This window comes from Azospirillum sp. TSO22-1 (assembly GCF_003116015.1).
GTDB lineage: Bacteria > Pseudomonadota > Alphaproteobacteria > Azospirillales > Azospirillaceae > Azospirillum.
The window spans coordinates 1-55,555 of sequence record NZ_LGQZ01000058.1 but is presented as its reverse complement, the minus strand read 5'-3'; the positions used below and the strand labels follow the sequence as shown (position 1 = coordinate 55,555).

General features: G+C 70.5%; 52 protein-coding genes and 1 pseudogene. 26 read left to right on the top strand and 27 right to left on the bottom strand.

Features of this window, described 5'->3' with window-relative positions; genetic code table 11:
* Window positions 1–90 precede the first annotated feature (90 nt).
* The 4 genes from TSO221_RS15840 to TSO221_RS15825 form a co-directional block, all read right to left on the bottom strand.
* On the bottom strand, window positions 91–633 hold the full coding sequence (locus TSO221_RS15840) for a peptidoglycan-binding domain-containing protein (protein ID WP_109119478.1): 543 nt from the start codon (window positions 631–633) through the stop codon (window positions 91–93).
* A 331-nt stretch (window positions 634–964) separates the two neighbouring features.
* Window positions 965–1,576 (bottom strand): hypothetical protein, encoded by a 612-nt coding sequence (locus tag TSO221_RS15835; protein ID WP_109119477.1) that lies wholly within the window; start codon window positions 1,574–1,576, stop codon window positions 965–967.
* Window positions 1,573–2,217 (bottom strand): MotA/TolQ/ExbB proton channel family protein, encoded by a 645-nt coding sequence (locus tag TSO221_RS15830; RefSeq protein ID WP_109119476.1) that lies wholly within the window; start codon window positions 2,215–2,217, stop codon window positions 1,573–1,575. Before TSO221_RS15830 ends, TSO221_RS15835 begins: the two co-directional genes overlap by 4 nt.
* Window positions 2,218–2,494: 277 nt before the next feature.
* Window positions 2,495–3,463 carry a LysR family transcriptional regulator gene (locus TSO221_RS15825; RefSeq protein ID WP_109119475.1) on the bottom strand — a complete coding sequence of 323 codons (969 nt, stop codon included), beginning with the start codon at window positions 3,461–3,463 and terminating at the stop codon, window positions 2,495–2,497.
* Window positions 3,464–3,584: 121 nt separating this feature from the next.
* Here TSO221_RS15825 and TSO221_RS15820 point away from each other — a divergent pair, with 121 nt between their 5' ends.
* From TSO221_RS15820 to TSO221_RS15780, 9 genes are all read left to right on the top strand, one after another.
* The gene (locus TSO221_RS15820; RefSeq protein ID WP_109119474.1) at window positions 3,585–5,048 is read left to right on the top strand and encodes a form I ribulose bisphosphate carboxylase large subunit; all 1,464 of its coding nucleotides are present in this window, start codon (window positions 3,585–3,587) and stop codon (window positions 5,046–5,048) included.
* A 22-nt stretch (window positions 5,049–5,070) separates the two neighbouring features.
* Entirely contained in the window at window positions 5,071–5,490 is a 420-nt protein-coding gene (locus TSO221_RS15815; RefSeq protein WP_109119473.1) for a ribulose bisphosphate carboxylase small subunit, read from the top strand.
* Entirely contained in the window at window positions 5,480–6,217 is a 738-nt protein-coding gene (rpe, locus tag TSO221_RS15810; RefSeq protein ID WP_109119472.1) for a ribulose-phosphate 3-epimerase, read from the top strand. Before TSO221_RS15815 ends, rpe begins: the two co-directional genes overlap by 11 nt.
* Window positions 6,214–7,098, top strand: coding sequence for a CbbX protein (gene cbbX / locus TSO221_RS15805; protein WP_109119471.1), 885 nt, complete (start codon window positions 6,214–6,216; stop codon window positions 7,096–7,098). Before rpe ends, cbbX begins: the two co-directional genes overlap by 4 nt.
* Before the next feature lie 121 nt (window positions 7,099–7,219).
* Window positions 7,220–8,365 (top strand): class 1 fructose-bisphosphatase, encoded by a 1,146-nt coding sequence (locus tag TSO221_RS15800; RefSeq protein ID WP_109119470.1) that lies wholly within the window; start codon window positions 7,220–7,222, stop codon window positions 8,363–8,365.
* A gap of 13 nt (window positions 8,366–8,378) precedes the next feature.
* A complete protein-coding gene (locus TSO221_RS15795) occupies window positions 8,379–9,254 on the top strand; it encodes a phosphoribulokinase (protein ID WP_109119469.1) in 876 nt (291 codons plus the stop codon).
* Between the two features lie 144 nt (window positions 9,255–9,398).
* Window positions 9,399–11,444 carry a transketolase gene (gene tkt, locus TSO221_RS15790; protein WP_109119468.1) on the top strand — a complete coding sequence of 682 codons (2,046 nt, stop codon included), beginning with the start codon at window positions 9,399–9,401 and terminating at the stop codon, window positions 11,442–11,444.
* 30 nt (window positions 11,445–11,474) lie between these two features.
* Window positions 11,475–12,557, top strand: coding sequence for a class II fructose-bisphosphate aldolase (gene fba, locus TSO221_RS15785; protein ID WP_109119467.1), 1,083 nt, complete (start codon window positions 11,475–11,477; stop codon window positions 12,555–12,557).
* A gap of 118 nt (window positions 12,558–12,675) precedes the next feature.
* Window positions 12,676–13,149, top strand: coding sequence for a hypothetical protein (locus TSO221_RS15780; protein ID WP_109119466.1), 474 nt, complete (start codon window positions 12,676–12,678; stop codon window positions 13,147–13,149).
* Between the two features lie 3 nt (window positions 13,150–13,152).
* On the opposite strand, the gene TSO221_RS15775 is transcribed toward TSO221_RS15780, so the two are convergent.
* Window positions 13,153–14,556, bottom strand: a complete 1,404-nt coding sequence (locus tag TSO221_RS15775; RefSeq protein WP_109119465.1) for an aspartate aminotransferase family protein — start codon at window positions 14,554–14,556, stop codon at window positions 13,153–13,155.
* Window positions 14,557–14,755: 199 nt separating this feature from the next.
* Window positions 14,756–15,991, bottom strand: a complete 1,236-nt coding sequence (locus TSO221_RS15770; RefSeq protein WP_109119464.1) for a LysR family transcriptional regulator — start codon at window positions 15,989–15,991, stop codon at window positions 14,756–14,758.
* 276 nt (window positions 15,992–16,267) lie between these two features.
* Here TSO221_RS15770 and TSO221_RS15765 point away from each other — a divergent pair, with 276 nt between their 5' ends.
* From TSO221_RS15765 to TSO221_RS15755, 3 genes are read left to right on the top strand one after another with little or no spacing between them, the layout of a single operon-like run.
* The gene (locus tag TSO221_RS15765; protein ID WP_109119463.1) at window positions 16,268–17,623 is read left to right on the top strand and encodes an aromatic acid/H+ symport family MFS transporter; all 1,356 of its coding nucleotides are present in this window, start codon (window positions 16,268–16,270) and stop codon (window positions 17,621–17,623) included.
* 34 nt (window positions 17,624–17,657) lie between these two features.
* Window positions 17,658–18,953, top strand: a complete 1,296-nt coding sequence (locus TSO221_RS15760) for a gallate dioxygenase (protein WP_109119462.1) — start codon at window positions 17,658–17,660, stop codon at window positions 18,951–18,953.
* A gap of 24 nt (window positions 18,954–18,977) precedes the next feature.
* Window positions 18,978–20,006: an amidohydrolase family protein gene (locus TSO221_RS15755; protein WP_109119461.1), complete on the top strand. Its 1,029-nt coding sequence runs from the start codon at window positions 18,978–18,980 to the stop codon at window positions 20,004–20,006.
* On the opposite strand, the gene TSO221_RS15750 is transcribed toward TSO221_RS15755, so the two are convergent.
* Window positions 19,987–20,877: a LysR substrate-binding domain-containing protein gene (locus tag TSO221_RS15750; RefSeq protein WP_109119460.1), complete on the bottom strand. Its 891-nt coding sequence runs from the start codon at window positions 20,875–20,877 to the stop codon at window positions 19,987–19,989. The two genes, TSO221_RS15755 and TSO221_RS15750, sit on opposite strands and share 20 nt — an antisense overlap.
* A 200-nt stretch (window positions 20,878–21,077) precedes the next feature.
* On the opposite strand from TSO221_RS15750, the gene TSO221_RS15745 reads away from it, so the two are divergent.
* Window positions 21,078–22,469, top strand: coding sequence for a DUF6880 family protein (locus tag TSO221_RS15745; protein WP_146208822.1), 1,392 nt, complete (start codon window positions 21,078–21,080; stop codon window positions 22,467–22,469).
* Window positions 22,470–22,485: 16 nt separating this feature from the next.
* Here the strand turns inward: TSO221_RS15745 and TSO221_RS15740 are convergent, their stop codons facing one another.
* Window positions 22,486–24,171, bottom strand: coding sequence for a cache domain-containing protein (locus TSO221_RS15740; RefSeq protein WP_109119458.1), 1,686 nt, complete (start codon window positions 24,169–24,171; stop codon window positions 22,486–22,488).
* A 673-nt stretch (window positions 24,172–24,844) separates the two neighbouring features.
* On the opposite strand from TSO221_RS15740, the gene TSO221_RS15735 reads away from it, so the two are divergent.
* From TSO221_RS15735 to TSO221_RS36825, 6 genes are all read left to right on the top strand, one after another.
* Entirely contained in the window at window positions 24,845–26,320 is a 1,476-nt protein-coding gene (locus TSO221_RS15735) for an MFS transporter (RefSeq protein WP_247878074.1), read from the top strand.
* Entirely contained in the window at window positions 26,317–27,516 is a 1,200-nt protein-coding gene (locus TSO221_RS15730) for an alpha/beta hydrolase (protein ID WP_247878073.1), read from the top strand. The genes TSO221_RS15735 and TSO221_RS15730 overlap by 4 nt, the downstream gene beginning before the upstream one ends.
* 10 nt (window positions 27,517–27,526) lie before the next feature.
* Window positions 27,527–28,123 (top strand): histidine phosphatase family protein, encoded by a 597-nt coding sequence (locus TSO221_RS15725; protein WP_109119456.1) that lies wholly within the window; start codon window positions 27,527–27,529, stop codon window positions 28,121–28,123.
* A gap of 4 nt (window positions 28,124–28,127) precedes the next feature.
* Window positions 28,128–29,804: a methyl-accepting chemotaxis protein gene (locus TSO221_RS15720; RefSeq protein ID WP_109119455.1), complete on the top strand. Its 1,677-nt coding sequence runs from the start codon at window positions 28,128–28,130 to the stop codon at window positions 29,802–29,804.
* A 76-nt stretch (window positions 29,805–29,880) separates the two neighbouring features.
* The gene (locus tag TSO221_RS15715; RefSeq protein ID WP_109119454.1) at window positions 29,881–30,072 is read left to right on the top strand and encodes a DUF3008 family protein; all 192 of its coding nucleotides are present in this window, start codon (window positions 29,881–29,883) and stop codon (window positions 30,070–30,072) included.
* A 103-nt stretch (window positions 30,073–30,175) separates the two neighbouring features.
* Complete coding sequence (locus tag TSO221_RS36825; RefSeq protein ID WP_282187773.1) at window positions 30,176–30,304, top strand: hypothetical protein; 129 nt, start codon at window positions 30,176–30,178, stop codon at window positions 30,302–30,304.
* A gap of 8 nt (window positions 30,305–30,312) precedes the next feature.
* Here TSO221_RS36825 and TSO221_RS15710 read toward each other — a convergent pair whose 3' ends face one another.
* A complete protein-coding gene (locus TSO221_RS15710; RefSeq protein WP_109119453.1) occupies window positions 30,313–30,606 on the bottom strand; it encodes a putative quinol monooxygenase in 294 nt (97 codons plus the stop codon).
* A gap of 11 nt (window positions 30,607–30,617) precedes the next feature.
* On the bottom strand, window positions 30,618–31,601 hold the full coding sequence (locus TSO221_RS15705; RefSeq protein WP_109119452.1) for an aldo/keto reductase: 984 nt from the start codon (window positions 31,599–31,601) through the stop codon (window positions 30,618–30,620).
* Between the two features lie 95 nt (window positions 31,602–31,696).
* On the opposite strand from TSO221_RS15705, the gene TSO221_RS15700 reads away from it, so the two are divergent.
* Entirely contained in the window at window positions 31,697–32,353 is a 657-nt protein-coding gene (locus TSO221_RS15700) for a TetR/AcrR family transcriptional regulator (protein ID WP_109119451.1), read from the top strand.
* On the opposite strand, the gene TSO221_RS15695 is transcribed toward TSO221_RS15700, so the two are convergent.
* Window positions 32,325–33,698 carry a PLP-dependent aminotransferase family protein gene (locus TSO221_RS15695; protein WP_109119450.1) on the bottom strand — a complete coding sequence of 458 codons (1,374 nt, stop codon included), beginning with the start codon at window positions 33,696–33,698 and terminating at the stop codon, window positions 32,325–32,327. The two genes, TSO221_RS15700 and TSO221_RS15695, sit on opposite strands and share 29 nt — an antisense overlap.
* Window positions 33,699–33,841: 143 nt before the next feature.
* Here TSO221_RS15695 and TSO221_RS15690 point away from each other — a divergent pair, with 143 nt between their 5' ends.
* Window positions 33,842–35,116 carry a hydroxymethylglutaryl-CoA reductase, degradative gene (locus tag TSO221_RS15690; RefSeq protein ID WP_109119449.1) on the top strand — a complete coding sequence of 425 codons (1,275 nt, stop codon included), beginning with the start codon at window positions 33,842–33,844 and terminating at the stop codon, window positions 35,114–35,116.
* Between the two features lie 37 nt (window positions 35,117–35,153).
* Window positions 35,154–36,374 carry an ABC transporter substrate-binding protein gene (locus tag TSO221_RS15685; RefSeq protein ID WP_109119448.1) on the top strand — a complete coding sequence of 407 codons (1,221 nt, stop codon included), beginning with the start codon at window positions 35,154–35,156 and terminating at the stop codon, window positions 36,372–36,374.
* 7 nt (window positions 36,375–36,381) lie between these two features.
* On the opposite strand, the gene TSO221_RS15680 is transcribed toward TSO221_RS15685, so the two are convergent.
* Together TSO221_RS15680 and TSO221_RS15675 are read right to left on the bottom strand one after the other, a co-directional pair.
* The gene (locus TSO221_RS15680) at window positions 36,382–37,689 is read right to left on the bottom strand and encodes a multidrug effflux MFS transporter (RefSeq protein ID WP_109119447.1); all 1,308 of its coding nucleotides are present in this window, start codon (window positions 37,687–37,689) and stop codon (window positions 36,382–36,384) included.
* Window positions 37,686–38,138 (bottom strand): MarR family transcriptional regulator, encoded by a 453-nt coding sequence (locus TSO221_RS15675; RefSeq protein WP_109119446.1) that lies wholly within the window; start codon window positions 38,136–38,138, stop codon window positions 37,686–37,688. Before TSO221_RS15675 ends, TSO221_RS15680 begins: the two co-directional genes overlap by 4 nt.
* 192 nt (window positions 38,139–38,330) lie before the next feature.
* Here TSO221_RS15675 and TSO221_RS15670 point away from each other — a divergent pair, with 192 nt between their 5' ends.
* Window positions 38,331–38,645: a hypothetical protein gene (locus tag TSO221_RS15670; protein ID WP_146208821.1), complete on the top strand. Its 315-nt coding sequence runs from the start codon at window positions 38,331–38,333 to the stop codon at window positions 38,643–38,645.
* 27 nt (window positions 38,646–38,672) lie between these two features.
* On the opposite strand, the gene TSO221_RS15665 is transcribed toward TSO221_RS15670, so the two are convergent.
* From TSO221_RS15665 to TSO221_RS15640, 6 genes are all read right to left on the bottom strand, one after another.
* Window positions 38,673–39,485, bottom strand: coding sequence for an ABC transporter permease (locus TSO221_RS15665; protein ID WP_109119444.1), 813 nt, complete (start codon window positions 39,483–39,485; stop codon window positions 38,673–38,675).
* Window positions 39,482–40,378 carry an ABC transporter permease gene (locus tag TSO221_RS15660; RefSeq protein ID WP_247878072.1) on the bottom strand — a complete coding sequence of 299 codons (897 nt, stop codon included), beginning with the start codon at window positions 40,376–40,378 and terminating at the stop codon, window positions 39,482–39,484. The genes TSO221_RS15665 and TSO221_RS15660 overlap by 4 nt, the downstream gene beginning before the upstream one ends.
* The gene (locus tag TSO221_RS15655) at window positions 40,375–41,448 is read right to left on the bottom strand and encodes an ABC transporter ATP-binding protein (RefSeq protein ID WP_109119443.1); all 1,074 of its coding nucleotides are present in this window, start codon (window positions 41,446–41,448) and stop codon (window positions 40,375–40,377) included. Before TSO221_RS15655 ends, TSO221_RS15660 begins: the two co-directional genes overlap by 4 nt.
* Window positions 41,449–41,467: 19 nt before the next feature.
* Window positions 41,468–42,625 (bottom strand): extracellular solute-binding protein, encoded by a 1,158-nt coding sequence (locus TSO221_RS15650; protein ID WP_109119442.1) that lies wholly within the window; start codon window positions 42,623–42,625, stop codon window positions 41,468–41,470.
* Between the two features lie 130 nt (window positions 42,626–42,755).
* Window positions 42,756–43,193, bottom strand: a complete 438-nt coding sequence (locus TSO221_RS15645) for a response regulator (protein WP_109119441.1) — start codon at window positions 43,191–43,193, stop codon at window positions 42,756–42,758.
* The gene (locus TSO221_RS15640) at window positions 43,159–44,730 is read right to left on the bottom strand and encodes an ATP-binding protein (RefSeq protein ID WP_158284106.1); all 1,572 of its coding nucleotides are present in this window, start codon (window positions 44,728–44,730) and stop codon (window positions 43,159–43,161) included. Before TSO221_RS15640 ends, TSO221_RS15645 begins: the two co-directional genes overlap by 35 nt.
* A 181-nt stretch (window positions 44,731–44,911) precedes the next feature.
* On the opposite strand from TSO221_RS15640, the gene TSO221_RS15635 reads away from it, so the two are divergent.
* On the top strand, window positions 44,912–45,637 hold the full coding sequence (locus TSO221_RS15635) for a transporter substrate-binding domain-containing protein (protein WP_109119439.1): 726 nt from the start codon (window positions 44,912–44,914) through the stop codon (window positions 45,635–45,637).
* A 288-nt stretch (window positions 45,638–45,925) separates the two neighbouring features.
* Here the strand turns inward: TSO221_RS15635 and TSO221_RS35035 are convergent, their stop codons facing one another.
* Window positions 45,926–46,123, bottom strand: coding sequence for a hypothetical protein (locus tag TSO221_RS35035; RefSeq protein ID WP_146208820.1), 198 nt, complete (start codon window positions 46,121–46,123; stop codon window positions 45,926–45,928).
* 115 nt (window positions 46,124–46,238) lie between these two features.
* On the opposite strand from TSO221_RS35035, the gene TSO221_RS15630 reads away from it, so the two are divergent.
* The gene (locus TSO221_RS15630; RefSeq protein WP_146208819.1) at window positions 46,239–46,958 is read left to right on the top strand and encodes an AfsA-related hotdog domain-containing protein; all 720 of its coding nucleotides are present in this window, start codon (window positions 46,239–46,241) and stop codon (window positions 46,956–46,958) included.
* Window positions 46,959–46,968: 10 nt separating this feature from the next.
* Entirely contained in the window at window positions 46,969–47,631 is a 663-nt protein-coding gene (locus TSO221_RS15625; RefSeq protein ID WP_109119437.1) for an HAD family hydrolase, read from the top strand.
* A gap of 134 nt (window positions 47,632–47,765) precedes the next feature.
* Here the strand turns inward: TSO221_RS15625 and TSO221_RS36820 are convergent, their stop codons facing one another.
* The 7 genes and pseudogenes from TSO221_RS36820 to TSO221_RS35445 form a co-directional block, all read right to left on the bottom strand.
* On the bottom strand, window positions 47,766–49,856 hold the full coding sequence (locus TSO221_RS36820; protein ID WP_109119436.1) for an EAL domain-containing protein: 2,091 nt from the start codon (window positions 49,854–49,856) through the stop codon (window positions 47,766–47,768).
* Between the two features lie 65 nt (window positions 49,857–49,921).
* Entirely contained in the window at window positions 49,922–51,043 is a 1,122-nt protein-coding gene (locus TSO221_RS15615; protein WP_247878071.1) for an HD domain-containing phosphohydrolase, read from the bottom strand.
* A complete protein-coding gene (locus TSO221_RS15610) occupies window positions 51,027–52,826 on the bottom strand; it encodes a hypothetical protein (protein ID WP_109119434.1) in 1,800 nt (599 codons plus the stop codon). Before TSO221_RS15610 ends, TSO221_RS15615 begins: the two co-directional genes overlap by 17 nt.
* Window positions 52,823–53,899 (bottom strand): chemotaxis response regulator protein-glutamate methylesterase, encoded by a 1,077-nt coding sequence (locus TSO221_RS15605; RefSeq protein ID WP_109119433.1) that lies wholly within the window; start codon window positions 53,897–53,899, stop codon window positions 52,823–52,825. The genes TSO221_RS15610 and TSO221_RS15605 overlap by 4 nt, the downstream gene beginning before the upstream one ends.
* A gap of 6 nt (window positions 53,900–53,905) precedes the next feature.
* Window positions 53,906–54,742: a CheR family methyltransferase gene (locus tag TSO221_RS15600; RefSeq protein ID WP_247878070.1), complete on the bottom strand. Its 837-nt coding sequence runs from the start codon at window positions 54,740–54,742 to the stop codon at window positions 53,906–53,908.
* A gap of 20 nt (window positions 54,743–54,762) precedes the next feature.
* Window positions 54,763–55,236, bottom strand: coding sequence for a chemotaxis protein CheW (locus TSO221_RS15595; protein ID WP_109119431.1), 474 nt, complete (start codon window positions 55,234–55,236; stop codon window positions 54,763–54,765).
* 29 nt (window positions 55,237–55,265) lie between these two features.
* Window positions 55,266–55,555: pseudogene (locus TSO221_RS35445) on the bottom strand (hypothetical protein); the annotation flags it as partial.

The window sequence follows — 55,555 nt, the reverse complement described above, 5'->3', positions numbered from 1 at the left end:
CTTCCTTTGGGCATGGAAAAACCAGGCGTGCGGCCGGACGAGGATCGCCCGGCCGCACGCCCACGGTTCCATCCGTGGCCTCGGAGGCGGCTACCGGCCGCTGGACTGTCCGGCGGTCGGGTCCGTGCGGGTGCGGCCGGAGGTGCCGGCACCGGTTCGCGGCTGGTCCAGGTTGAGCGCATGCCGGGTGGCGGAGTCCAGGCGGCCGGACGGCTTCAGGTCGTGCGAGCGCTGGAAGTCCTCGAGCGCGGCCCGTGTCGCCGGGCCCCAGCGGCCGTCCACATCGAGGTGGCTGCCGTTGTCGTTCAGGGCCTGCTGGACGTTGCGCACGTTGTCGCGGCTCATGGCCGAGGTGTGCCCGGAGGCGGTTCGGCCACTGGTGTCGCGGTCGACGGACTCGGCCGCCTCGTTGGTCCAGCGGTCGGTCTTGGTGCCGAGGCTTTCGTCCATGGTGTGGCCGGCCACGGCACCGCCGGCACCGCCGACCACAGCACCGACCGGCCCGCCGACCACCGCGCCAGCCACCGCGCCGCCGGCGGCACCGGTGGTTGTGCGTTGGGTGTCGGTGCTGCCGCAGGCGGCGAGCGCGAGGAGCATGGTGGCCGAAAGAGCGGCTTCCTTCAGTCTGAGCATGTTTCCGTTCCCGTTGTGACAGTAATTGACTGAATATGCATAGAAGCCTCGATGCGAGACTGTTGTTCCACAGCGCGGGAAAATTTTACCGTCCGGACCGAAAAATTTAGGGAGCCGGGATGTTCCGACGCGATTGATTGCCGGGTGAAGGCCGCCATCGGTGTGTAAGGCCGGTCCCCGGCTTGGACCCAGCGAACCGGGTGCCGGCCAAAGTCCACAATTCCGTATCCGCGGCACTGTTGGTGGAATGGCGCCTGGAGGGGGCGGTGACGATCCGGCGGGGGAACCGTCGTTGACGCTGCATACGATCGCTGATATCCCGCGTTCGGCGTCACTTCCTCGCCGAACGGAGCGGCTTGTAGACGGCGTTCAAGCTGCCGGGCACCATTTCGCCCTTGTCGTCGAGGCTGAAGCGGAAGGCGGTGATCTCCTGCCCCTCGCGGTCGAGGCGAACCTTTGTGGATGCCAAAATGGCGGCGCCGCCTTCGGTGTCCCTTTTGATGCGCGCCACGACCCGCACCCAGATCGGATAGACGTTTTCCAGGTTGCGGAACAGGTGGATGTTGACCGTGTACTCCCCGGGAGGAACGCCGCGGCTGTAGGACGTCTCGAAATTCACCTCCGTCGGGTCGGCGTAACTGCCCAGATCGTCGCGCAGCAGGTTGAAGATCAGGCCCGACTTGTTGGAGTAGCCGACCGGCACGTCGCCGGGCGCCTGCACCCAGAGATCGACGTCGGTGCGCAGCTTGTCGTCCCAGCGGGCCTCGACGATGACGTTGCCCGGCGGTTCCGTATCGGAAATCCCCTTTCCGTCGGACTTCTTCGACTCGTTGATGAACGGAACCGCGATCACGGCGCATGCGACGAAGCCGCACAGCAGCAGCGTCAGCATGTCACGGGCCACGAGGATGCCCGTCTGGTCGTCGCCGATAAGGTCGTTCATCGGGCACCTGCGCCGCCGACGGAGGGCTGGAGCGGCAGAGGCCGGCGCTCGTCCTTCTCACGCTCGCGGGCGACGACGCGCGCCTGGTCCATGATCGCAGCGCACAGGGACGCGGTCGCGCTGCGCAGCATTTGCAGGTTGCAGGTCGTCCACAGGCACAGAATGCCGCCGAGCATCGTCGCGTAGATGGCCACGCCGATGCCGCGGGCGATCATGCTCACCAGGGCACCGGCCGCAGAGGCGTTGCCCACCTGGTCGGGTGTGATGTTGGCGGCAAACAGGCTGAACCCCCAGGCGGTACCCACCAGACCCAGCAGGCCGAGCGAGTTGGCGATATGCTGGATGTGCGACAGGCGGGTGAACAACCGGATCTCCAGCGCACGCTCGCTCTCGATGCTGGCGACACGGCCGTCGCCACGTTTGAGGCGGTCGAGTTCCTCCCCCACCTTCCAGACGCGATAGGCGGTCAGGAACAGTCCGATGGCAAAGACCCCGAACAGAATTCCGGACGCCAGCGCGATCTCCCCCTCAAGAAGGCGATCCAGCCAGCCGTTTGCGAAGATCATCGCCCCGATGGCAAAGCCGAAGAGGTTGAAGGCGACGAATTTGGTTTTGAGCAGGAGTTCTTCAGCGTTGCCCATGAAGGCCTCCGAGATCGGGCGGTGCTCCGGCCGGCAAGAGGGCGGGCCTCGGCTTCGGATGATAAATGCGCCCCCATCCGTCGCGCGGCCGGGAGATTATGGAGATGCACCGGAGCGGTGGAGGCACCCAGAATGCCGGACGCGTGGTCTCTCCACCCCTTGCTCCTTGTGAACTGGGTTACCCCGAACAGGGCGAGCGTGCCGGTATCGGATGTGAAGGCGGGGTGGCGTTCCTACCTCGCGAGCCTGTCCCGGGAGGCGTTCCGGCTGACCCGGGTCAACGCGCAGCCTCCGCCCGGGACGGCGGTTTGCCGAGCGCGCGGTAGCGGGCCTCGATGGCGTCGATGATGTCCTGGCCGCGCTCCGCCACATAGCGCCAGAGCTGGGCGTGCACCGGCAGCAGCGGCAGGCTGCGGCGGTGCGCGACGTACCAGGAGCGCATCAGCGGCAGCCCCTCCACGTCGAGTTCCTGCAGCAGGCCGAGCGCCAGCTCCAGGCCGATGGTGTGGCGCGAGATCAGCGCGACGCCGATGCCGGCCATGACCGCCTGCTTGATCGTCTCGTTGCTGCTGGAGGTCATCACCACCCGCGGCGTGAAGCCGCCCGCCTGGAAGAAGCGGTCGGTCAGCGCGCGCGTGCCCGCGCCCTCCTCGCGGGCGATGAAGCTGCACCCGGCGAGGTCGGAGAGCCGGAGGCCGCGCGAGCCCGCCAGCGGGTGCGCCGGGTTGCAGACCAGCACGCTGGGGTGCCGGGCGAACGTCTGCGCCACCACTTGCGCCTCGTCGAGGGGGTGGCCCATGATGGCGAGGTCGACCTCGCCCCGCGCCACCGCCTCGTTCACCTCGCGCCGGTTGCCGTCTTGCAGGTGGATGGCGACGCCCGGCCGCTCCGCCTGGAAGCGCGAGACGATGTGCGGGGCGATGTATTTGGCGGTACTCACAAGGCCGATGGCGATGTTCCCGCCGGTGACGTCCTTCAGCGCCTGCATCCTCCGGTCGGCGTCCTCCAGCGCCTGAAGGATGAGCGCGGCGTGCTCCATCAGGTCGTGCCCGGCCTCGGTCAGCACCACGCGGCGGCCCACCCGCTCGAACAGCGGGAAGCCGCAATGGCCCTCCACCTGCTTGATCTGAAAGGAAACCGCGCCGGGGGTCAGGCCGAACTGCTCGGCCACGCGGGCGAAGGACAGGGTGCGCGCGGCGGCGGCGAAGATCTGCAACTGGCGCAGCGTGGCGTGCTGGATGGTCATGGCGGCGGCCTTGTTGAGGAATCCCTCGTCATAATCGCCAGTGTATTTGAATATTCCTCGACCAAGCAATCCGCTACCGTCGCTTCCAGACACAAATCGACCTGCTCCGGGAGGGGACGAGATGAACCATATCGCGGGGAAGCCGACGATCGACCTGAAGGCCCGCTACGCGGCCGGCGTCCTGAAGTACCGGCAGATGGGCTACTGGGAGCCGGACTACGAGCCGAAGGACACCGACGTGCTCGCGGTGTTCCGCATCACGCCGCAGGATGGGGTCGAGCCGGAGGAGGCCGCCGCCGCGGTGGCCGGCGAAAGCTCCACCGCCACCTGGACGGTGGTGTGGACCGACCGCCTGACCAACTGCGAGAAGTACCGGGCCAAGGCCTACCGCGTCGATCCGGTGCCGGGCACGCCGGGCCAGTGGTTCGCCTACATCGCCTACGAGCTGGACCTGTTCGAGGAGGGCTCGATCGCCAACCTCACCGCCTCCATCATCGGCAACGTGTTCGGCTTCAAGCCGCTGAAGGCGCTGCGGCTGGAGGACATGCGGATCCCCGTCGCCTACCTGAAGACCTTCCAGGGCCCGGCCACCGGCATCGTGGTGGAGCGCGAGCGCCTGAACAACTTCGGCCGTCCGCTGCTCGGCGCCACCATGAAGCCGAAGCTGGGCCTGTCCGGCCGCAGCTACGGGCGCGTGGTGTACGAGGCGCTGAAGGGTGGCCTGGATTTCACCAAGGACGACGAGAACATCAACTCGCAGCCCTTCATGCACTGGCGCGACCGCTTCCTCTACTGCATGGAGGGCGTCAACCGCGCCATGGCGGAGACCGGCGAGATCAAGGGCACCTACCTGAACGTCACCGCCGCCACCATGGAGGACATGTACGAGCGCGCCGAGTTCGCCAAGGAGCTGGGCAGCGTCATCGTCATGATCGACCTGGTGATCGGCTACACCGCCATCCAGTCCATGGCGAAGTGGGCGCGGCGCAACGACATGATCCTGCACCTGCACCGCGCCGGGCATTCCACCTACACACGGCAGAAGAGCCACGGCGTGTCGTTCCGCGTGATCGCCAAGTGGATGCGCATGGCCGGCGTCGACCACATCCACGCCGGCACCGTGGTGGGGAAGCTGGAGGGCGACCCCAACGTCATCCGCGGCATCTACGACACCTGCCGCGAGACGCACGTGCCGCAGAACCTCCAGCACGGCATCTTCTTCGACCAGCCCTGGGCCGGCCTCAAGAAGGTCATGCCGGTGGCGTCCGGCGGCATCCACGCCGGGCAGATGCACCAGCTGCTGACCTACCTGGGTGAGGACGTGGTGCTGCAGTTCGGCGGCGGCACCATCGGCCACCCCGACGGCATCCAGGCCGGCGCCACCGCCAACCGCGTGGCACTTGAGGTGATGGTCAAGGCCCGCAACGAGGGGCGCGACATCTGGAACGAGGGGCCGGAGATTCTGCGCGACGCCGCGCGCTGGTGCCAGCCGCTGCGCGCCGCGCTCGACACCTGGAAGGACGTCACCTTCGACTACGCCTCCACCGACAGCGTGGACTTCGTGCCCACGCCGACCGCCGCCTGATCCTTCAGAAGGGAGCCGACCGATGCGATTGACCCAGGGCCAGTTCTCCTTCCTGCCGGACCTGACGGACGGGGAGATCACCATGCAGGTGCAGTACGCCCTCGACCAGGGCTGGGCGGTGGCCGTCGAGTTCACCCGCGACCCGCACCCGCGCAACACCTATTGGACCATGTGGGGCAACCCCATGTTCGACCTGCGCGACGCCAAGGGCGTGATGATGGAGATCGACGCCTGCCGCACGGCCAACCCCGACCAGTACGTCAAGGTGCTCGCCTTCGACAGCTCGGAGGGGTTCGAGACGGTGCGCATGTCCTACCTCGTCAACCGCCCGGCCGACGAGCCCGGCTTCGAACTGGTGCGCGCCGAGGGGCCGGGCCGGCGCGTCGACTACACGGTGCGCAGCCACGCCACCGCGCGGCCGGAGGCGCGTCATGGAGCGTGAGCGCTTCCCCGTGCCGGGGCCGCGGCACCGGCTCGCCCCCTCCATCCTCTCGGCCGACTTCGCGCGGCTGGGGGAGGAGGTGGAGCGGGTGGTCGACGCCGGCTGCGACCTCGTCCACGTCGACGTGATGGACAACCACTACGTCCCCAACCTGACCATCGGGCCGATGGTCTGCGAGGCGATCCGGCCGCGCGCCGCGGTGCCCATCGATGTGCATCTCATGGTGAAGCCGGTGGATGCGCTGGTGCCGCTGTTCGCCAAGGCCGGCGCCGACCTCATCAGCTTTCACCCCGAGGCGTCGGATCACGTCGACCGCACGCTCTCGCTGATCCGCGAGCATGGCTGCCGCGCCGGGCTGGCGCTCAACCCGGCGACGCCGCTTCACCACCTCGACCACGTCATGGACCGCCTGGACCTGATCCTGGTGATGTCGGTGAACCCCGGCTTCGGCGGGCAGTCCTTCATCCCCGCGGCGCTCGACAAGATCGCCGCGATCCGCCGCCGCATCGACCACCACGCCGAGGTGACCGGCCGGACCATCTGGCTGGAGGTGGACGGCGGCATCAAGCCCAACAACATCCGCGCGGTCGCCGACGCGGGCGCGGACACCTTCGTCGCCGGCTCCGCCATCTTCGGGGCGGCGGACACCGACGGCGGCTACCGCGGCGTGGTCAGCCGCATGCGCGCGGCGCTGGCCAATGCCGGGCTTGCGGGGAGGGCGGCATGACCGTGATGGACAAACCGGTCTCGATCGACCTCGACGCGCTGTACCGCGAGTCCGGCATCGGCGCCATGCTGGCCGAGATGGACCGCGAGCTGGTCGGCCTCACCCCGGTGAAGACCCGCATCCGCGAAGTGGCGGCGCTGCTGCTGGTGGAGAAGGCGCGCCGCTCGCTGGGCCTGAAGGCCGAACCGCCGTCGCTGCACATGTGCTTCACCGGCAACCCCGGCACCGGCAAGACCACGGTGGCGCTGCGCATGGCGGGGATCCTGCACGGCCTCGGCTACATCCGCCGCGACCACGTGGTGAGCGTGACGCGCGACGACCTCGTCGGCCAGTACATCGGTCACACCGCGCCGAAGACCAAGGAGGTGCTGAAGCGCGCCATGGGCGGCGTGCTGTTCATCGACGAGGCCTACTATCTCTACCGCCCGGAGAACGAGCGCGACTACGGCCAGGAGGCCATCGAGATCCTCTTGCAGGTGATGGAGGACAACCGCGACGACCTCGTGGTGATCCTCGCCGGCTACAAGGACCGCATGGACACCTTCTTCAAGTCGAATCCCGGCATGGCCTCGCGCATCGCCCATCACGTGGACTTCCCGGACTACGAGCCGGACGAGCTGCTGGAGATCGCGCGGCTGATGGTGGAGCGCATGCACTACCGCTTCGCGCCCGAAGCCGAGCGCGCCATGGGCGAGTACATCGGCCGGCGCATGGCGCAGCCGCGCTTCGCCAACGCGCGCTCGATCCGCAACGCGCTCGACCGTGCCCGGCTGCGGCAGGCCAACCGCCTGTTCGAGGCGCGCGAGCGCGCCGTCGATGCCGACGCGCTGCTGACCATCGCCGAGGAGGACATCCGCGCCAGCCGCGTCTTCGTCCAGTAACCCATCTCCTCATGGCCGGACCCGACGAAAGGAGGATTAAGGCTTATGAGGAAAACACCATAGAATAAAAGAAAATGTCAGCCAGAGCCCCAGGCCGCGATGACAACAACGGGGAAACGCCATGCCGTACCGCCGCACCACGTTCAGCAAGTTCATCATTGACGACCAGCGCCGCCGCGGTGGAGGCGACACCGACCTGACGGCTCTGCTCAACGACGTCCAGACCGCATGCAAGTTTATCGCCACGGCGGTCGCGCGGGGGACGCTTCACCCCATCGCGAACCCGCTGTGCGGCGAGCCGGACGCTCCCCCGTCCGGCTCGCCCACCTCCACCAACGTCCATGGAGAGGTGCAGAAGCCGCTCGACCTCATCGCCAACGAGATCATGCTGCGCACCTGCGAGTACGGCGGCCAGCTCTGCGGCATGGCGTCGGAGGAGATGGACGAGCCCTACGCCATCCCCCCCGAATACCCGCGCGGCCGCTATCTGCTGCTGTTCGACCCGCTGGACGGCTCCTCCAACCTGGACGTCAACCTGACCGTCGGCACCATCTTCTCCATTCTCCGGGCGCCGGAGGGGGTGGACGAGCCGACGGTCGCCGACTTCCTCCAGCCCGGCACCCGGCAGGTGGCCGCCGGCTTCTCGCTGTACGGGCCGGCCGACATGATCGTCGCCAGCTTCGGGGCGGGCGTGCACGGCTTCACCATGGACCGGGAGATCGGCGCCTACACGCTGACCCACCCCGACATGCGCATCCCCGAGGCGGCCTGCGAGTTCGCCATCAACGCCTCCAACGAGCGGTTCTGGGAGCCGCCGGTGCGCCGCTACGTCGAGGAGTGCACGCGGGGCCGCACCGGCCCGCGCGGGCAGGACTTCAACATGCGCTGGAACGCCTGCTTCGTGACGGAGGTCTACCGCATCCTGACGCGCGGCGGCGTCTTCCTCTACCCGCGCGACGTCCGCCCCTCGCACAAGCCGGGGCGGCTGCGCCTGCTCTACGAGGCCAACCCCATGGGCATGCTGGTCGAGCAGGCCGGCGGCGTGGCCAGCACCGGGCGCGAGCGCATCATGGAGGTGCAGCCGACCAGCCTGCACCAGAAGGTGCCGGTGATCCTCGGCTCCAAGGCGGAGGTGGAGCGCATCGTCGCCTACCACACGGCGCACGACCGCGGCGAGGACGCGGCCTTCCATGCGCCGCTGTTCGGCACGCGCTCGCTGTTCCTCGATACCGGGTTCCTCGACACCGGCACCACGCCCCACGCCTGAGGAGGACCGCGCCATGTCGGCCAAGCATCCGATCATCGTGATCACCGGCTCCTCGGGCGCCGGGACGACCACCGTCACCCGTACCTTCCAGACGATCTTCCGGCGCGAGAACATCACCGCCGCCATCGTCGAGGGCGACAGCTTCCACCGCTACGACCGCGTGGAGATGCGCGCCAAGGTCCGCGAGGCCAGCGAGACCCCGAACAGCACCTTCAGCCACTTCGGCCCCGACGCCAACCTGTTCGAGGAGCTGGACACCCTGTTCCACCAGTACGGCGAGACCGGCACCGGCCGCGTGCGCAAATACCTGCACGACGCGGCCGAGGCCGCCCCCTATGACCAGGAGCCCGGCACCTTCACCCCGTGGGAGGAGGTCGAGCCGGGCACCGACCTGCTGTTCTACGAAGGCCTGCACGGCTGCGTGCGGACCGAGACGCTGGACGTCTCCCGCCACGGCGACCTGAAGATCGGCGTGGTGCCGGCGGTGAACCTGGAGTGGATCCAGAAGATCCACCGCGACCGCACCATGCGCGGCTATTCCGAGGAGGCCATCGTCGACACCATCCTGCGGCGGATGCCCGACTACGTGAACTACATCTGCCCGCAGTTCAGCCGGACGCACGTCAACTTCCAGCGTGTGCCGACGGTCGACACCTCCAACCCCTTCATCGCCCGCGACATCCCGACGCCGGACGAGAGCATGCTGGTGATCCGCTTCGGCAACCCCAAGGGGATCGACTTCCCCTACCTGCTGTCGATGCTGAAGGACAGCTTCATGACGCGGGCCAACACCATCGTCTGCCCCGGCGGCAAGATGGCCCTGGCCATGCAGTTGATCTTCACGCCGATGATCTGGCAGCTGATGGACCGCAAGAAGAAGGCGTTCTGACGACTTGAAGCCCTCCCCCGCCTCCGGCGGGGGAGGGTTGGGTGGGGGCCAGGGATTCCCGGTCAGGCGTTGCCCCCACCCTGACCCTCCCCCAGCGGGGCTGGGGGAGGGGATCGACGACACACCGACGAAGGGACCCCGCCCATGACCGCGACCACCCTGGTCCGCGAACAGGACCGCCTTGCCCGGCACCCGGCCGCCGCCGGCCGCCGCCGCTGCGCCGACGCGCTGCGCGCGCTGGCCATCGACGCGGTGGAGGCCGCGAACTCCGGCCATCCCGGCATGCCCATGGGCATGGCTGACATCGCCGAGGCGCTGTGGCGCCACCACCTGCGCCACGACCCGGCCGACCCGCATTGGCCCGACCGCGACCGCTTCGTGCTGTCGAACGGGCACGGCTCGATGCTGCTGTACGGGCTGCTGCACCTCACCGGCTACGACCTGCCGGCCGAGGAGTTGCGGCGTTTCCGCCAGCTCGGCTCGCGCACGCCGGGACATCCGGAATACGGGGTCACGCCGGGGGTGGAGACGACCACCGGGCCGCTCGGCCAGGGCATCGCCAACGCCGTCGGCATGGCCCTGGCCGAGCGGCTGCTGGCCTCCGCGTTCAACTGGCCGGGGCACGTCATCGTCGATCACCGCACCTTCTGCTTCGTCGGCGACGGCTGCCTGATGGAGGGCATCAGCCACGAGGCGTGCTCGCTGGCCGGCACGCTGGGGCTGGAGAAGCTGGTGGTCTTCTACGACGACAACGGCATCTCCATCGACGGGCACGTCGCCGGCTGGTTCGCCGACGACACCCCGGCGCGCTTCGAGGCGTACGGCTGGCGGGTGATCCGCGCCGTCGACGGCCACGACGCCAAGGCGATCGACGCCGCCATCGCCGAGGCGCTGACGCCCTGCGGCAAGCCGACGCTGGTCTGCTGCCGGACGGAGATCGGCTACGGCTCGCCGGGCAAGGCCGGCACCCATGACGTGCACGGCGCCCCGCTCGGCGTCGCCGAGGCGGCGGCGACCAAGGCGGCGCTGGGCTGGGACGCGCCACCCTTCACGGTGCCCGGGGACGTGCGCGCCGCCTGGGACGCACGCGAGCGCGGCGCCGTGCTGCGCTCCGGGTGGGAGGCCCGCTTCGAGCGCTACGCCCAGGCCTTCCCCGAACTGGCGGCGGAATTCACCCGGCGCATGCGGGGCGGCCTGCCGGAGGGGTTCGCCGACGCGGCCGACGCCTGGATCGCCGAGGTGGCGGAGCAGGCGAGCGCCGTCGCCACCCGCAAGGCGTCGCAGCAGGCGATCCAGCGTCTGGCGGCGCTGCTGCCCGAACTGCTGGGCGGCTCGGCCGACCTCACCGGCTCCAACCTGACGGACTGGCGGGGCTGCATGGAGGTGGGGCGGGGCCAGGGAGGCAACTACCTGCACTACGGCGTGCGGGAGTTCGGCATGGCCGCGGTGATGAACGGCATGGCGCTGCACGGCGGCGTCCTGCCCTTCGGCGGCACCTTCCTGGTGTTCTCCGACTACGCCCGCAACGGCATCCGGCTGTCGGCACTGATGGGGCTGCGCGTGGTCTACGTGTTCACCCACGACAGCGTCGGCCTGGGCGAGGACGGCCCCACCCACCAGCCGGTCGAGCACGCCGCCAGCCTGCGCCTGATGCCGAACCTCGACGTCTGGCGGCCCTGCGACGCACTGGAAACCGCGGTCGGGTGGCGTTCCGCGGTCGAGCGCGCGACCGGCCCGAGCGCGTTGCTGCTGTCGCGCCAGAGCCTGCCGGCGCAGGCAGGTGACGACCGCGCCGAGGGGGCCGCGCGCGGCGGCTACGTGCTGGCCGACGCCGCGGGCGCGCCGGACGTGGTGCTGATCGCCACCGGCTCCGAGGTCGCCGTCGCCATGGAGGCGCGCGGGCTGCTCGCCGAGCGCGGCATCGCCGCCCGCGTCGTCTCCATGCCCTGCTGCGAGGCGTTCGAGCGCCAGGATCCGGCGTGGCGGCACGCGGTGCTGCCGGCCGGCGTGCCGCGCGTGGCGGCGGAGGCGGGGGCGACCGGGCTGTGGCGGGCCTATGTCGGGCTGGCCGGCGCGGTGGTCGGGCTTGACCGCTACGGCGAGTCCGCGCCGGCCGGCGACCTTTACAAGCACTTCGGCATCACCGCCGAGGCGGTGGCGCAGCAGGCGCAGCGCCTGTGCCGGTTCTAAGGACGCCGCATACAATCGGGAGGGAAACCAATGGCTCTGATCGCGCTTCGCCAGCTCCTCGACCACGCCGCCGAGCACGGCTACGGCGTGCCCGCCTTCAACATCAACAACATGGAGCAGATGCTCGCGGTGATGAACGCCGCCAGGCGCACCGACGCGCCGGTCATCCTGCAGGCCAGCCGTGGCGCCCGCTCCTACGCCGGCGACGCGGTGCTGCGCCACTTGGTGCAGGCGGCGGTGGAGATGCATCCGGCCATCCCGGTGTGCCTGCACCTCGATCACGGCGACCGGCCGGAGACCTGCATGTCGGCCATCGTCAACGGCTTCACCTCGGTGATGATGGACGGCTCGCTGGAGCCGGACGGCAAGACCCCGGCCAGCTACGCCTACAACGTCGAGGTCACTCGCCGCGTCGCCGCCATGGCGCACATGGCCGGCGTCTCGGTGGAGGGCGAGCTGGGCTGCCTCGGCTCGCTGGAGACCGGTCGGGGGGAGGAGGAGGACGGGCACGGCCACACCGGCACGCTGTCGCGCGAGGCTCTGCTCACCGATCCCGACCAGGCGGCGGACTTCGTGGCGCAGACGGAGGTGGACGCGCTGGCCGTGGCCATCGGCACCTCGCATGGGGCGTACAAGTTCAGCCGCAAGCCGGAGGGCGACATCCTCGCCATGGACGTGGTCAAGGCGATCCACGCCCGGCTGCCCGGCACGCATCTGGTGATGCACGGCGCCTCCACCGTGCCGCAGGACCTCCAGGACATCATCAACGGGCACGGCGGCGCCATCCCGCAGACCTGGGGCGTGCCGATCGATGAGATCGTGGTGGGCATCCGGCACGGCGTGCGCAAGGTGAACATCGACACCGACGCGCGCCTCGCCATGACCGGGCAGTTCCGCCGCGTCCTGTCACGGAACCCCGCCGAGTTCGACCCGCGCAAGTGCCTGAAGCCGGCCATGGACGCCATGCAGGCCATGTGCGAGGAGCGCTTCGCCGCCTTCGCCGCCGCCGGCAAGGCCGCGTCGCTCAAGCCGCTGCCGCTGGACGCCATGGCGCAACGCTACGCCCGTGGCGAACTGACGCCGGGCCTCGCCCTGCGCGCTGCGGCGGAGTGAGGGGAGATGCCCTGAAGTTTGCGCTGCATCAATGTGGCGTTCCTGCCGATCCGATACATTGCCATTGGTTATATGCGCTTGGCCGTATTTGTGGCCGGCGGAGCAATGCGAGGGTCCCATGCGTCACGCCGTGCAACCCTGGATCGCCTCCTGGCGTGAGCTGGCCTTCCTGACGTGCGTGAGCGCCGCTGGGATCATCGCGTCGGTCTATGTGGCGCTGCACGGCCCTACTGCCGAGGACCGCACGCGCTTCGCCGCCGACCAGATCGTCGACCGCGGCCTGCACAACCTGAGCGCCGACGAGTGCCGCACCGCGCTGGCCACCCTGGTGGACGAGGCGCGCGGCCGGTCCGACGTGTTGTGGCTGTGGGTCGAGGAAAGCGTGCCCGGCCGCAGCCTGCGCCGCTACGGCACCGCCGGGACCAGCGTGTCGCGCGCCGCCCCGCGCGGGCACGCCTTCCGCGCCGACGCCCCGCCGGCGGCGACCTGCGCGTACCCGTCCAACTCGCTGCACGCCCTGTCGCTCGGCGGCATCGCCCGCCCGGTGATCGACGCCGCGCCGGACCCCTGGGCGGCCGAGGGCGGGCCGTAACCCTCACGCCGCGTCCAGCGCCCGCCTGATCGCCGCGACCGAGATGTCGGCGTCGGCCTCCGTCGTCGCGCCGATGACCGACAACCGCATCACCCAGCGTCCGCGCCAGTTCGCCCCACCGGCAAAACAGGTGCCGTCCTCCTGGATCCTCCGGATCACCCGCAGGGTGAGGTCGTCGTCGTCCCCGAAGCGGACGATCACCTGGTTCAGCACCACCTCGTTCAGGACCGCGACGCGCGGATCGGCGGCCAGCGCCCCAGCCATGCGGCGGGCCAGCCGGCAGTGCCGCTCCACCATGTCCGCGATGCCCCGCCGGCCGAGGTGGCGGATCATCGCCCAGGTCGCGAAGCCGCGCGCCCGGCGCGACAGCTCCGGGACGGTGTGCGACGGATCGCGCTCGCCTTCGGCGACCGGCGGCAGATAGCTGGCGGCGACGGTCATCGCGCGGCGGTGCGCCTCGGCGTCGCGCACGATGGCGTAGCCGCAGTCATACGGCGTCTGCAGCCATTTGTGGCCATCGGTCGCCCAGGAATCCGCCGCGTCGATCCCGGTGCCGAGGTGGGCGCGCGCCGGGCAGGCCCGCGCCCACAGGCCGAACGCCCCGTCTACGTGCACCCAGGCGCCGCGCGCGTGGGCCAGCGGCACGATGCGCTGGTGCGGGTCGAAGGCGCCGGTGTTGATCTGGCCGGCCTGCGTGACGACGATGATCGGGCCGGAGCAATCGGCCAGCGCCGCCTCGAACGCGTCCGCGTCCATGGCGCCCTGAGCGGTGGTTGCGACGCGAACGACGCGGGCGTGCCCGAGGCCGAGGAACTGGAGCGCCGAAAAGACGGTGGCGTGGGCGTCGTCGCCGATCAGCACCGCGATGGGCGGCGCGCCGAACAGCCCGTCGGCCTCAACGTCCCAGCCGGCGCGGCGCAGCACCTCCCCGCGCGCCGCGGCGAGTCCGACGACATTCGCCATGGTGGCGCCGGTGACGAAACCGACCGATGCCTCGGCAGGCAGCCCGAGCAGATCGAGCAGCCAGCGCGCGGCGATGGTCTCGGCCGCGGCGGCGGCGGGCGCGGCGACGTGGTTGCCGGCGTTCTGCCCCCAGGCGGAGGTCAGCCAGTCGGCGGCGACGCCCACCGGGTGCGAGGCGCCGATGACCCAGCCGAAGAAGCGCGGGCCGGTGGTGCCGCTCAGGCCGGGTTCCGCGCGCGCGATCAGGTCGCGGACGACGGCGTCGGGCGGCTGGCCGGCGTCGGGCGGCTGGCCGGCGTCGGCGAGTGGCGCGTCGAAGGCCTCCAACGCTTCGCGGTAGACCGCTTCCGGGCGCTGGACGCGCGCGTCGATGCCCTGGCGATAGGCGATGGCCGCCTCGGCAGCTTGGCGCCATGCGGACTCGTGCTCGGGATCCAGCCCCATCGTGATTCTCCCCCTGGTTGCCTCTTTTTAGCCGTCATCCCCGCGAAAGCGGGGATCCATACGTTCCATGGCTTCCAGCTTCGGGAGTTATGGATCCCCGCCTTCGCGAGGATGACGATCCGAAAAGTATTTGTGTGAAGCGAACAGGTATCCAGTGCTTAACTGAGGGCCTTCGCGAGGATGACGGCCAAAGAGGTTCTCACAGCCGCCGCGAGGCAGCGCGGATCTCGTCCAGCACGGCCAGGGCGGCGGGGGAGAGCAGGGCGCCTTCGCGCAGCGTGATGCCGATCCGGCGCACCGTCCAGCCCAGCTCGACCCGCATCTCCACGAGGTCGCCCGCAGCGATCTCGTAGTGCAGCTGGTGCGGCGAGATCGCCGTCAGCATGTCGCTGCTGCGCAGCAGGCCGCGCAGCACCGCGAGGTCGCCGGTCTCCACCGAGGGCACCGGCGGCTCGACGGTGAGCTCGCGGAACGACTGGTCGATCAGGTGGCGGCCCGGCGCGCCCGGGCGCGGCAGGATCCAGCGCTGCGCCAGCAGGTCCTTCAGCGTCACCGGCGCGGTCAGCAGCGGATGGCCGGCGCGCACCACGATGCCGAGGCGGTCCTCGAACAGGCTCTCGCTGATCAGCCCGGCGCTCTTCACGTCGGCGCGCAGCGCGCCGACGATGAAGTCCACGTCGCCGTCGCGCAGGCCGGCGACCAGGACCTCGTAGGGGCTCTCCACCGTGGTGACGCGGATGTTGGGGTGGCGCTGCAGGGCGGCGGCGATGGCGGTCGGCAGCACGTAGGTGCGGCCCAGCGGCAGCGCGCCGATGGTGACGCTGCCCTGCGTGGTGCCGGCGATGGCGGCGACGTCGGACTGCATGTGGCGCAGCTCGGCGACGATGCGCTTGCCGCTCGACACGATGCGGGCGCCGACGTCGGTGGGCACCATGCCGCGCATCATGCGCTGGAACAGCGGCTGCCCCAGCGCCTCCTCGACGCGGGCCAGCGACATGCTGGCGCCGGCCTGCGACAGGCCGAGGCGGGAGGCCGCGGCGGACAGCGTGCGCAGCTCCGACACGCCGATCAGCAGCAGCAGCGCCCGGCCGTTGAGCAGCAGGCTGGTGACGGCGTTGCGTTCGACCACCCCCGTCCGCCGGCCGGTGCGGGCGACCTCGTCGAGGGTGCCGGCGACCTCCTGGGTGATGCGCAGCGCGCGGCCGCGCACCGCCTCCCCATAGGCGTTGAGCAGCATGCCGCGCGGCTTGCGCTCGAACAGGGCGACGCCGAGGCTGCGCTCCAGCTCGGCGATGGCGCGGGCGATGGCGGACGACGCCTTGAAGATCTCTTCCGAGGAGCGGGCGATGGACCCGGTCTCCGCCACCGACAGGAAGTCGCGGATGTGGCGCAGGCTGTTCTCGATCCTCTCCGGCGACGGCGCGAACTCGTTCATTCATCCCATCACAAAATGCACAGGCAACCCCAGGAAACGGCAACGCCGTAGCGGGGCCGACTGGCGGCCTTTCCGGAGCATGACGGGAATCGGTCGGAGAGGCATCACAAAATTGGGACGCTTCATCAGGGGGTGGCAACGGCGCCGGCGGCGGGGGCCGCTATAGTGGCGCTCAGCGCTTCGAACAATCGAACCGGTCAACGAACCGCAGGGCGAACGCCCCGGCCGGCAGCGCGTGAAGAAGAAATTGCACCAGCAAAGGTTCTGGAGGAAACGATGAGTGCCGCCGTCACCCTCGAAATACGCTCCTTCATCAACGGGCGCGGCATGTCCGCGCGGCAGTGGGTCCTGACGGCCCTGTGCTTCCTCATCGTGCTGACCGATGGCATGGACGTGGCCATCATGGGCTTCGTGGCGCCGGCGATCATCGGCGACTGGGAGATCTCGCGCGCCGCCTTCGGCATCGTCATGGGCGCCGCCCCCATCGGGCTGGCGGTCGGCGCCATCTTCGCCGGGTCCTCGTCGGACTGGTTCGGGCGCCGCAAGGTGCTGCTGCTGTCGGTGCTGAGCTTCGGCGTCTTCACGCTGCTGACCGCCTTCGCCCGCAACCCCACGGAAATGGCGCTGCTGCGCTTCCTGACCGGCCTCGGCCTGGGGGCGGCGATGCCGAACACCACGACGCTGCTGTCGGAGTACGTGCCGGAGCGCTCGAAGTCGTTCCTGCTGGCCGCCATGTTCACCGGGTTCAACGTCGGCTCGGCCGCCATCGGCTTCATCGCCGCCTGGCTGCTGCCGGTGCACGGCTGGCAGTCGGTGCTGTTCTTCGGCGCGGCGGTGCCGCTGGCGCTGTTCCCGCTGCTGCTGCTGGCGCTGCCGGAATCGGCGCGCTTCATGGTGGTGCGCAACGTCGCGCAGGAGAAGATCGGCGCCGTGCTGGCCCGCATCTCCGGCGCCGACCTGACCGGCTTCACCCGCTTTACCCTGCGCGAGGAGACGGTGGCGGCCAAGCAGCCGATCGCCGTGCTGTTCACCGGCGCCTACGCGCTGCGCACCATCACGCTGTGGATTACCTACTTCATGGGCCTGCTGGTCATCTACCTGACCACCAGCTGGCTGCCGACCATGATGAAGGACGCCGGCATGTCGCTGGATCGGGCGGCCAACGTGACGGCGATGTTCCAGCTGGGCGGCACCGCGGGCGCCATCCTGGTCGGGCTGGCCATGGACCGCTTCGGCGCGGTGCGTTCGATCAGCCTGTCCTACGTGCTGGGCGCCGTGGCGCTGGTGGCGCTGGGCGTCGGCGGCCTGCAGTCGGTGTGGCTGGCCGCGGTGGTCGCCGCCGTCGGCTTCTGCATGAGCGGCGCGCAGACCGGCCTGAACGCCTACGCCCCGGGCTGCTACCCGACGCAGGCCCGCGCCACGGGGGTGAGCTGGATGCTGGGCGTCGGCCGGACGGGCAGCATCCTCGGCTCCTCCATCGGCGGCGTGCTGCTGGGCTTCGGCTGGGGCTTCGAGGGGATCTTCGCGGCGCTGGCGGTGCCGGCGGTGCTCGCGGCGGCGTCGCTGTCCTTCGACGGCCCGTCCCGGCGCGAGCGTCGCCAGCTCGACGAGCAGCCGGCGGCCGCCGAGTAAACGAACCGAACAAAGAAAACAAAGGGAACACGTCATGGCACGGATCATTGGCGGCATCGCCTGCTCGCACACCCCGACCATCGGCTTCGCCGTGGACTCGGACAAGCGCAAGGACCCCGTCTGGGCGCCGATCTTCGAGGGCTTCGAGCCGGCGCGGCGCTGGCTGCAGGAGAAGAAGCCGGACGCCCTGTTCATGATCTTCAACGATCACGTGACGTCGTTCTTCTTCGACCACTACTCGGCTTTCACGCTGGGCATCGACGGCGAGTACGGCGTCGCCGACGAGGGCGGCGGTCCGCGCGACCTGCCGGCAGTCAAGGGGCACGCGGCGCTCGCCCAGCACATCGGCGCCTCGCTGATGGCCGATGAGTTCGACATGTCCTTCTTCCAGGACAAGCAGCTCGACCACGGCAGCCTGTCGCCGCTGTCGATGCTGTGCGACCGTGACGGGACCTCGTGGCCGGTTCCCATCGTGCCGCTGGCGGTCGGCGTGCTGCAGTTCCCGATCCCCTCGGCCAGGCGATGCTGGAAGCTGGGGCAGGCGCTGCGCACCGCCATCGAGAGCTACCCCGAGGACATCTCGGTCGCCATCGTTGCCACCGGCGGCCTGTCGCACCAGGTGAGCGGGGCCCGCGCCGGCTTCAACAACACCCAATGGGACAAGGACTTCCTCGACCTGTTCGAGAACGACCCGGAGGCGCTGACCCGCCTGACCATCGCCGACTACGCGGCGCTGGGCGGCGTCGAGGGGGCGGAGGTCATCATGTGGCTGATCATGCGCGGCGCTCTGTCGGCCAACGTGAAGAAGCTGCACGAATCCTATTACCTGCCGTCGATGACCGGCATCGCCGTGGCGGTGTACGAGAACCAGGATCGGCCGCTGCCGGTGGACAAGGGGGCGGAGCAGCGCGCGCACATCGGCCGCCAGCTGGCCGGCGCCGAGACGATCGACGGCATCCACCCCTTCACCCACGCGGTCAGCGTCAAGGCGTACCGGCTGAACCGGTTCCTGCACCGCCTGATCGACCCGGAGCACCGCCGCCGCTTCCTGGAGGAGCCGGAGGCCGCCTTCGCCGCCGCCGGCCTCACCGACGAGGAGAAGGACATGGTGCGCCGGCGCGACTGGGACGCGCTGATCCGCTATGGTGTCATCTTCTTCATGCTGGAGAAGCTGGGCGCGGTGGTCGGCGTGTCCAATCTTCACATCTACGCCGCCATGCGCGGCCAGACGCTGGAGGAGTTCCAGGCCACCCGCAACGCCCCCAACGCCCTCTACTCGGTGACGGGCAAGCAGGGCATGGGCAACCTCGCCTGGGACAAGAGCAAGTAACGACGAAGAAGGGGGGCAGACGCCATGATTATCGACATCCACGGTCACTACACCACCGCACCCAAGGCCCTGGAGGCGTGGCGCCAGCGGCAGATCGCCGGCCTCACCGACCCCTCGCAGGCGCCCAAGGCGTCGGAGCTGTCGATCAGCGACGCCGAGCTGATGGAGAGCATCGAGGTCAACCAGCTGGCCAAGATGCGCGAGCGCGGCTCGGACCTGACGGTGTTCTCGCCGCGGGCGAGCTTCATGGCGCACCACATCGGCGACTTCCAGACCTCCTCCACCTGGGCCGCCATCTGCAACGAGCTGTGCTTCCGCGTGTCGCAGCTGTTCCCCGACAACTTCATCGGCGCGGCCATGCTGCCGCAGTCGCCGGGCGTCGATCCGAAGACCTGCCTGCCCGAGATCGAGAAGTGCGTGAAGGAGTACGGTTTCGTCGCCATCAACCTGAACCCCGACCCGTCGGGCGGGCACTGGACGTCGCCGCCGCTCTCCGACCGCCACTGGTACCCGATCTACGAGGCCATGGTGGAGTATGACCTGCCGGCGATGGTCCACGTCTCCACCTCGTGCAACGCCTGCTTCCACACCACGGGTGCCCACTACCTGAACGCCGACACCACGGCGTTCATGCAGTGCCTGACCTCGGACCTGTTCAAGGACTTCCCAACCCTGAAGTTCATCATCCCGCACGGCGGCGGCGCGGTGCCCTACCACTGGGGCCGGTTCCGCGGACTGGCGCAGGAGATGAAGAAGCCGCAGCTGCGCGAGCATCTGCTGCACAACATCTTCTTCGACACCTGCGTCTACCATCAGCCAGGCATCGACCTGCTGACCAAGGTCATCCCGGTCGACAACATCCTGTTCGCGTCGGAGATGATCGGCGCCGTGCGCGGCATCGACCCGGAGACCGGGCACTACTACGACGACACCAAGCGCTACATCGAGGCGGCGCCGTTCCTGACCGACGAGGACCGCTTCAAGATCTACGAGGGCAACGCGCGGCGGGTCTATCCGCGGCTCGACCAGGCGCTCAAGGCGCGGGGGAAGTAGCCGCCAGTTCCCGCGCCACCTCCAGGAACGCCCGCACCACGGCCAGCCGGCGCCGCTCGCGCAGGCAGACCACGGACTCCTCCATCTCCACCCGCACCCCGTCCAGCGGCAGCAGGACGAGGCGCGGGTCGGGGGTGAACTCAGCGGCCGAGATGAAGCCGAGGCCGAGGCCGGCCGCCACCGCCTCAACCACCGCCTCGCGGCTCTCGATCTCCAGTGTGGAGGCCGGGGTCAGGCCGGCGTCGGCGAAAGCCTGCTCGACCAGCGTGCGGGTCATCGAGCCGGACTCGCGCATCACCAGCCGCTCCGCCGCCATCTCCGGCAGCGTCACCGTGCGCCGCCGCGCCAGCCGGTGGCCGCGCGGCAGCAGCGCCTTCACCGGGTCGCGGCGGAACGGCACGATGGTCAGGCGCGGGTCGCCCGGCACGCCGCCGAGCACCGCCACGTCGATCTTCGTGTCCAACAGCCCTTGCAGCAGAACCTGCGAGTTGCCGACCGACAGCGTCACCGTCGGCCCCGGGTGCTGCCTGGCGAAGGCGGCGAGCAGCGGCACGGCGTGGAACGGCCCGTCGGCGCCCACCGCCAGCGAGCCGCCCTCCAGATGCCGGACGCCGGCCAGCAATTCCAGTGCCTCCTGCTCGGCGGCGAACAGGCGGCGGGTGACGGCGAACAGCGCCTGCCCGACCTCGGTCAACGCGACGCCGCGCCGGCTGCGGTCGAACAGCAGCACGCCGTGCGCGTCCTCCAGCGCCTTCACCTCTTGCGACAGGGTCGGCTGGGTGACGTGCAGCAGGCGCGCCGCCTTGGTGAAGCCGCCCTCCGTGGCGACGGCGTGGAAGGCGCGGAGGTGGGCGGTATTGATGGACTTCATCTATGGTGCCATGGACGAAATGGGCAGTGCTTATGGTACGCCGTCCGCCACCGCCGGCCAAGCCCGCCGCTGCTGCGTTGTGGTTGCGATCGTTCCTGTCATTTGCAAGTCATGGATATTTTTTTGCCGATCCGGTAAAACCCCGCGTGCAATACTGGCTTATGCCGGAAGCGTGGCCGTGGTGTGCGGGGGAGGGCGTCGTGAGCGCGAGGAACGGGGACGGGCTTTCCGTGGAAGCCGTGGCGGCACTGGGCGCGCGGCGTCTGGCCGAGCTGCTGGTGCGGCACGCCGGGGGTGACGCGGCGCTGGCCGCCGACCTGGACATGGCGCTGCTGGCCGCCGGCCCGGCCGATCGGCTGGCCGAGGCGCTGGCGGCGGACATCCGTGCCATCGACGCCGATCGCCGCGACTGCGATACCACCGGGAGTGGCGGGCTGGCCGCGACGCTCGACCGGCTGCGCGCGGCCCTTGCCGGCGACCTGGCTCCGCGCGCGCCGCGACGGGCGGCGGAGCTGCTGGAGCGCTTCCTGCGCCTCGACGCCGGGGTGTTCGCGCGCTGTGACGATGCCGACGGGCTGATCGGCGACGTCTTCCGGCTTGCCGTGGCCGATTGCGGCCGGGCCTGGGCGGCGGTGCCGGACCGCGATCCGTGCCGCGTCGCCGAGGGGGTGTTCGAGCTGTTCGCCGAGAACGACCATGGCGTGCGCGACGACGTGGTGCCGGTGTTCCGTGACGCGCTCGGTCCGGTCGGCCTGGACGCCTTGGAGGGGCTGATCCGCCACCGTCTGGGCGCGCTGTCCGCCGATCCGGGAAGCTGGCGTGAGGCGGAACTGATCCGCGTGCTGATCGAGATCGCCGACGCGCGCGGCGACCTCGACGGCTTCATCGCCCTGCACGAGCTGGCCGGCACGGAGTCCGTCGCCGTCAACGACATCTGCGAGCGGCTGGCCGCCGCCGGCCGGCTGGAGGAAGCGCTGGAACGCACCGAGCGGGCCGAGGTTCCGGACTGGCGGCGCGGCGACATCGACCGGCTGCGCATCGGCATCCTGCACCGGCTGGGCCGGCAGGCGCAGGCGCAGGCGCAGCGCCGCGCGCTGTTCGCCCGCACGCTGTCGCCGACCGTGCTGGAGGAGTACCTGGAGGCGCTGCCGGCGGCCGAGCGCCCGGCGGCGCTGGCCGACGCGGTCGCCCTGGCGCGCGGCCACGCCGACGTGCACGGCGCGCTGGACCTGCTGGTCCGCCACGACCTCGACGCCGCCGCGGCGCTGGTGCGCGAGCGGGTGCAGGACGTCAACCCACAGCTCTACCGCGTGCTGCGGCCGGCGGCCGAGCGGCTGGCCGGGGCGCACCCGCTGGCCGCGGTGCTGCTGCGCCGCCGGCTGGCCGACGGCGTGCTCGAGCAGGGGCAGGCGGCGGCCTACGGCTACGCGGTGATGGACCTGGAGGCGGCCGAGCGGCTGTCCGGTGCGGTGGTGGACTGGGCCGGGCATCCGCCGGCCGACGCGTACCGGCGCGACCTCGCGGCGCGCCACCGCCAGAAGCGCGGGTTCTGGGAGCGCATGCGGCAGGCCGGGTTGGACTGGCGGCGCTGAGGGGCGCCGCCCCAGGTCAGGCGGTGCGGACGCGGGCGATGAAGGTGTCCACCTCCTGGCGCAGGCGTTCGGCCATGCCGGACAGGTCGCGCGCCGCGGCGAGCACCTGACCGGCCGCCGAGTCCGCCTCCGCCGCGCCCCGGCTCACGTCGCTGATGGTGCCGTTCACCATGCGGGCGCCGTGTGCCACCTCCTGGACGTTGCGGCCGATCTCGGCGGTCGCCGCGCTCTGCTCCTCGACCGCGGCGGCGATGGCGCCGGAGATGCCGTTCACGTCGGCGATGGTCTTGCCGATCCGACGGATGGCCTCGACCGCGCCGCCGGTCTGCGCCTGGATTTCCGAGACCTGGGCGGAGATGTCGTCGGTGGCCTTGGCGGTCTGGTTGGCCAGCTGCTTGACCTCGCTGGCGACCACCGCGAAGCCCTTGCCCGCCTCGCCCGCACGGGCGGCTTCGATCGTCGCGTTCAAGGCCAGCAGGTTGGTCTGGCTGGCGATGTTCTGGATCAGGCTCACCACGTCGCCGATGCGCTGGGCCGCCGTGGCGAGGCCCTCGACGGACGCGTTCGTCCGCTCCGCCTCGTCGACGGCGCCCCGGGAGATGCGCGACGCGTCGCTGACCTGCCGGCTGATCTCGCCGATGGAGCTGTTCATCTCCTCCGACGCCGCGGCGACCGTCTGCAGGTCGGTCGTCGCCTGCGCGGTCAGCGCGGCCACCGAACCGGAGGCGCGGGCGGATTCCTGCGCGATGGACGACATGCTCTGCGCGTTGGCCTGCAACTGGGTCGCGGCCGAGGACACCGCCTGGACGACGCCGCGCACGCTCGCCTCGAACTGGTCGGCCATCCGGACCATCGCCGCCTTGCGTTCCTCCTCGGCCTTCCTCTCGGCCTCGCGGGCCTCGTGTTCCAGCGTGCGCGTGCGCTCCATGTGGTCGCGGAAGACCTGCACCGCGTTGGCCATCGTCCCGATCTCGTCCCGGCGCTGCGCGCCCTCGACCCGCACGCCGAGGTCGCCGTGCGCCAGGGCCTGCATGTTGCCGGCCAGGAGCAGGATGGGGCGGCTCACCGACCGGCTGGCGAAGAGCACGACGACGGCGACCACCACCACCAGCGCCAGGGTGACGGCCACCGCCTTGGTCAGCTTGTCGTGGAAGGTCGCGTCGATGTTGTCGACATAGATGCCGGTGCCGAGCACCCAGCCCCAGCCGGCGGTCTTGCGCGCGTAGCCGATCTTCGGCGACGGAACGTCCGAGCCGGCCTTCTGCCAGACGTAGTCGACGGCCTCGCCGCCGCGCTGCGCGCCGGCGATCAGCGCCTGGATGAACAAGGTGCCCTTCGGGTCCTTGGCTTCCCAGAAGCTCTTGCCCTCGAAGTCGGGACGGGCGCCGTGGACGTGCGCGATGCCCTTCTCGTCCACGGCGAAGAAATACTCGTTGCCGGAATAGCGGATCGCGCGCAGCGCGTCCTTGGCCATCCGCTGGGCGTCCGCCAGCGGCATGGCGCCCTTGGCCGCCTGCGTCTCGAAGTTGCCGACCATGGTCACCGCGCTTTCGACGAGCGCGCGGGTCTGCGCCTTGCTGGCGTCCACCAGCGCGCCGCGCAGATCGAGAAGCAGCAGCATGGCCAGGACCGCCAAGGCGCCGACCGAGAGCAGGGGCAGAGCGAGCAGCTTGCCGCGGATGCCGGTCATCGAATTTCCCATCTCCACCCTCCAGCTCTCACGTTGCCCGTCACGCACATGAGCATACGATGGTATGCGTTCCGAGCGAATACCATAGATCGGCAAGCAATGGAGCGCCAATGTCCTTGCTGTATTGCCAAAAATATAGGTTCATCAAAGTATAAATCGTACGAGCACGTTAGGATGCCGTGCTTGTCATGCGTTTGAAGTTTTAGATGACATGCACGAAGCCGCTTCCGCATGAGCGAATCTTTCCCTTGGTGGAGGAAAGTGCTGTCGCCTGAGCGTAACGATGCCGGCGGCCGATCAACCCTTCGAAATCTTATAATTAATGTTACAGATGGTCGCCGTCGTTGAGGCGCAATTGCTTCATTCCAATAAGTAAAAATGAGAGATGCCCCGTTTCATACAGGGATATGCAAAATGAAACGGCGAGATATCGTTCGAATTCGAAAACGGTTTACCGAATCTTTGGAGTTGCCCGCCTAGCGTGACTCGCACTTGAGGGCGAAGAGTGCGCCGCTGGAGCCGGTTTATGAGGAATTATTGGACAAGATCCCCGTGTTTAATGGTTGTGCTTCTGGCGCTGCTCGCGGCCGGGTTGGCCGCTTACCTCGATTACGCAAAGTTTGCCTCGACTTTTAATAAAGAAGATTCGGTCCTTGCGTTCCAACTGGTTGCGTTGATTGCGGCAATGCTCGCGGCGGTCGGCCTGCTGGCGCGGCGGGCGCCGGCCCTCTTCGATGCGGTGGCGCGCGCACCGCTGCGCGGGCTGGCGCTGGCCGGGGCGGCGGCGGGGACGGTCACGCTTGGCGCGCTGGCGGCCATGGGCGCCGAGGCGGCGCAGCTCCTGGCCGCGGACGCCGCGGTGGTGCTGCTGGTCGTGCTGCTGCTGGCGCACGAGGCCCTGCGGCTGCTCGCCGCCCGCACGGCGGTCGCGCCGGGGGAGGGCGTGGGGAGCCTCGCCGGAATCCGCGCCGCGCTGTTCCTCTTCATGCTGGCGGAGGAGCTGTCGCGCTCCTTCCTGCCGCTCTACGTGCGCGAGCTGTACACGCCGCTGCCCGGGCTGTCCGACACGCTGGCCATGGGGCTGCCGATCGCGCTGTTCATGCTGCTGGTCGCGGTGTTCACGCCGTTCGCGGGCGTCTGGGCCGACCGCTTCGGCAGCCGGCGCACGCTGCTGTTCGGCACGCTGCCGGCGGTGGCGGGGTTCGTCGGCACGGCGGCGGCGCAGACGCTGCCCGAGCTGCTGGTCTGGCGCAGCGCCTGCGCGCTCGGCTACGCGGTGATGTTCATCGGCGCGCAGGGCTTCATCGCCCGTCACACCGGCCGGCAGGACCGGGCGCGCGGCATGGCGCAGTTCGTCGTGGCCGTGGTGGTCGCCGGGCTGTGCGGCGCGCCCGTCGGCGGCATCCTCGCCGATCATCTCGGGCCGCGCACGGTGTTCTGGGTATCGGCGGCGCTGGCGCTGGCCTCGGCGCTGGCCGCCCGGGGGCTGCTGCCGTCCGAGGCGCCGGAGCGGGCGGAGCGCGCGGTGGCGTGGCGCGACTACGCGCTGGTGCTGGCGAACCGCCGCTTCCAGGCGCTGCTGCTGCTCTCCTCGGTGCCGACCAAGGTGATGCTGACCGGCTGGCTGTTCTATCTGGTGCCGGTCCACCTGCACGACCTCGGCGCGACGCCGGCCACCATCGGCCGCACCATGATGGCGTACGGGCTGACCATCGTACTGCTCGGCCCCTGGTTGTCGCGCATGGCCGACCGCAGCGGCCGGCACGCGCTGTTCGCCGGGGCCGGCGGGCTGGTCGGCGGCGGCGGCGCGCTGGCGGTGCTGCACTCGCCCGGACCGGCGGCGGTGCTGGCCGGCGTCGCGGCGCTGGGGCTGGCGCACGCGCTCAACAACGCCACGCAGCTGGCCCTGGTGCCCGAAGTGGCGCGCGCCGAGTGCGCCCGCATCGGCCGCACCAGCGTCTTCGCCATCTACCGCCTGCTGGAGCGCGCCGGCGCCGTGCTCGGCCCGGTGATCGCCGCGGCGCTGGCCGATTGGTTCGGCGCGGTGGCGGCGCTGGGGGCGCTCGGCGTGCTCAGCCTGCTGACCTCCGCGGCGTTCTGCGCCGTGTTCGTGCGGGACGCCGCGGCGCTCCCGCAGACCGTCGGGGAGGGTGCCCCATGAGCCTCGCCCGGATCCGCCGTAAACCCACCACAGAAGCGATGACGCCCATGCACGACCATCTGGTTGCGGAGCGGACACCGCCCGTCGCGGCGCCGCACTTCGCGCCGAGCAACACCGACCGGCCCGACGCCGAGCCGATGGCCGCGCTCGCCGCCATCCTGCGGGCGCTGGGGATCGCCTCGCCCGAGCAGATGGGCTGGAAGGACTACGACAAGGTGATGCGCGCCGTCGAACCGCTGATCGGCAGCGGCCACGTGCTGCGCCACTTCGACTACACGCACCCGGCCGTGCTGCAGACCGGCACGGTGGAGCGGCTGCGCGCCGACTACACCGTCCGCCTCGCCTACACGGAGTGGGGCAGCCCGCTGCGGCCGACCCTGCTGTGCCTGGGCGGCATCGCCAACGCGGCGCGGCGCTTCGACTATCTGGCGAAGGCGCTGTCGCACCAGTACCACGTGCTGTGCCTGGACTGGGCCGGGCGCGGGCGCAGCGGCTGGCTGACCGAGCAGTCGGACTACAGCTTCGAGAGCAATGTTGCCCAGGTGATGGCGCTGATCCGCCACAAGCGGCTGGGCCGGGTGACGCTGATCGGCTCGTCGCTCGGCGGCTGCGTGGCGATGCGGGTGGCCAGCGAGGCGCCACATCTGGTGGACCGCCTGATCCTCAACGACATCGGCCCCTTCATCCCGGTGGAGAGGCGGCGGCGGCGCGCGGAATCGGTGGCTCGCCACTACGTCTTCCGCCAGCCGGCGCAGCTGTTCCGGCGCACCGGCGCCTCGCAGAAGAACGACGGGCCGGTGGACGACACGGTGCTGCTGCACAACAGCTTCCACCAGACCCGCTGGTCGGAGGAGAACGGCGGCCGCGTCTACCGCCACGACATCCGCGCGCTGCAGAGCTACCGCGACGAGGCTGGACACGACCACGACCAGTGGGACGACTGGCAGCGCATCGATTGCCCGGTGCTGGAGGTGCACGGGCTGATGACCGACGCGCTGCTGGACTCGACCATCGAGCGGATGCTCGCCAAGCCGCGGGTCGGCGTCCTGCACATCCCGCAGGTCGGCCACACGCCGACGCTCAGCGACCCGCTGCACATCGAGGCGCTGAAGGGCTGGCTGCGCGCCCCCGACGCCTGGCCGAAGGAGAGCACCGTCGGCTGGACGCCCGGCCCAGACCGCGTGCTGTTCCGCTGAGGGGGCGGGGATGAGCGAGGGCTTCCACTTCGTCCGTCACGGCCAGACGCCGGACAACCTGCTGGGCGTGCGCTGTGGCGGCGACCGCGAGGTGCCGCTGACCGCGCGCGGCCTCGCCGACGCCGAGGCGGCGGCGGAGCGCTTCGCCGCGGCGGGCCGGCCGTGCCGGCTGGTGATCGCCGGGCCGCTGGAGCGCACGACCGTGACCGGGACGGTGTTCGCCTCGGCGTTGAAGGTGCCGATGGTGACGCGCGGCTGGCTGCGCGAGCGCACGCTGGGCGCCTGGAACGGCCTGCCGATCGCCGAGACCCGCGCCTGGATCGCCGAGGGACGCACCCCGCCCGGCGGCGAGGCGGAGGCGGACTTCGCCGCCCGCGTGCTGGCCGGCGTGGCGGAGCTGGAGGCGAGCCTGGGCGACTGGCCGTTGCTGGTCGGCAGCAAGGGCGTGGCCCGTGTGCTGCTGCACCGGTTGGCCGGGCGGCCGGGCGTGGAGCTGGGGAACTGCGCGGTCGTCGGCTTCGCGCGCGCCGCGCCGGGCCGCTGGGTTGCTGAAATCCATGAAACAGAGGAACCGCGCACCGAGCGCGTGACGAGGACCGAGGAGTAGGACGATGAAGCTCAAGATCGGAATGCGGTTGCTGCTGCTGGTGTTCGGCGTGGCGCTGCTCGGCGCCGTGGCGGGAGCCAGCGTCCACCTGACGGGCATGCGCGAGGCGCTGCTCGAACAGCGCAAGGCCAAGGTGAAGGAGATGGTGGATGCCGCCAGCTCGGTCATCGCGCTGTACGGCGACCTGGAGAAGCAGGGCAAGCTGACGCGCGAGCAGGCGCAGGACCAGGCCCGCACCGCCGTGCGCGCCATGCGCTACGGCGACGGGGAGTACTTCTTCGTCTACGACTTCCAGGGGTTGCTGCTCGTGCACGGCCTGCGGCCGCAGCTCGAGGGCAAGAACTTCCTGGACCGCGAGGACCCCTACAAGGTCCGCTACAACGTCCTGATGACCGAGGCGGCGCGCAAGGGTGGCGGCTTCGTCGCCTACCACTACGCCCGCAGCGACGGCGCCACGCCGTCGCCGAAGATCGCCTACGCCACCGGCCACCAGCCCTGGCAGTGGATGATCGGCACCGGCCTCTACACCGACGACGTGGACGAGGAGTTCCGCGCCCGCGCCGCGCGCGAGCTGCTGTTCACCGTGCTGGTGCTGGCGGTCAGCGTCGGCGTCGGCGTGTGGGTGGCGCGCGGGCTGTCGGGGCCGCTGCTGCAGCTGCGCGACGTGCTGGGCCGCATCGGCAGCGGCGACTACGCGGTGGACGTGCCGCACGCCGGGCGCCCGGACGAGATTGGCGACATCGCCCGCACCGTCCGCGGCCTCGCCGCCACGCTGGCGTCGGCGCGCGACACCGCGGAGAACCTTGAGCACGAGCGGACATCCCGCGACCAGCAGCGCGAGCGCCTGTCCGCCCGCGCCACCCAGTTCGCCCGCGCCATGGACGAGGTGGTCGCCGGCCTGAGCAGCGCCGCGACCTCGCTGCATGGCCGCTCCGCCACTCTGGCCGGCGACGCCGCCGCCGCGACCGAGCAGGCGCACGCCGCCGCCGGCGCGGCGCAGGGCGCCTCGATCAGCGTCGAGACCGCGGCGCAGGCCAGCGAGGAGCTGCGCAGCTCCATCGCCGCGATCAGCCGTCAGGTGGAGAGCGCCGCGCAGACCGCCGCCCGCGCGGTGACCGAGACCGCCAACACCACCGGCATCGTCTCCGGCCTCGTCTCCGCGGCCGAGCAGATCGGCGCGGTGGTCGAGCTGATCAACTCCATCGCCGGGCAGACCAACCTGCTGGCCCTCAACGCCACCATCGAAGCCGCCCGTGCCGGCGAAGCGGGCAAGGGCTTCGCCGTGGTGGCCTCGGAGGTCAAGTCGCTGGCCAACCAGACGGCGAAGGCGACCGAAGACATCCAGGCGCAGGTCGGCGCCATCCGCGCGGCCACCGGCAACGCCATCGGCGCCATCGAGGGCATCGCGGCGCTGATCAAGAGCCTGAGCGGGCTGAACGGCGAGGTCGCCTCGGCGGTGCAGCAGCAGGAGGCGGCGACCCACCAGATCTTCGCCAGCGCCCGCGCGGCGGCTGACAACTCGCGCCGCGTCACCAGCAGCGTCGAGGCGCTGTCGACCACCGTGTCGACCACCAGCGCACAGATGCGGGAGGTGACCAGCGGCGCGGAGAGCGTGTCCAACCAGTCCGAGCGCCTGAAGGACGAGGTGCGCCGCTTCGTGGCGGAGGTCAGCGCGGGGTGATGGGTGGGGCGCGCGGGCACATCGCGCGCCCTGCTCTGTTTCCAGAGGGACACGTCATCCTCGATGGAGTCCCGACATGCCCAAGGCGGAATCGAAGAAGCAGCAGATGGCGGCGGGTGCGGCGCTTGCCGCAAAGCGCGGCGAGATGCCGGAATCGCACCTGCGCGGCGCGTCCAAGGAGATGGCCAAGTCGATGTCGGAGAAGGAACTCCACGACATGGCCGCCACCAAGCGCAAGAACCTGCCGACGCGGGAATCGAAGGACTGACCCGGAAGGGGCTCCCCCTTGGAGGAGCGCCCTGTCCGCAAGAGGTCCCGGAAGAGGCGTTGTGCCGCCGGGCCGCAGGGACGACCTCCGGTGCGGAGGTGCCATGTCCCTGCTTGCCCTGTGCGCCCTGATGGCGTTCGCCGCGCACGCCCTGCGCTGGCGGCCGAACGGCATGCTGCGCTCGGTCTGGATGCTCGCCGTGATGCTCGGCGTGCTGGGGATGCTGGTGTAAGGGGCGCCCTACGCCACCAGAGGCTCGTGCCGAAGCGGCGTGGTCTCCCGCGCGAGGCCGAGGGCGAAGTAGGCCCTGGTGTGCTCCATGCGCAGGTGGGCGTCGAACGCCTCCTGGTCGGCGAAGTGCTCCCACAGCACGAAGCGGCCGGGCTGGCCGCGCACGCGCATGGCCCGGAAGGTGCGGCAGCCGGGTTCGCGCCGGGTGGCGGCGCACAGCGTGTCCAGCGCCTGCGCCAGTTCGGCGTCCTTGCCGGGAACCGCCTCGATGGTGGCGGTGATGACGATGTCGGGGATGGTCATGGCGGCCTCCGTCACGCGTTCAGTCCCTTCATGCCCTCGGCGGGGTAGCGGTCGCCGGCCGCGGCGCCGCGGGGCAGGGCGGCGGAGAGGGCGGCGACCTCCTCCGGCGTCAGGCGCAGCGCGGCGGCGCCGACGTTTTCCTCCAGGTAACGGATGCGCTTGGTGCCGGGGATCGGCAGGATGTCCGGCCCCTGGGCCAGCAGCCACGCCAGGGCGATCTGCCCCGGCGCACAGCGCTTGGCCTCGGCCAAGGTCTTCACCGCCTCGACCAGCCGCAGGTTGGCGTCGAGGTTGCCGTCCTGGAAGCGCGGCGACAGGCGGCGGAAGTCGTTCTCCGCCAGCTGCTCGCGGCTGGTGACGGCGCCGGTCAGCATGCCGCGCCCCAGCGGCGCGTAGGCGACGAGCCTCACACCAAGCTCGCGGCAGGCGGGCAGCACCTCGTCCTCCACGTCGCGGGTCCACAGCGAGTACTCGCTCTGCACCGCGGCGATGGGGTGGACGGCGTGGGCGCGGCGCAGCGTCGCCGCCGACACCTCGCACAGGCCGAGCCCGCGGACCTTGCCCTCGCGCACCAACTCGGCCATGGCGCCGACGGTGTCCTCGACCGGCACGGCGGGGTTCAGGCGGTGGGCGTAGTAGAGGTCGATGACCTCCACCCCCAGCCGCTTCAGCGACTCCTCGCAGGCGCGGCGGACGTAGGCCGGGCTGGTGTCGATGGTGCGGGCGTACTCGCCCGGCTTGCGGACGATGCCGAACTTGGTGGCGAGCGCCACCCGCCCGCGCCGGCCGGCGAGGAAGCGGGCCAGCAGCCGCTCGTTGTGGCCGGAGCCGTACATGTCCGCGGTGTCGTAATGCGTGACGCCGAGCTCCAGCGCCCGCTCCAGCACCGCCAGCGACTGTTCGTCGTCGGCGGGCCCGTAGAACTCCGACATCCCCATGCAGCCGAGGCCGATCGCCGATACGGCGATCCCGCCGTCCAAGGCGCGCTGTTCCATGCTTGTCCCTTTCCCTTCCCGTGCGTGCGGTTCCGCGCTACCGTGGATCGCCGCAAAATTGCACTACACTGTGCAGTGTACTTAGAGGGGATCGGATGTCAACCGCGTCGGGGGGCGTATCGCCGGGCGTGCGGGGGGAGGCCAAGCGCCGCTCGGTGGTGGAGGCGGCGACGCGCGCCTTTCTGAGCGAGGGCTACGGGGCGGCGTCGATGGACGCCATCGCCGCCGAGGCCGGGGCGTCGAAGCGCACCGTCTACAACCACTTCCCCAGCAAGCGCGACCTGTTCCGCGCGGTGGTCGCCCGGCTGTACGAGGGGCTGAACGCGCCGGGCCGCGTGCCGTCCGACCGCGCGCCGGCCGAGGCGCTGACGGCCTTCGCGCACGGGTTGCTGACGCACCTGCGGCGGCCGGAGGTGACCGGGCTGCTGCGGCTGGTGGCGGCGGAGCACCGGCGGTTTCCGGAACTGTCCCAGGACCTGATGCGCGAGGGCAAGGGGCCGGCGGTGGCACCGCTGGAGGCCTATCTGGCGGCGCTGGACGCGCGGGGGGAACTGCGGGTGCCCAGCCCGCCGGCGGCGGCGTCGCTGTTCCTCGGCGGGATCAAGGAGGCACTGTTCTGGCCGGGGCTGTTCGGCCTGCCGGTGCCGGAGGACGGGCCGGTGGTGGACAACGCCGTGCGGGCGTTCCTGCGCGGGCATCGGGTGGGGGAGCCGCGCGGGACCGTCACCCGCGCTCCAGATACTCCCTCATGAAGGCGACGAACCGTGGGTCCGCCGCATAGGCGACGTTGATTCGCATGGCGGGCGACGACGGTGCCTTCTCCGGCACGAACACCGAGCCCGGCGCGATGAAGATCCCGCGCTCCGCTGCCTCGCGCGCCAGGGCCAGTTCGTCGGTGCCCGAGGGAAGTTCACCCCAGATGTAATAGCCGTCGCCGGGCGGCGTCGGCACCCGGATGCCGATCTGGGCCAGCGCGCTCTCCGCCTCGTCGGCTGCCGCCTGGAGGCGCGCCTTCAGCTTGCGCAGGTGGCGCAGGTACTGGCCGGTGGCGACGACGCCGTAGACGATGCGCTCGACGTAGTCGGACGTGCTGACCACCGTCAGCATCTTCAGGTCGCACAGCGTGGTGATCAGCGCCGGCTTGGCGGCGACGTAGCCGACGCGCAGGCTGGCCGACAGCGTCTTCGAGAAGGTGCCGACGTAGATCACCCGCTCCAGCTGGTCGAGCGCGGCGAGGCGCGGGCTGGAGGCCGGCAGGATGTCGGCGAACGGGTCGTCCTCGACCACGGTGAAGCCGTGCTGCTCGGCGATCTGCAGCAGACGGTATGCGGTGGCCGGGGTGATCGAGCCGCCGGTCGGGTTGTGCGCCAGCGACTGGGTGAAGAAGACCTTGGGCTTGTGCGCCGCCGCCTTGGCGGCGAGATCGTCGAGGTCCGGCCCATCGGCGAGCCGGCGCACCCCGACGACCGCCGCCTTGGCGAGCGTCAGCTTGCCGAACAGCGGATAGTAGCCGGGGCTGTCGACCAGCGCCGTGTCGCCGGGCTCGAGGAGTTGGCGCGCCACCAGATCGAGCGCGTGATTGGCGCCCTGGGTCAGCAGGATCTGCTCCGGCGCCACCTTGATCGAGCGCTCGGCCAGCGTCAGCGCCAGCCGCTCGCGCAGCGGCAGGAAGCCCCAGGGGTTGCCGTAGCCGTGCTCCGCCGCGGCGCCGCGGGACGAGGCCATGTGGCGCAGGTGGCTGCCGACCTCGAAGCGCTCCATCCAGGACGGCGGCGGGCGGCCGTCACCGACGCGCACCGCGTAGCTCTGCACCAGCTGCTCGCGCAGCAGCGAAACGAAGTCCACCGCCTCCGCCACGTGCGCCGGGCGCCGCTCCGGCGACGGCCGGCGCACCCGCGCCACGTAGTAGCCGGAGCCCTGCCGCGCCTCCAGCCGTCCCAGCGCGACGAGGCGGTCGTACGCCTCCGCCATGGTGTTCTTGGAGACGCCGTGCTCCAGCGCGCCGGCGCGCACCGACAGCAGGCGCTCGCCGGGCTTCAGCAGGCCGGACTCGATCAGGCCGGCGATCCTCTCGACGATGTGGTTCACCCGGGTCATGGCGATTCTCCGCGGCAACTGTCCCAGTCAGGAAGCTGGTACAGTGACCGGGATAATATCGCAAACTGTCCCTTGTCCCGTCCAGTTGTGAGGCGGATCATCCGTGCGCAAAGCAAAACCGGATCGGACGGGAGAGGACCGCCTTGTCGCACAGCCGCAGCTCGCGCATCCCTGGATTCCACCGCAAGCCGCCGCGGGAGCGGCTGCAGATCGTCGCTGACTTCGCCGGGCTCGACGCGGCGGCGGCGGCGCGCCTCGCCGACACCGGCGGCCTCGGGCTCGACCTCGCCGATCACCTGATCGAGAACGTCGTCGGCTCGATGAACGTGCCGCTGGGCATTGCCACCAACATGAAGGTGGACGGCGAGGACGTGCTGATCCCCATGGCGACCGAGGAATCCTCGGTGGTCGCGGCGGTCTGCAACGCGGCGCGGCAGTGCTACGAGGCGGGGGGCTTCACCACCTCGCTGTCCGGCACGCTGATGATCGCGCAGATCCAGACCGTGGGCGTGGCCGACCCGCACGCCGCGCGCCTGCGCATCCTGGAGCGGGTCCACGACGTCAAGGCGGTGTGCGACGGCTGCGACCCGGTGCTGCTGAAGTTCGGCGGCGGCTTCCGCGACCTGGAGGTGCGGGTGCTCGATACCCTCAGCGGGCCGATGGTCGTCACCCACCTGATCGTCGATACCCGCGACGCCATGGGCGCCAACGCCGTCAACACCATGGCGGAGACGCTGGCGCCGCACGTCGCGCAATGGACCGGCGGGCGGGTCTACCTGCGCATCCTGTCCAACCTCGCCGACCGGCGGCTGGCGCGGGCGCGGGCGGTGTGGCCGCTCGAGGAGATCGGCGGGGACGAGGTGCGCGACGGCATCATCGGCGCCTACCACTTCGCCGCCGCCGACCCCTACCGCGCCGCCACGCACAACAAGGGCATCATGAACGGCATCAGCGCCGTGGTGCTGGCGACCGGCAACGACACCCGTGCCGTCGAGGCCGGGGCGCACGCCTACGCCGCCCGGAACGGCCATTACGGCAGCCTGACGCGGTTCGAGCGGACGGCGGACGGGCAACTCAGCGGCTCCATCGAGATCCCGATGGCGGTCGGACTGATCGGCGGGGCGACCAAGCTGCACCCGACGGCGCAGGCCAGCCTGAAGATCCTCGGCGTCACCAGCGCCGAACGGCTGGCGCGGATCATCGCCGCGGTCGGGCTGGCGCAGAACTTTTCCGCCCTCAAGGCGCTGGCGACCACCGGCATCCAGAAGGGGCATATGGCGCTGCACGCGCAGAACATCGCCCTGATGGCCGGCGCGGTGGGCGACGAGGTCGACCGCGTCGCCCGCACCCTGGTGGAACGCGGCACGGTGCGCCAAGACGTGGCGCAGGCGGTGCTGGAGGAGTTGCGCCGCGGCTGACGGCGCCACCAACAAGAACGACGAACGGAGGAAACCGATGAAGGCGCATTTGACCTTTGCCACCGCGGTCTGCACCGCCGCCCTGCTGTCCGGCGCGGCGCCCGCTTGCGCCGAGATCGCCGGCAACCGGATCAAGCTGGGCGTGCTGACCGACATGAGCGGCTTCGCCTCGGATTCGACGGGCCAGGGCTCGCTGGTCGCGGCGCAGCTGGCGGCCGAGGACTTTGCCAAAGAACTGCCCGGCGTCACCATCGAGGTCGTGCACGCCGACCACCAGAACAAGCCGGACATCGGCGCCGCCGCGGCGCGGCGCTGGCTCGACCAGGAGCAGGTGAACGCCATCCTCGACGTGCCGTTCTCCTCGGTGGCGCTGGCGGTGAACGAGGTGGTGCGCAACTCCAAGGCCGTGTTCATCGCGTCGGGTCCCGGCACCACCGAGCTGACCGGGCCGAAATGCTCGCCCAACACCGTGCATTGGACCTACGACACCTGGGCACTCGCCAACGGCACGGCGCGCGCGGTGACCGAGGGCGGCGGCAAGACCTGGTACTTCCTCACCGCCGACTACGCCTTCGGCCACGCGCTGGAGAACGACGCCGCGGCGGTGGTCAAGGGCCTGGGCGGCACGGTGGTCGGCAGCGTCCGCCACCCGCCGAACGCGTCGGACTTCTCGTCCTATCTGCTGCAGGCGCAAGGCTCGGGCGCCAGGATCATCGGGCTGGCCAACGCGGTCGGCGACACCATCGGCTCGGTCAAGCAGGCCACCGAGTTCGGCGTGCTGAACGGCGGGCAGCGGCTGGCGGCGCTGCTGATGCAGCTGACCGACGTGCATGCCGTGGGCCTGAAGGAGGCGCAAGGCCTCTACCTGACCGAGGCGTTCTACTGGGACCTCAACGCCGGCACCCGCGCCTTCGCCGACCGCTTCGCGGCGAAGATGAACGGGCGGCGGCCGACCGGCAACCAGGCGGGCGTCTACGCGGGTGCGCTGCACTACCTGAAGGCGGTCAAGGCGGCCGGGACGGCGGACGGAAGCGCGGTCGCCGCCAGGATGAAGGAACTGCCGACCGACGACCCGCTGTTCGGCAAGGGCGTCGTCCGCGCCGACGGCCGGGCGGTGCACGACATGCTGTTCTTCGAGGTCAAGAAGCCCGACGAGTCCAAGGGCGCCTGGGACTACTACAAGCTGGTCAGGACCATCCCGGCGGCCGAGGCGTTCCGCCCGCTCGACCAGGGCAACTGCCCGCTGGCGAAGAAGTAGCGCAGGGTCAGTCGCGGTAGTGGCGGCGGGCGAGGGTGGCCTCGATCTCCTCGCCGCCGGCGCCGATCACCGCGGCGGGGTCGAGGGCGACCTCCAGGTCGGCGGGCTGCGGCGCCTGCTCCGTCCGGCGCTGCGCGTGACGGCCGAGAACCAAGTGGGCGAGCAGCGCCGCCACCGCCATGCTGGGGATGACGCTGGTGATCGCCGTGAAGGGGTTGCCGAACAGCGTGGCGGCGGCGGCGGAGCCGGCGAGGCCGCCGCCGATCTGCAGGAAGCCGGTCAGCGCCGACGCCGCGCCGGCGATGGCCGGGAAGCCGGCGAGCGCGCCGGCCGTCGTGCCCGGCAGCACCAGCGCGATGCCGAACGCCCACAGCGCGGTCGGCGCCATGACGGTGGCCAGCGACGGCGGCAACAGCCGCAGCCCGATGGCGAACCCGGCGGCGCCGGCCAGCACGAAGGCGAGGCCGACCGGGATCAGGCGCTTGGCGTCCACCGTGCGCAGCAGGCGTCCGGTGAGCGCCGCCCCGGTGGTGTAGGACCCGGTCTGCAGCAGCATCGCCATGCCGAACTGCGTCGGCGTCAGCCCGACCGTCTCGATCATCACGAAGGGCAGCAGCGCCGCCAGCGTGTAGAGCCCGCCTAGCGTCAGCCCCAGCACCAGCCCGGCCCGCATGAACACCGGGTCGCTCAGAAGCGTGCCATAGTTGCGCAGCACGCGCGACGGGCGGGCGTTCTCCGGGTTGCGGGCGGCGTTGGTCTCGGCCACCGTGCCGGCGTAGAGAAGCAGCACGGCGAGGCCGTAGACGGTCATGCCGTAGAAGATCGCCTGCCAGCCCAGCGTGCCGAGGATCAGCCCGCCCAGCGTCGGCGCCACCGCCGGCGCCACCGCCAGGAACAGGCCGATCAGGTTGAGGATGCGCGCCGAGTTCTGCCCGGTGAACTGGTCGCGCACCATGGCGCGCGAGATGGCGACGCCGGCCGCCGCGCCCACGCCTTGCAGGAAGCGCCCGACCAGCAGCGCGTCGATCGACCACGCCAGCGCCGCCAGCACGCTGCCCAGCGCGTAGACCGCGAAGAAGCCCAGCGCCACCGGCCGCCGGCCATAGGCGTCGGACAGCGGGCCGCAGGCCAGCTGCGAGAAGGCGAAGCCGAAGAAATAGACGCTCAGCGTCAGCTTCACCGCCGACGCGGTGGTGTGGAACGCTTCCACCAGCATCGGCATGGCGGGGGTGTAGAGCGCCAGGCTCAACGGCCCCAGGGTGACGATCAGCGCGCCCATGACTGCGGTGCGCATCTCCGACATGACCGGCTTCATGGCGCCTTCCCCGGGCGGGTTTCGTCCAGCAGCCGCGCCCGCAGGCGCAGCAGCATCGCCTTGAACGCGTCCTGCTCCTTGACGGTGAAGTCGTTGAGCAGCGCCGCGCGGGTGGCGGTGAAGAGGGCGACGACGCGGGCCAGCAGCGGTTCGGCCTGCGGCGTCAGGCGGACGGTGCGGGCGCGGCGGTCGGCCGGGTCGGGCTCGCGCACGATCAGGCCGTGCGCCTCCAGCCGGTCGAGGAAGCCGATCAGCGTCATCGGCTCGACCCCCATGTAGGCGGCGAGCGCCGCGGTGCGGGCGCCGGGGTAATGGCTGGCGTAGACCAGGGCGCGCGCCTCGCCGGGCGTGAGATCCAGGTCGGTGCCGGCCAACGCGTGGTCGAAGCGCGCACGCAGCAGGCGCGCGGCGTCGATCAGGGCGAATCCGAAGGGGATGTTGTCGGGCATGCGGATATACTAAGGGTACCTTATCAATTCCGGCAACGGCCGCGCCGGCAGGGCAGGCATGCACGCGGGTGCGTTTGAAATGAAAGTGCGTACCGAAAGCTCAAGACATCTGGACTTCGCAAAATTGCCTGCGTACCACCAATGTTGTCCTATGCGTTTTCGGTTGACCCCATAAGAAAAAGGATTTCAGCGATGAAACATACGGTTTCGGCTGTCGTGTTCTCCGTGGTCGTGGGTATTGCGGGCGTTGCGGTCGCTCAGCAGTACAACACGGTTCCGGCGGGCGACAAGCAGTATGCCCGTTGCATCAGCTATTCGACGAGCAAGTACACCGGCGGCGAGAAGGCGAGCAAGATTCCCGGCCAGACGCGGGCCGAGGCGTGGTGCACCTGCCTGTGGAACGAGACGCCGGACGACTTCGGCGGCGACCTCGTCAAGTTCTCCGAGAGCGGCAAGGGCCAGGCGACCAACAAGGTCTGCGAGGTCTATTCGGGCTGGGAAAGCTAAAGACCACGATTGGTCGGGCGGCCGGAGCTATGGTGCCCTATGCTCCGCCGCCCGCGCCTCGCGTCGGCGCATGATCTCGTAGGCGACGGCCCCCAGCACCGTCAGCGCGATCAGCACCAGCGACAGCGCGTTCACCGCCGGCGTCAGGCCGGTGCGGACCTTGGTGGCGATGTAGATGGTCAGCGTCGTCTCCACCCCGCGCACGAACAGCGTGGTGTTGTAGTTCTCGAAGCTCTGCAGGAACGCGATCAGCGCCGAGGAGTACGCCGCCGGCATCAGGTAGGGCAGCGTGATCCGCCGGAACGCCTGCCAGTGCGAGGCGCCGAGGTCGAGCGCCGCCTCCTCCAGGCTGGTGTCGAACCGTTGCAGGCGGGCCAGCGCCATCAGCATGGCGTAGGTGGCGATGAAGCTGGACTGCGCGACGACGGTGAGGAACAGGCCCCCCGTGACGCCGAACCACTGCTTCCAGAACACCAGCGTCGAGATGCCGATGATGATCCCCGGCGTCAGCAGCGGCGACACCATCACGGCGTAGAGCAGCGTGCGCGCCCGTCCGTGCAGCCGGTCGAGCAGCAGCGCCGCGGCGATGCCCAGCGGCACCGCCACCGCGACCACCGCCGCGCCCACCAGCAGGCTGGTGCCCAGCGCCTGCCACATGCGCAGGTCCTCGGCCAGCACGCGGAACCAGTCGAGCGTGAAGCCGCGCCACGGCGTGACGGTGGGGAACCGGCTGGCGTTGAAGGTCGCCGCCGCCATGATGCCGAGCGGCAGGAACAGGTAGCCGAAGAACACCACCAGATACGCCCGGGTCATCAGGCGGCGCAATCCCGCGGCGGTCATCGGGCGATGTCCGTCAGGCCGACGCGGAACAGCCGCATCATCAGCAGGATGAAGCCGACGCACAGCACCAGCAGGATGAAGGCGTAGGCCGCTCCCTGGTTCCAGTTCCCGCCCTCGAAGAACCAGTTGTAGATGATCTCGGTGAACCAGCGGCTCTGCGGTCCGCCGAGCAGCGCCGGCACCGCGTAGCTGCCCGCTGCCAGCATGAACGTCATGATGCAGCCGACCGCGATGCCCGGCTTGGCGTGCGGCACGACGATGCGGCGGTGGATGGCGATCCAGCCGGCGCCGAGGTCGTGCGCCGCCTCGATCTGGTGGCGGTCCAGAGTCTCGATGGCGTTGTAGATCGGCAGCACCATGAACAGCACGTAGACGTACACCATGCCGGCGATGACGCCGCCGTCGCCGCCCAGCAGCCGCACCGGCTCCGCCCACACGCCGAGACCGACCAGCAGCGCGTTCAGCGGGCCGTTGTAGGCGAGGATGATGTACCAGGCGAAGGTGCGCAGGATCTCGTTGATCCAGAACGGCACCACCAGCATCAGCACCAGCGTCGGCAGCTTCCGCTTTGGTGCCACCTGCGCCAGGTAGAACGCCATGGGGTAGGAGAGCGCCAGCGTCACCGCGGTGACCAGCGCGCTGCCCCACACCGTCTTCAGGAAGATGCCCAGGTGGATGGCGTTGCTCCACAGCGTGCCGTAGTTCCGCAGCGTGTGGACGTCCTCCGGCCCGCCGAGCTTGGAGGGCGGCAGCATCGGGCGCAGCGAGTAGTCGACCATGAGGAGTTGCGGCAGAGCGATCATCAGCAGCACCCAGGCGGCCGACATCACCAGCAGCGTGACGGTCAGCGGCGCGCCGTAGCGGCGCAGCGCCGGTTCCAGCACCGCCCTCACGCCGCGTCTCCCGGCGGCAGCACCACGGCGTCCCCGGCGCAGAAGCCGACGCGCGCCGCCGACTCCGGCGGGAAGGGCAGGGCGCCGCCGCGGTGCGGCGTGTGCACCTGGAGCCGCACGCCGTCGGCCGTCTCCAGCACCGCGGTGACGAAGGCGCCCTCGAAGTCGCAATGGCTGACCCGGGCGGCGAGCGCGTTCTCGGCGCCGTCCTCCCGCATGCGCTCCGGCCGCACGAACAGCACGGCGCGGTCGCCGGGGCGCAGGCCGCGCGGGTTGCGGCCCAACAGGCGGCCCACCGGGGTGTCTAGCGCGGCGATGCCGTCCGCGACCTCGGCGACGGTGCCGGCGAAGCGGTTGGCTTCGCCGACGAAGGCGGCGACGAAGGCGGTGTCCGGGTGGTCATAGATGCTGGCGCCGTCGCCGACCTGCTCGATCACGCCGTGGTTCATCACGGCGATGCGGTCGGACATGGTCAGCGCTTCGCCCTGGTCGTGCGTGATGTAGATGAAGGTCACCCCGGTGCGGCGCTGGATGGCGCGCAACTCGGCCCGCATGTGCTGGCGCAGCTTGAGATCGAGCGCGGAGAGCGGCTCGTCCAGCAGCAGCACGGAGGGCTCGACCGCCAGCGCGCGGGCGATGGCGACGCGCTGGCGCTGGCCGCCCGACAGCTCGGTCACCCGCTTGTCCGCCGCGTCGGGCAGCGCCACGAGGTCGAGTAGGCGCTGCACGGCGCTGTGGCGTTCCACCTTCGGCACGCCGCGCACCTCCAGGCCGAAGCCGATGTTCTCGCCGACGGTCATCAGCGGGAACAGCGCGAGATTCTGGAAGATCAGCGCGGTCGGCCGCTTGTTGGGGCCGATGCCGCGCATGTCCTGGCCGCCGATGCGGATGGCGCCCGACGTCGGTTCCATGAAGCCGGAGATCATGCGCAGGATGGTCGTCTTCCCGCAGCCGGACGGGCCGAGGAAGCTGAAGAACTCCCCCGCCCCGATGGTGAGCGAGACGTCGCGCACGGCGGTGATCGCGCCGAAGCGCATGGTGACGCGGTCAAGCGCGACGTCCCGGCTCATCCCTCTCCCGCCCCTGCCGTCAGGCCGCCAGGAACCGGTCCTGGTACTCGTTGCGGATGGAGACGTACCACGCCTCCTGGATCGGCCACCACCACAGCTTGGTCAGCGCGTCGCCCGGATAGGCGTCGGCGAAGAACTGCTTGTTGAGGTCGGACAGGTGCGCCTCGGCGCCCTTCGACGTGGAACTGATGCCGGAGTGGTTGGTGTAGAGGGCGCCCGCCTGCGGCGTATAGAACCAGTTGATCCAGGCATAGGCGTTCTCCACGTTCTCCGCCTTCTTCGGGATGGCGAAGCCTTCCATCCAGGCCAGCGCCCCTTCCTTGGGCGCGACGAAGCGGACCGGCAGGTTCTCCTTGCGGAGCGCCACCGCGGTGGAATCCCAGGTCTGGCCGATGACGCAACCGTTGGTGCGGAAGGCGCCCTGCGCCTCGTTCTCGTTGGTCCAGAACTGGCCGACCGACCTCTTGCTGGCCGCCGCGACCTTGAGGATGGCGTCGAAGTTGGCGCGCGCCTTGGCCTCGTCCTTGAACTGATCGCGCACGGGGTGGGGCAGCTTGCCCTGGCTCTCCAGCCACAGCGCGATGCCGATCAGGCCGGAGTGGCCGCGCACAGTGACCTTGCCGGCATACTCCGGCTTCCACAGGTCGCCGTAGCCGGCCTCGCCGTACTTGAGCGGCGCCTTGGTCTGGTCGTAGGCCAGCGCCTCGGTGCCCCAGTCGGCCGGCGCGAAGTAGCGCTTGCCGCCGACCACGCCGCCCATCCCGGCCGAGCCGCCGACGGCCGAGGCGATGCAGCCGTCCCACTTCACCTTCGACTCGTCCAGCGGCTGCACCAGCTCCGCCTCGACGTAGTTGGGCACGCGGTCGACCGTCGGGTGGATGACGTCGAAGCCGGCGCCGCCGGTGGCCTTCAGCTGGTTCAGCAACTCGTCGTTGGTGCCGTACTCGGTCAGCGTCGCCTTCACGCCGGTCTTGGCGGTGAAGTCGGCCAGCATGTCCGGGCTGATGTAGCCGGCCCAGGAGAAGACGCGCACGCTGCCGCTTGCGGCGTGGCCCTCGCGCAGCATCCACGGGCCGACTGCGGCGACGCTGCCGGCAGCGGCCGCGCCCTTCAGCAGCAGGCGGCGGGTGAAGGCTTTGGCGATGTGCTGGATGGGGGTGCGGTCAGGCGTGCTCATGGTGTCCCTCCTCTCCCTGGTGTGTTTGCAGGATTATGCGGAGGCAAGGCGGGGCCGGCAATTTCCCAGCGTGGACGTAGCCTAAACTTCATAGCTTCGTCGCGGAGCGGCAATACGGATGGGGCCGTCCCTACCCGTTGGCCGGCGGTGGCGTGTTGGTGTGCAGCCAATAGAGGCCGAGCCGGTGCATCACCTCGGTGAAGGTGTCGAGGTCGGCCGGCTTGCGGATGTAGCTGTTGACGCCCAGGTCGTAGCCGGCGGCGATGTCGCTGGCGTTGTCCGAGGTGGTCAGGATCACCACGGGAAGCCGCCGCGTCGCCGTCCGGGCGCGGATCCGGTTCAGCACGTCCAGCCCGCTCATGCCGCGCAGGTTGAGGTCGAGCAGCACCAGCGCCGGCAGCGGGCGCATCGAGCCATCGGAGGTCTCGCCGAACAGGTAGTCCAGCGCGTCCTCCCCGCCGGTGACGATGTCGAGCGTCGCGTCCACCCGCGTGCGGGCGAGCGCGGTCTGCGTCAGCTCGGCGTCGTCCGCGTTATCCTCGACCAGCAGGATCGTGTGGCGTCTCATCGGTGCCTCTCGGCTCCCAGAGGGTGAAGAAGAAGGTGGCGCCCCGGCCAGTGTCGGACTCGGCCCAGATCCGGCCGCCGTGCCGCGCCAGGATGCGCCGCACGGTGGCCAGCCCGATGCCGGAACCCTCGAATTCCTCGGGCCGGTGCAGGCGGACGAAGGGGACGAACAGGCGGTCGGCCAGCTCGGCCGCGAATCCCGCGCCGTTGTCCCGGACGGCGTAGACGGTCCGGCCGAAGCTCTCCTGCGCGCCGAAGGCGATGACGGCGTCGGGCACGTTGCGGCTGTACTTCCAGGCGTTGCCGATCAGGTTGCCGACCACGATGTCGAGCAGCCGCGGGTCGCCCTGCACGGTGAGGCCCGGCTGGATCTCGGCGGTCACCGCGCGCTCGGGCTCGCGCTCGCGCAGGTTGGCGAAGGTCTGGGCGGCCAACGCCGAGAGGTCGACGGTGGCGATGGCGAGGTCGGCGCGGGTCGAGCGCGACAGCTTCAGGAAGCTCTCGATCATCTCGCCCATCTCGCCGGCCCCGGCGCGGATGCGGGTGAGGTAGTGGCGGCTTTTCTCGGACAGCGCGCTGTTGGGGTCCTCGTCCAGCAGGCGGGTGAAGCCTTCGATGCGGCGCACCGGCGCGCGCAGGTCGTGCGACACCGAATAGACGAAGGAATCCAACTCGCCGTTCGCCGCCTCCAGTTCGGCGGTGCGCTGGCGTACGCGTTGCTCCAGACCGGCGTTGAGGCGCACCACCTCCTGCTCGGCGCGCAGGCGGGCGGCGATGTCGCGCTCCAGCTCGGCGTTCATCTCCACGAGCTGGCGGTTGGCGCTGTGCAACCCGTCGAAGGACGCGTTCAGCGCCTTGACCACCCGGCCCAGCTCGTCGGCGTGGTGGCCCGGCGGGACGGGGATTCGCAGTGGACCGGGGCGCCCTTGATGCTCGTAGGCATCGAGTCGGGCGGCGATGTCCACCAGCACGCGCGTCACCAGCCGGTGCACGATGAACAGGATGAACAGCGACACGATGAAGGTCTTCACCCCCTGCGAGACCAGGATGATCGCCGTCTTGTTGATCAGGCGCTGGTAGACGCCCTCCAGGCTGGCCTCGACGCGGAACACGCCGATGGTGCGCTCGCCGCCGCGCACGCTGACCTTGATGGCACGCTCGCGCACCAGTGCGGCATAGGGGCTGGGCGCGCCGGCCGAAATCACGATGGGGGCGGCGATGCCGGGCACCGTCTCGCGCACCTCGGCCGCTCGCATGTCGGGCAGGCGCAGGATGCCGTCGAGCTGCAGGCGGATCTGCTGGAGATCGACGTTCCACAGGCTGCTGCCCAGGCTGTCGAGGTAGCCGCGCTCGATCTCGTTGAGGCGCTCCTCGATGGTGTTCACGTCGACGCGGAAGTCGATGTACAGCTCGATGGCGGTCAGCACCAGGGTGACGAACGAGCTGAACAGCACGATGAAGGCGAGCAGACGGACACCGATCCCGCGCCGCGCCGGTGCGGCGTGCGGTTCCATCAGGCGCAGGATCGTGTCGGTCATGCTACCGCCATCGCCGGGCGTGCCTCTCCCCTCTCTTTGCAGTGGAGTATAGAGCATTCCCTTCCGCGTGTCCCGGCGGCTGACTTATGACGTTTGGGTTGAGCGGCTTCCCCTTGTCAGGGCGGCGGGTGATCCGTACGCTCAACAATCGCCGCGTGGCTCGTGCGTGGGGAGGGACGGCATGCTCATCCGAGGTCTCGTTCTGGCGGCGGTGCTGGCCGGATGGGCGGTGCAGGCGACGGCGGCCGAGCTGCGCTTCATCACCCTCGACGTGGCGCCCTGGGCTTCCATCGACCCGGCGAGCGGCCAGCCGGTCGGCGTCTTCCCCTCGGTGGTGCGCGAGATCGCCCGGCGCAGCGGCCACGCCATCACCATGTCGCTGCAACCCTTCACCCGCATCGACCGCGAGTTGGAGGCGGGCACCCAGGACTGCACCATCATCGTGTGGAACGACAGCCGCAGCAGCATCGTGCAGCGGGGCGAGCTGGTCTCCGACCATCCCATGGGCGTCATCGCCCGCAAGGGCGTGACGCTGAAGGCGTACGGGGACCTGAAGGGCCTGACCATCTCGGTGCTGCGCGGGCTGTCCATCGAGCCGCGCTTCGACGGCGACTTGGGGCTCGCCAAGGACTTCGACGTCGACTACGGGCAGGGGCTGGCGAAGATGGAGCACCGCCGCCTCGACGCCATCGCCGGCGCGGTGCCGACCATCCTGTACCTCGCCAAGCAGCGGGGGATGAGCGACATGATGGGCGACGTGCTGTCGCTGGGCACCATCCCGCTGGTGCTGCAATGCTCCAAGGCGTCGCCGCACCTGAGCCTGACGCCGGACCTGAACAGGGCCATCCGCGACATGCGCGACGACGGCACCCTGCAGCGGATCCTGGAAGAGAACTATTTCACCTAACCAGCGCCTGTCGTTTCAACGGTGCAACGGGAATACGCGGTAACCGGACCGCGCGTATGGTTGCGCGCGTGCGGGGTGCTGCGGCTGCCCGTTCTGTGATCGCGCGCCATGGCATACACAACGCCATGTGATGCTGCGCCCGGCGGAAGTCGATGGCCGTGGTCCGGGCCGATGTTTGCTTAGTATGCGAATGGAATGGTGCGGTTGCCCGGGAATCGTTTCCCTCAAAAGCATTTTCGGTTGTGGTGAGGGGGTCGCCAGACAATGGAAGATCACGGTGCAAATCCTTTAATAAACGTGCGCATCATCGTTGGTGGTTGCGATAACAATTGAGCGTATCATTTTAAATTGCTGGCCAAAAGGCATAAAAAACGCGAAAATTCGCGGCGGTTTTTGTTGACATTCGATAACAAAGCCAGCAAAACCTCGCGCGGCATTTTGCGGCGCAGCAACCTCTTTGCGCTGCTCCAGGCCGGATCCAGACACGATTGACGCGCTGCACCGCACGGACCGTGGGTGCTGACAGGAGGATTTTATGAAGGAGCACGTACTTCTGGTTGTTGGTGACAAGTTTGCGCACTTCTGCGCCAACAGGGAGGTCATGCGCCTGTCCCAGCTGCGCGGCCTGCTGACGCTGCCGTCGGTGGTGCCGCTGGAGGCGCGGCGGCTGGTGCTGCTCCCGGGGCAGGGGCTGGGCGACGCTGACATCGCCGAGGTGCTCCGTCTGGCGGCGTCCTCGCCGCACCGCGCGCTGTTCGACCTGGGCTTGTGGCACCAGCACCCGCGCCGCGCGCCGCGGTCCCAGTCGCACAAGCACAAGCCGGAGAACACCCTGATCTCCGAGCCGCGGCGGACCTGCGAGGACGTCTACGAACTCGACCTGCTGATCGACGAGAACTGCGAGCTGATGGGCGACCACCAGACCGGCCAGCACGTCCAGGGCATGATCCTGATGGAGGCGGCGCGCCAGTCGTTCCTGGCGGTGACGGAAGCCTTCTTCCTGCCCGACGACGCGAAGTTCTACTTCGTCATCAACGAGATGACCGCGCGCTACGCGCGCTTCGCCTTCCCGCTGGACGCCCGCATCCACTACGCGATCCGCAGCAAGGAGCTGTCGGCGAACCGGCGCCGCTTCGTCACGGATATTTCGGTGGAGCAGTGTGGCATGACCACGGCGTCCTTCGTCGCCGATTTCACCGTGTTCGAGGACGCGCGCATCTCCAGCCGCGAGGCGGTGCTGGCCGCCGAGGCGGTGGACCGCCACCTCGCCGCCTTCCACGAGCGTCGCGCCGTCGACAACCAGCTCGCCGCCGTCGCCTGAGGTCCCGGACATGACGCAGACCTACGCCTTCTTCGACGTCGACGACACGCTGATCGCCGCCAAGAGCATGTTCAGCTTCCAGGACTTCTGGTACGCGCACACCGGCGACGACGTCGGCCGCGCCGCCTTCGAGGCGGAGATGACCCGCCTGCGCGCCGGGGACGCGCCGTGGGAGGTGCTCAACCGCCGCTACTACGCGCACTTCGCCGGCCGCGCCGTGGCCGAGGTGGAGGCGGTGGGCGAGGCGTGGTTCCGCCATCTGGAGGCGACGGTGGCCGGCCTGTACCACGCCCCCATCGTCGCCGAGCTGCGCCGGCACCAGGCGGCGGGGGAGGAGCCGGTGTTCGTCTCCGGCTCGTTCCCGGCGCTGCTGGCGCCGGTGGCGTCGCGCCTCGGCGTCCGGTACGTGCTGGCGACGACCATGGAGGTGGAGGACGGCCGCTACACCGGGTGCATCCTGCCGCCGCAGACCATCGGCGCCGGCAAGGCGACGGCGGTGCGGCGTTTCCTCGACGGGCGGGGCGTTCCGGCGGCGGCGTGCTTCGCCTACGGCGACGACATCTCCGACCTGCCGATGCTGGAGGCGGTGGGCAACCCGCGCGTCGTCGCCGGCGGCCGCGGCCTGGCGGCGCACGCGGCGGCGGTCGGCTGGCCGGTGCTGTCGCCGCACTGATACCAAAGGCGTTTGATGGCTTCCATCAAACGCCTTTGGTTAAAACCCGGCAGCTCAATGCAACGCATTGAGCGAGAGGGGCATACGGCCGGCCGGTCATGGAAGCATTCATGCGCCGGCCGTATGAGCGGCGGTCAGGCCCCCACCAGTTCGACCGCGCGGGAGCGGGCGAGCGCCGCCCGCACCGCCTCGAACGGGCGCGGCCGGTCGAACAGGTAGCCCTGCGCCAGCCGGCAGCCGGCACCGCGCAGGAAGGCCAGTTGCACCGGCGTCTCCACCCCCTCGGCGATCACCTCCAGGCCGAGGCTTTGGGCGAGCGCCAGGATGGTCTCCACCAGCCGGCCGGCGCGGTCCTCCCCGGGCGCGGTGGCGACGAAGGAGCGGTCGATCTTCAGCGTGCGGAACGGGTATTTCTGCAGGTAGGCCAGCGACGAGTAGCCGGTGCCGAAATCGTCGATGGACAGCCGCACGCCGAGATCGCAGAGCATGCGGAGGTTGGCCGTGGCCTCCGGCGCGTCGTCGAGCAGGACGCTCTCGGTGATCTCCAGCTCCAGCTGGTCGTGCGGCAGGCCGCACTCCGCCAGCAGCGCGGCCACGCCGGCGCCGAAGCCGGGCGCGCGCAGCTGGCGCGGCGAGACGTTGACCGCGACGCGCAGCGGGTGGCCGCAGGCTGCACCCAGTGCCAGCGCGTGGCGGCAGGCGGTGGCCAGCACCCAGTCGCCGATCTCGACAATGGCGCCGGAGTCCTCGGCGACCGGGATGAAGTCGCCGGGCATGGCGATGCTGCCGTCCGGCTGCGGCCAGCGCAGCAGCGCCTCGATCCCGACCACCTCGCCGCGCTCCAGGTCGATGATCGGCTGGTGGTGCAGCGCCAGCTCGCCGCGCCCGACGGCACCGCGCAGCCCGGCCTCCAGCGCCAGACGGGCGTGGACCTTGCGGTTGATCTCCTGGGTGAAGAAGTGGATGCCGTTGCGGCCCATCTCCTTCGCCTTGTACATGGCGAGGTCGGCGTTGTGGATCAGCACCTGCCGGTCGGTGCCGTCGGCCGGGTACAGCGTGATGCCGATGCTGGCGGTCACGTAGTGGCTCAGCCCGGCGAGCTGGAAGGGCTGGGCGAACGTTTCGACGATGCGCTGCGCCACGACGTGGGCGTCGCGGCCGTCCTCGATGCCGTTCAGCACGATCAGGAACTCGTCGCCGCCCATGCGGGCCACCGTGTCGCACTCGCGCACGCAGGCGGTCAGGCGTTGCGCCGCCTCGGTCAGCAGGGCATCGCCGATGGCGTGGCCCATGGCGTCGTTGATGTTCTTGAAGCGGTCGAGGTCGGCGTACAGCACCGCCGCCTGGGTGTGGCTGCGCGCCGCGGCGGCGATCGCCTGGTCGATGCGGTCGAAGGCCAGGATGCGGTTGGGCAGGGCGGTGAGCGAGTCGTAGTAGGCTTGGCGCAGCAGCCGCTCCTCGTAGCTGCGCCGCACGGTGATGTCCTCCTTCACCGCGACGAAGTGGGTGATGGCGCCGTCCTCGCCCGTCAGGGGAGAGACCGTGGCGTATTCCCAGAACAGGCTGCCGTCGCGGCGCAGATTGCAGAACTCGCCCCGCCACTCGCTGCCGGCCCGCACCGTCTCCCACAGCCGGCGGTAGCTCTTGTCGCTGTCGTCGGCCAGCCGCGTGAAGTCGAGCGGACGGCTGACCGCCTCCGACAGGGTGTAGCCGGCGACCTCGGTGAACTTGGGATTCACGTAGGTGATCAGGCCCTCGGGGTTGGTGATGACCACCGACACCGGGCTCTGCTCCACCGCCAGCGACAGGATGCGCACGCGCTCCTCGGCGCGGCGGCGCTTGCGGCGGTCGGACGCCTCGCGCAGCTCGCGTTCCACCGCCGGGACGAGGCGGGCCATCGAGTCCTTGTTCAGGAAGTCGTGCGCGCCGCGCTTCAGCAGCGCCACCGCCTGCTCGGCCTGGATGATGCCGGAGACGATGATGAAGGGGATGTCCTTGCCGGACTCGAGCACGACGGACAGCGCGTGCGAGGCGTCGATGGTGTGGATGTGGTAGTCGCTGATGACGATGTCCCACGGTTCCGCGGCCAGGGCGTGGCGCAGGTCGTCCAGCGTGTCGACGCGCCGGTGCGTCAGGTCGAAGCCGCCCAGCTCCAGCTCCGTCGCCACCAGCTCGGCGTCGTCGGGCGAGTCCTCGACCAGCAGAGCCCTCAAGGCAACACCCATGCGGCCCCCCTCCCGATCGCCTCGCGCACGAACGATTTGTAGCACGATCGATGCTCGGGGGAATCTCAAAAGCGGAATTCGGCACAACGGAGACGAGCGCAGCACTCGGCCGGGGGCGTCTCCTCGCCCGCCATCACCGCCGGCACGTCCTCCCGCCGGGCCAGCAGGGCGTCCACGCAGGCGGGGTCGAAATGCCCGCCGCGGTTCTGGACCACGTATTCGTACGCCGCGTCGAGCGGCCACGCCGCCTTGTAGGGGCGCACGCTGGTCAGCGCGTCGAAGACGTCGGCCAGCGCGGTGATTCGGCCGGGCAGAGGAATCGCGTCGCTGCTTAAGCCCCGCGGGTAGCCGCTGCCGTCATAGCGCTCGTGGTGGCAGAAGGCGATCTCGGCGGCGACCTGGAGCAGGACGGAGCTGCTGCCGGCCAGGATCTCGTGGCCGATGGCCGGGTGCTGCTGCATGATCCGCCGCTCCTCCGGATCCAGGGGGCCGGGCTTCAGCAGGATGTGGTCGGGGATGCCGATCTTGCCGACGTCGTGCATGGGCGCCGCGGCGTGGATCAGGTCGGCCTCCGCGGCGGGCAGGCCGAGCGCCTCGGCGATCAGGCCGGTGTAGGCGGCCATGCGCACGAGGTGGCCGCCGGTCTCCGGGTCGCGGCGCTCGGCGGCGCGGGAGAGGAACAGGATGGTCTCGCGCTCGCGCAGCGCCAGCGAGCGGGTTGCCCTGCGCACCTCGGCGTCCAGCCATTCGCTGCGGCTGCACAGCGACAGATGGCTGCGCCGCAGCTTCAGCAGGTTGCGCACCCGCGCCACGAACTCGCACGCGTCCACCGGCTTGTTGAGGAAGTCGGTGGCGCCCAGGTTCAGCGCCGCGTGGCGCAGCGCCTGCTCGGTACAGTTGGTCACCATGACGACCGGCACCTCGGCGTGTTCGGCGCGGAACGCCTCCAGGAAGGCCAGCCCGTCCGGGGGCGGCATCTCATGGTCGAGCAGCACCAGGTCGGGCTCGTGCCGCAGGCACCATTCCAGTGCGCGGGCCGAGCTGAGGAACGGGTGCGGGGCGCAACCGGGCACCGACTGCACCAGCCCCGTGAGGTGTGCGATGGAGCTTCGGCTGTCGTCCACCAGGACGACGTTCATCGCCGCGCCGGCCCGGTCGGAAGAATCCCGGTCAGAAGAAGATGTCATCGAGCGAGCCTCCGGTGTCGGCCAGCGCCTCGGCGGTGACGGGCTGGGCGGCGGCCGGGCCGAACAGCAGGTCGTGGATCTCGCGCTCGCTGGCCATGGTGTACTGCCCCTCCAGCAGCGCCAGCAGCGTGTCGCGGATGGCCCCGGCGTCGGCGCCGGAGTCCTCGCGGGCGGCTGCTTCGGACTCCAGGCGGGCGGCGACGGCGTCGCAGGTGCGGCGCAGGTCGCGTTGCGCGGTGATGCCGGCGGCGGTCTCGTTGAGCAGCGCCACCACCCGCTGCCCTTCCCGCTCCAGCCCTGCCAGCGCGGCGCTCAGGCCCTGGTCGGCAACCTCCAGCGTGGCGATGGAGCCGTCCACCATGTCCTTCAGGCCGGCGATGCGGTCGGCGCCCTGCTGCGCCCCGCGGTCGCGCAGCGAGCCGGCCATGCCGACCACCTCGTGCAGGCCGGTCATCACCGCCTGCGCGTCCTCGACCGTGCGGTTGGCGTAGCCGCGCAGCTCCTGCGCGATGACGCTGAGCGTGCGGCCGGCGTTGCCGAGGCGGCCGCATTTCATCGCCGTGTTGAGGCCGACCAGCCGCATCTCCATCTCGATGGAACGCACCGCCTGGACGTGGGCGACGAGGCCGGTCAGCGTCCGCTCGGCCGAGGAGGCCACCTCGTCCACGTGCCGGCGCGCCCCGCGGCTCGCGTCGATGAGGGCGTCGGCGGCGGCGAGGTCGCGCGTCAGGTCGCCGAGGAACGACTGCCGGCCGTGCGCCGTGCCGTACAGCCCGCGGCCGAGCGACACGATGTCCGCTCCATCGGTGCCCAGAGTGTGCAGCGACGTCGTCAGCGCCCCGGCCTCGCGCTCGAAATCGCCGGCGGCGCCGGTCAGCTGGGTGGATTGCAGGCGGCAGACGGTGGCGGCGAGCAACGCGCGGTGCTCGGGGCTCAGCGGGGCGTACCAGGGCGGCTCCGCGCCGCCGGCGGCGTCGGCCAGCGTGGAGACGGCGTGGATGACGTGCTCCAGGCGCTGACGGGTGATGTCGCCGATCTGCAGCGCGCGCACCGACGACGCCACGCCCTGGCCGATGGCCTTGGTGCGCGCGCCGATCTCGCCGGCCCCCCGCGCGGCGGCGCGGCGATGCTCGGCCACCCGCTCCAGGCTGGCGCGCAGCTGCTGCGAGGCGTCGCGCAGCTGCTGGGCGTAGCTGGATTCGAACTCCGCCTGGTGCGCGCTGGCGGCGAGCAGCAGCGCCTCCAGCCGGTCCAGCTCCTCGCAGAAGCTCTGCACCGCCCGGCCGGACTTGGTGGCGAGGTGGCCGATCTCCACGGTGAAGACCGAGAAGTCCTCGCGGTCGGTGGCGAGATGCGCGGCCTCGATGCGGGCGTTGATCGCCAGCACGCCGACCGCCGACACGGTCTTGTGCAGTTGCTGCGCGCGGGCGCCGATCTGCCGCGTCATGCCGGCCAGCGTGTTGAGCGCGGCGCGCTCCTCGCCCAGCGTGCCGGCGATGGCGGCGAGCGCACCGGCGACCTCGTCCAGGCGCTCGCTGGCTGCGCGCACCTCGGCGCTGTCCAGCTCGCCCGGCAGCCGCTCGAAGGCGCCGGTGACGCGGTTGAGGCCGTCGATGGCGGAACCCAGCCGCTCGCCCACCGCGAGCATGGAGCGCTCGATGGGCCGGCAGGCGTCGGCCAGCGTGCTCTGGGCGTCGCGCAGCGTGGCGAGAAGCGTCGGCGTCGCGGAGGACAGCACGGCGTCGTCGGCGGACAGGGCGAGGGGGGAGAAGCCGGCCGTCATGATGCGCGCACCCGCATGATCTCGGTGGGGATTCGGTCGAGCGGCACGACGCGGTCGGCGGCGCCCAGCGCGATCGCCTCCCTGGGCATGCCGAAGACCACGCAGGTCTCCTCGTCCTGGGCGAGGGTGGCGGCGCCGGCGGTCTTCATCTCCAGCAGGCCGCGCGCCCCGTCGTCGCCCATGCCGGTCATGATGATGCCCAGCGCGTTGGCGCCGGCGTACTGTGCGGCCGAGCGGAACAGCACGTCGACCGACGGGCGGTGTCGCGACACCAGCGGGCCGTCCTTGACCGCGACGTGGTAACGCGCGCCGGAGCGCTGCAGCAGCATGTGCCGGTTGCCCGGCGCGATCAGCGCCCGGCCGGGCAGCACCGGGTCGCCGTCCGCCGCCTCCTTCACCTCGATGCGGCACAGGCCGTCGAGGCGGCGGGCGAAGGCGGCGGTGAAGGCCTCGGGCATGTGCTGGACGATGACGATGCCGGGGCTGTCCGCTGGCAGCGCCTCCAGCACCTCGCGCAGGGATTCGGTGCCGCCGGTGGAGGCGCCGATGCACACCACGGTCTCGGTGGTGCGGGCCATGGCGTGCCGCGCCACCGGCGGCGGCATGATGACGTCGGCGCTCAGCTTGCCCGGCACCGGGCGGCGCGGGGTGGCGTCGCCGCGGCGCAGCCTGGCGCAGGCGGCGGCCTTCACCGCGTCGCAGACGCGCACGCTGGATTCGACGAGGAACTGGCGGGTGTCGGTGCGCGGCTTGGTGATAATGTCCACCGCACCGGCCTCCAGCGCCAGCAGCAGGGTCTGCGAGCCCTCCTCGGTCAGCGATGAGCACATGACGACCGGGAGCGGGCGCTGCGCCATCAGCTTGCGCAGGAAGGTGATGCCGTCCATGCGCGGCATCTCGACGTCGAGGATGACGACGTCGGGGATCTCCTGCCGGATGCGCTCGGCCGCCACGAAGGGGTCGGCGGCGGTGGCCATCACCGTGAGGTCGGGGTCGGCCTCGATGATCTCGCTGAGCGTCCGGCGGACGGAGGCCGAGTCATCGACGATCAGCACGCGGATGGGATGCGCCATGGCGGCCTACCGGCGGCGGAAGATGGTGGGAGCGACCTGGGTCAGGGGCAGGTCGGCCCCCGCCATGGATTCGGAATGGCCGAGCAGCAGGAAGCCGCCGGGCCGCAGGTGGCCACACAGCCGCTCGACCACCGCGCGCTGCGTCGGCCGGTCGAAATAGATCAGGATGTTGCGGCAGAACACCACATCGACGTCGCGGTCGACCGGGTAGCTGGCGTCGATCAGGTTGAGGCGGCGGAAGTGCACGCGGTGCCGCAGCTCGGGCACGATGCGGACCTCGGCGCGCTTCGGGTCGCGGGCGCGCATGACGTAGCGGCGCCGCAGCTCCGCCGGCACCGGGGCCATCATCTCCTCAGGGTAGACGGCGGCGGCGGCCTGCTCCAGCACCTCGGTGCAGATGTCGGTGCCCAGCACGGCGAAGCGGAAGTTGCGCAGCCGCGGCGACAGCTCGGACAGCACCATGGCGATGGTGTACGCCTCCGCCCCGCAGGAGGCCGCGGCGCTCCACACCTTCAGCATCCCGCCGGAGCCGCGCCGCGGGTCGCCCAGCAGGGCCGGTACCGCCTCGTTGCGCAGGAAGTCGAAATGCTCCGGCTCGCGGAAGAAGTCGGTCTTGTTGGTGGTGACGACGTCGATGAGGTGGGTGAACTCCGCCTCGATGCCGCCCTCGCGGAACAGGTAGCGGCAATAGTCCTCTACGGTCCCGAGCCCGAGCGCGTGCACGCGGCGGCGCAGCCGGCCCTCGACCATGCTGCGCTTGGCCTCCGGCATGCGGATCCCGGTGTGGGAGCCGACGACGTCGGCGATGCGCCGGAAGTCGCCGTCGCTGAGGTGATCGAACATCGTGCCCTCCATCCCGGCGCTCACGCCGCCGCCGGCCGGGCGAGCAGCGGCACGTCTTCGACGCCGAACAGCCGCGACAGGTCGAAGACGATGACGAACGACTCGCCGCGCCGCCCGACGCCGGTGATGAAGTCAGACCGCCAGCGCACGCCGATCTCCGGCGGCGGCTCCAGCACGCCGCCGTCCAGGCCGGTCACCTCGAAGACCCGGTCGGCGGTGAGGCCGAGCACGAGGTCGTGCCCGCCGACCGTCACCTCCAGCACCAGGATGCGGCTGCTGGAGGTCTCTTCGGACGGCGGGAAGCCGAGCTTGGCGCGCAGGTCGATCACCGGGACGCCGCGCCCGCGGACGTCGATCATGCCCATCAGGTAGGGCGGGGCGTGCGGCAGGCGCGCCACCGGACGCACGTCCAGGATCTCCTGCACCCGCTCCACCGGGACGGCGAACACCTCGTCGTCGATGCCGAGCGTGACGTACTGGCTGGTGTCGGTCATGGACGCGTTCCTCCCTGTGGGCTTGCCGCTCAGTGCCGCTGGAACTGGGCGTCCAGGGCGTCGCCGCCGTCGCTCAGGTCCAGCGCGAAGCCGCCGTTGGCCTTGCCGTTGCCCAGCCGCGCCTTGGCGACGCGCACCGGCGCCGGTTTGGCGCCGCCGTTCGCGCGGACCGGTTTCGCCGGGGCGCGCGGCGCGGAGGCCGGGGCGTGCTCGACCTGGATCGGGCGGGCCGCCGGGGCCGGCGTGGCGGCGCCCTGCTCGTCGGTGCGGAAATAGGCGATGGCGGTCTGCAGCTGCTCGGCCTGCGAGGCCAGCTCCT

Bases quoted from the DNA above. Each gene is read 5' to 3' on its own strand.
- TSO221_RS15685 (WP_109119448.1), top strand. From the start codon at position 35,154: ATGAAGGCGCATTTGACCTTTGCCACCGCGGTCTGCACCGCCGCCCTG.
- TSO221_RS15760 (WP_109119462.1), top strand. From the start codon at position 17,658: ATGGCACGGATCATTGGCGGCATCGCCTGCTCGCACACCCCGACCATC.
- TSO221_RS15840 (WP_109119478.1), bottom strand. From the start codon at position 633: ATGCTCAGACTGAAGGAAGCCGCTCTTTCGGCCACCATGCTCCTCGCG.
- TSO221_RS15735 (WP_247878074.1), top strand. From the start codon at position 24,845: ATGCTCGCGGCGGTCGGCCTGCTGGCGCGGCGGGCGCCGGCCCTCTTC.
- TSO221_RS15700 (WP_109119451.1), top strand. From the start codon at position 31,697: ATGTCAACCGCGTCGGGGGGCGTATCGCCGGGCGTGCGGGGGGAGGCC.
- TSO221_RS15750 (WP_109119460.1), bottom strand. From the start codon at position 20,877: ATGAAGTCCATCAATACCGCCCACCTCCGCGCCTTCCACGCCGTCGCC.
- TSO221_RS15815 (WP_109119473.1), top strand. From the start codon at position 5,071: ATGCGATTGACCCAGGGCCAGTTCTCCTTCCTGCCGGACCTGACGGAC.
- TSO221_RS15595 (WP_109119431.1), bottom strand. From the start codon at position 55,236: ATGACCGACACCAGCCAGTACGTCACGCTCGGCATCGACGACGAGGTG.
- TSO221_RS15655 (WP_109119443.1), bottom strand. From the start codon at position 41,448: ATGAGCCGGGACGTCGCGCTTGACCGCGTCACCATGCGCTTCGGCGCG.
- TSO221_RS15600 (WP_247878070.1), bottom strand. From the start codon at position 54,742: ATGTTCGATCACCTCAGCGACGGCGACTTCCGGCGCATCGCCGACGTC.
- TSO221_RS15650 (WP_109119442.1), bottom strand. From the start codon at position 42,625: ATGAGCACGCCTGACCGCACCCCCATCCAGCACATCGCCAAAGCCTTC.
- fba (WP_109119467.1), top strand. From the start codon at position 11,475: ATGGCTCTGATCGCGCTTCGCCAGCTCCTCGACCACGCCGCCGAGCAC.
- TSO221_RS36825 (WP_282187773.1), top strand. From the start codon at position 30,176: ATGTCCCTGCTTGCCCTGTGCGCCCTGATGGCGTTCGCCGCGCACGCC.
- tkt (WP_109119468.1), top strand. From the start codon at position 9,399: ATGACCGCGACCACCCTGGTCCGCGAACAGGACCGCCTTGCCCGGCAC.
- TSO221_RS15640 (WP_158284106.1), bottom strand. From the start codon at position 44,730: ATGACCGACACGATCCTGCGCCTGATGGAACCGCACGCCGCACCGGCG.
- TSO221_RS15725 (WP_109119456.1), top strand. From the start codon at position 27,527: ATGAGCGAGGGCTTCCACTTCGTCCGTCACGGCCAGACGCCGGACAAC.
- TSO221_RS15780 (WP_109119466.1), top strand. From the start codon at position 12,676: ATGCGTCACGCCGTGCAACCCTGGATCGCCTCCTGGCGTGAGCTGGCC.
- TSO221_RS15770 (WP_109119464.1), bottom strand. From the start codon at position 15,991: ATGAACGAGTTCGCGCCGTCGCCGGAGAGGATCGAGAACAGCCTGCGC.
- TSO221_RS15755 (WP_109119461.1), top strand. From the start codon at position 18,978: ATGATTATCGACATCCACGGTCACTACACCACCGCACCCAAGGCCCTG.
- TSO221_RS15645 (WP_109119441.1), bottom strand. From the start codon at position 43,193: ATGAGACGCCACACGATCCTGCTGGTCGAGGATAACGCGGACGACGCC.
- TSO221_RS15665 (WP_109119444.1), bottom strand. From the start codon at position 39,485: ATGACCGCCGCGGGATTGCGCCGCCTGATGACCCGGGCGTATCTGGTG.
- TSO221_RS15670 (WP_146208821.1), top strand. From the start codon at position 38,331: ATGAAACATACGGTTTCGGCTGTCGTGTTCTCCGTGGTCGTGGGTATT.
- TSO221_RS15695 (WP_109119450.1), bottom strand. From the start codon at position 33,698: ATGACCCGGGTGAACCACATCGTCGAGAGGATCGCCGGCCTGATCGAG.
- TSO221_RS15715 (WP_109119454.1), top strand. From the start codon at position 29,881: ATGCCCAAGGCGGAATCGAAGAAGCAGCAGATGGCGGCGGGTGCGGCG.
- TSO221_RS15775 (WP_109119465.1), bottom strand. From the start codon at position 14,556: ATGGGGCTGGATCCCGAGCACGAGTCCGCATGGCGCCAAGCTGCCGAG.
- cbbX (WP_109119471.1), top strand. From the start codon at position 6,214: ATGACCGTGATGGACAAACCGGTCTCGATCGACCTCGACGCGCTGTAC.
- TSO221_RS15680 (WP_109119447.1), bottom strand. From the start codon at position 37,689: ATGAAGCCGGTCATGTCGGAGATGCGCACCGCAGTCATGGGCGCGCTG.
- TSO221_RS15720 (WP_109119455.1), top strand. From the start codon at position 28,128: ATGAAGCTCAAGATCGGAATGCGGTTGCTGCTGCTGGTGTTCGGCGTG.
- rpe (WP_109119472.1), top strand. From the start codon at position 5,480: ATGGAGCGTGAGCGCTTCCCCGTGCCGGGGCCGCGGCACCGGCTCGCC.
- TSO221_RS15800 (WP_109119470.1), top strand. From the start codon at position 7,220: ATGCCGTACCGCCGCACCACGTTCAGCAAGTTCATCATTGACGACCAG.
- TSO221_RS15625 (WP_109119437.1), top strand. From the start codon at position 46,969: ATGACGCAGACCTACGCCTTCTTCGACGTCGACGACACGCTGATCGCC.
- TSO221_RS15630 (WP_146208819.1), top strand. From the start codon at position 46,239: ATGCGCCTGTCCCAGCTGCGCGGCCTGCTGACGCTGCCGTCGGTGGTG.
- TSO221_RS15825 (WP_109119475.1), bottom strand. From the start codon at position 3,463: ATGACCATCCAGCACGCCACGCTGCGCCAGTTGCAGATCTTCGCCGCC.
- TSO221_RS36820 (WP_109119436.1), bottom strand. From the start codon at position 49,856: ATGGGTGTTGCCTTGAGGGCTCTGCTGGTCGAGGACTCGCCCGACGAC.
- TSO221_RS15830 (WP_109119476.1), bottom strand. From the start codon at position 2,217: ATGGGCAACGCTGAAGAACTCCTGCTCAAAACCAAATTCGTCGCCTTC.
- TSO221_RS15605 (WP_109119433.1), bottom strand. From the start codon at position 53,899: ATGGCGCATCCCATCCGCGTGCTGATCGTCGATGACTCGGCCTCCGTC.
- TSO221_RS15820 (WP_109119474.1), top strand. From the start codon at position 3,585: ATGAACCATATCGCGGGGAAGCCGACGATCGACCTGAAGGCCCGCTAC.
- TSO221_RS15705 (WP_109119452.1), bottom strand. From the start codon at position 31,601: ATGGAACAGCGCGCCTTGGACGGCGGGATCGCCGTATCGGCGATCGGC.
- TSO221_RS15835 (WP_109119477.1), bottom strand. From the start codon at position 1,576: ATGAACGACCTTATCGGCGACGACCAGACGGGCATCCTCGTGGCCCGT.
- TSO221_RS15740 (WP_109119458.1), bottom strand. From the start codon at position 24,171: ATGGGAAATTCGATGACCGGCATCCGCGGCAAGCTGCTCGCTCTGCCC.
- TSO221_RS15795 (WP_109119469.1), top strand. From the start codon at position 8,379: ATGTCGGCCAAGCATCCGATCATCGTGATCACCGGCTCCTCGGGCGCC.
- TSO221_RS15635 (WP_109119439.1), top strand. From the start codon at position 44,912: ATGCTCATCCGAGGTCTCGTTCTGGCGGCGGTGCTGGCCGGATGGGCG.
- TSO221_RS15730 (WP_247878073.1), top strand. From the start codon at position 26,317: ATGAGCCTCGCCCGGATCCGCCGTAAACCCACCACAGAAGCGATGACG.
- TSO221_RS15610 (WP_109119434.1), bottom strand. From the start codon at position 52,826: ATGACGGCCGGCTTCTCCCCCCTCGCCCTGTCCGCCGACGACGCCGTG.
- TSO221_RS15765 (WP_109119463.1), top strand. From the start codon at position 16,268: ATGAGTGCCGCCGTCACCCTCGAAATACGCTCCTTCATCAACGGGCGC.
- TSO221_RS15675 (WP_109119446.1), bottom strand. From the start codon at position 38,138: ATGCCCGACAACATCCCCTTCGGATTCGCCCTGATCGACGCCGCGCGC.
- TSO221_RS15615 (WP_247878071.1), bottom strand. From the start codon at position 51,043: ATGACATCTTCTTCTGACCGGGATTCTTCCGACCGGGCCGGCGCGGCG.
- TSO221_RS15710 (WP_109119453.1), bottom strand. From the start codon at position 30,606: ATGACCATCCCCGACATCGTCATCACCGCCACCATCGAGGCGGTTCCC.